The following is a 41,048-nucleotide window of genomic DNA, read 5'->3' on the forward strand; positions in this document are numbered from 1 at the left end:
CTCTGCTCCGCCGGGCCATGACCAACTTCGCTGTCACCGACCTGGCCGGTCTCGTCCGGATCGTCAAACGCAAGCTGAAGAAGATCCAATACCGGCCCCACCTGCTCACCGGCTGCCTGGCCCAGACCGGACTCACCCTCGATACCCCGACAAAGCCATGACCGACTCTACGAATTCAACCTGTGTGGTGTGGTTGAACAGCGGAATCCAGGCGCGATAAGACAGCAACAAGGCTCCCGGTCGGGGCATCGGACATTGGTCAACTTCTCCCTTAGCGGGAGCCTCCCTCTCAGCTGCCACCGCTCTCCGCATCTCGCTCCAACAAGTCCCGTCATAAGCGAACTATCTTAATTTCCTGACAACCGCATGATTGGCAAGGCCTCTGACGCTAAGCTCGAGCCGGGGCAATCAGTGGAGCGGGAGGGACTCATGGAGCACTCAAAATATGGTCAGACGGTCGTTATTCTGACTGCGCTAGACCTCGAATATAGTGCCATTCGAGCTCACCTGACTGACTTGGCGACGGAGCAGCATGATTCCGGCACGCTGTTTGAGGTCGGGTACGTACCGAATCTCACATGCCGGATCGTGCTCGCCGTGACGGGTGAGGGCAACACAAGCGCCGCCGTGATCGCCGAGCGGGCCATCGCTCAATACGGCCCAGCGGCCTTGCTGTTCGTTGGCGTCGCCGGTGCTCTCAAGGACGACATTGCCCTGGGCGACGTTGTGGTGGGCACTAAGATTTATGATTTTCAGGGCGGCAAAGCCGAAGACGGAGGCTTTTATGCACGGCCGCGAGGCTGGGAGGCCCCGCATGAGCTGGTGCAGGCCGCCAGACACATTGCCCGTACCGACATTTGGGTAGAGCGCATACCGGCTGATGCGCGTGACCGCAAGGTGCAGGTGCACTTCAAACCCGTAGCGGCTGGCGATGTCGTCCTCAACTCTCGTCAAGCGCCACTAGCTCAGCAACTGCATCAGCACTACAACGACGCGGCGGCCATCGAGATGGAAAGCGCGGGCGCAGCTCACGCGGCCCATTGCAATCGTTCTCTACCTGTCCTCACCGTCAGAGGTATCAGTGACCTCACCGACGGCGAGAAGCACTACGCCGATAAGGATGGCTGGCAGCACACAGCTGTGGCGCGCGCGGCCGCCTTCGCTCTCACACTCGCTGGGCAAGTGCCTCATGCAATCAAGTCCGATGCGGGAAAATTTTCCACTAAGTGGATTCTGGGGAAAGGCATAGTCCTAGGATTGGCCATAATTGCCGTAGTGGCATTGATAGTTAAAATGGTGCCGGAGAGTACGCCCGGCCCTGCCGCTGCGAGAACTGAGGCGGCTCCGTCGTCCTTCTATGATGGAAGTGGCAACGCGCTCGAGGCCCCTCCTGCGGGTTCTATCTGGAATGGGCCTCTGATCATTCATCGACAGGGAGTGAGGATTAAAGGTGATCGGCCTGTGCCTGATACGGAAAATCAGGGTGCCAATATAGCTCGTACAGGAGAAGGGCTAAAGATTGGCAATGGAAATATTGCAGCTTTTTGGAGCGAACAAAAGCCAATCAGTCGTGATGGCTGCGTCTCTAAATTGGAGACAATGGCTTTGTCGCCGTACTCGGCGATCACAAATGAGCAACTGCAGGTGGGCTTGCAGGTCTGCGTAGAATTCCAGGCAACTCATGTTGCTTACATGAGGATCACGGGATTTGATGACGAGTCTGTTTCTGTGCAACTGCACCTGTGGAGAAAGGCGTGATAAAAGATTTATGTGCGCGGACTGGATGCGTTCGATCTCAGCGGTCAGTAAACGGCCCGATATGCGGACGCTGGAGAAGGCATGATCCCGTTACGGTCGGTCGGGGTCAAGTAGCGGCAGGGCCGAAATGGGGGAACGTACTACCCGCTCCGATCAGAAGAGAGCCGTCCACTTGAAACCCCGTTATAGGCGGGTGCCCCCACAAGCTGGATTGATTGAGTCGATCAGAGGACGATGTTACGTGGTCCGATCGATGCAGGAGGCAGCCCGTGCGTGAGTTTGCCATCGGCGTGATCAGTTCGCTGGCCGCCACTGTCGTCGCCGTAGTCGTTGGATGGCTCGGCCTCTCCTGGCCCAGGAGAACGCTCACGAGACTACTAGCCAAGGTGACTGGCACCGGCCTGCTGCGCGTATATGCCCAGCAGAAGGTAGCCAACATTGATCTCGCCGCGGACCTGCGCGAGGCCCGCTGGGTGCGGGTCCTCGCACCACGTGGCAACGAGTTGACCCGCGACAGCTTCCAGCCTCTATGGCAGGGCAACAACGAGCATCTCGAGTCAGTGCAGGTGCTGCTGCCCGATCTGGTGAGCAGGTGGGTCTACGTCCGCGAGCAGGAGCTGCGCCAGAGTGACCCCGGGTTCGAGCAGGAGTTACTCGCCAAGCAGATCTCAGCTAACATCGACTATTTGACGGCGGTAGCCGCCCGGAATCCCGCCGTCGCCCTGCGCTTGTTCGACGCTCCACACACCGGCCGTCTCGTCGTCACAGACCGACTCGTTTACCTCACGTTGTACGTGGGACGCGGGCATGGCCGGAACTCCCCCTGCGTCGTCGCAGGCAAGGGCGGTCTACTGTACGAGCATGCGTTGGAGCAGTTCATGCTGCTCTGGCGGGTTTCCTCGCCACCGGCGCCCAAGCCTGTCTAGATTATGGGTTCACCGGGGGATCCTGATGGGAGATCGCCGGACTTGTAAAGGTTGTGGGTGGTGACGATTGAGTGGGACGCGGACAACGTTCTCAGAGGCGCCCCCGGTCGTGAAGAGGTGAGAAACGAGGACAAGCAGATCCGGGCACGCGAGCAAGGCCCGGTCGGTGTCCAGGCTGGGGACTGAGACGCGTGTGTATGGCCACAACTGGCACGGTTGCGGCCGCTGCTGCGTTGACGGATGCTTGGATACCCGGTGGTGGTGCTGAGCCAGCCTGATCTGCCCTACCTGCGGCTGCTGGCAGACCTTCCTAGCACAGGTGCTTGGCGCGCTGGCGCGATCTACCGGTCCACCGGAGAACGGCTTAATGCGCGCCGAGCGTGTTGGGAGCAGCCGTTCCTTGACGCTCGCTACAGAGCCCGTTCATCGAGCTGGCGGACATGGCGCTCGACTAGACACAAGGCTCCGGAAGAGCCTTGGGTGGAATACGCCAGCAGAAACCGCGGGTTGTGGGACATCGGAGTTGGCGGTGCCGTATCGAGGGGATGCCAACTCGCGGTTCTGACGGCGATGTAGAGAGTCCAATGCCTCCCCACGTTCACGCCGTTGTGGGAGGGCATTGGGAAGAACTGGCCGCAAGCGATCGACGGCAGTCGTACACCACCGGATACTTCAGGAAGCCTCTAACGCTTGTTACCGCTGGTCAGAGGCGCTGCACTACTGGTAGGACCTGGTGCCCCCGGCAGGATTCGAACCTGCGGCACCCGCTTTAGGAGAGCGGTGCTCTATCCCCTGAGCTACGGAGGCGGACTCCGTAAGCCTAGCGAAACTACGGCAGTGCGTGGGACGTCGGGCGGGGGTGAGTTTGGTGGGGTGGGTCATGGGTGCTCTGAGCTGCAGTAAAGGCATGGCAAGCGATCAGATTGTTGCTCGTCCCGCGTGGATAGCGTCGGTCTGTGACCAGAAGGCGACGTAGTCAGGTGCGTAGGCGGCCTGTTGTGTTGATTGCGGCTGTGTCGGCGCCGGGGATCCTCGCTGGGGGGTTGTTGGCGGGGGAACTCACCGGGTACGAGCGGGCGGCGGCGCAGCAGGGGATGCGGGTTGATGTCGTGGCTCGGATGGCGTTTGAGCCGGTTTTGGTGCCTGCGCCTGCTCGGCCTGAGCGGTGGTACGAGGGGGTGGTGCCGGCGGTTGTGCGGGTTGTCGCGCCCGCGCCGGAGCCGCCGGAGCAGGCGGACGTGGTGGTGCCTTCTGCGCCTGTTGTTGTGGAACGGCGTGCGGCCGAGCCTGTGCATAAGGAGCGGGCGTGTGCGGGGGAGTGGGTGGATACGTGGCTTTGGGATGTGTGTCGGGAGCATGAGCGGCGGCCCGGGCGGGATGTTAATGAGAGACAGGAGGTGGCTGATGGTCAGGAGGCGATTGAGGGAGGTGGGGCTGACGTGGGGGAGGGGTGGCCTTCTTGATGTGTTCGCTGAGGATGTGGTGCTTGTCGGGTCTCGGTGCAGTGCTGGGGTTGCTTCGGGGGGCCGGGTGTGACGCTGGCGTGGGTGAGGGTTGTGGTGCATAGCTGCCGGTGTACGGGATGGAGGCTCGGTCTGGGATGTCCTCCGAGATGGGTTGTCGTTCGCGCGGTGCGTGGCTCGTGGAGGTGTCCGCCATATGGTCCGTGCTTCGGTGTGGATGCGGGCTCGGCTGCCGTCTCTGAGGCATGCCCATGAAGCCGAGTGCGCGTTGAGGCAAGTGTGAGTTGTGCGGCAGTTGCCTGCCTGCCTGTCTGACTGACTGCCTCAGCGTCCGTGGACGTCGAAGTGGCCTCCGTGAGTGCCCATGGTCGATCATGCGCCCCGGCGCCCGGGGTGTGGGTTGAATGTCCGTTCAGATGGGTCTGCAGTAAGGGTGTGCTTGTCTGTCTGAGATGTACCCGTCGTACCTGGGGTGACAAGCGTATGAAGGCAGGCGGGAGGGGTGGTGGGCGTACAAAGTGGTTCTTACACGTCATAACAGCTCTTCAGAGTTCGGTCCGGGCACTCCAGGGGCTGTAGTAACGTGCGTGCCGGACCCTGGTAACAGAGTTGCAAACGGAGGAGTCGACAGTGCCATCCCCTCGGTCAGCGGGTCTGATCGCGGTTGTCATGGCCATGACTTCCCTGTTCGGGCTACCTATGGCCGCTCCCGCGCATGCCGATCGGCGGGATCCGGCGGGCCTTACCGAGCTCCGCAAGGAGGCCGAGAAGTCGGCCAAGGAGCTTGAGGACGCGACCAAGGCGCTGGAGAAGCGTCGTAACGACATCGCCACCGCTGAGAAGGAACTGACGGGCAAGCTGAACGCCCTGCAGGAGGCGGAGAAGAAGCTTGCCGTGATTCGGCAGCCGGTGTCGCAGATGGCTGAGTTGCTGTACGAGCAGCCGGTCGGGGGCGATGGGATTGCGCCGTTCCTGTCTGGTGATGCTGATGCGGGGACGTTGCGGGCCATGACCAGCACCGCTCATATCGTGGCGAATCGGCAGCAGGTGGTTGAGCAGACCAGCACGCTCTACAAGGAGACCGAGCGGCTGGCCGGCGAGGCGCAGGAGCTGCGGGCGTCGAATCTGCTGGCTGAGGCGCAGATGGCGGCGGAGATCGACACGCTCAGGCAGCGGTCCGACAAGATCGTGAAGTCGTTGACCGCGGCGCTGGTGAAGTTGGGCATCAAGGTTGACAAGGTGGGGCGGGCGGCGCTGGGGTGCAATCCGCTGCGGGCGGCGACGGCTAACTCGTATCCGAATGGGTTGATCCCGAAGGCGATGTTGTGTCCGTTGCAGCAGAAGGGGATGAGCCTCAGGGCTGATGCGACGATCGCCTTTGTCAGCTTGAATGAGGCCTACAGGCGGCGGTTCGGCAAGCAGATGTGTGTGACTGACGCGTACCGCAGTCTGGCTGAGCAGCAGTCGGTTTACTATCGGCGGCCGGGGTTCGCGGCGGTGCCGGGGCGGAGCAACCACGGTCTCGGGCTGGCTGTTGACCTTTGTGGCGGGGTGGAGCGGTTCCGGTCGGTGGAGTTCGTGTGGATGGAGAACAACTCCAAGAAGTATGGGTGGTTCCATCCGTCCTGGGCGTACAGCAGTCCGTTCGAGCCGTGGCATTGGGAGTACGACCCGAAGATCGACTCGGTTCTTTAGACGGGGGCGACCTCGGCGCAGCAATGGGCGCAGCGGGTGGCGGCGTTCGGGATCTCGGATAGGCACTCGGGGCAGCTCCGATGGGTGATCTCCTCTCTGGTGGCGGCACCGTTTTTGTAGCGGGTGTACGGCTTGACGACCAGGAAGTAGACGACCGCCGCGATCAGTAGGAACGAGATCACGGCATTGATGAACTCGCCGTACATGAAGTTGGAACGGCCGACTGTGAACTTCAGGGTTGAGAAGTCGGGGGGAAGGCGGAGATCAGCGGCGTGAGCAGGTGGGTCACGAACGAGTTGACGATGGAATTGAAGGCCGCGCCGATGACCACTGCTACGGCCAGGTCGATGACGTTCCCCTGCATGAGGGACTTCTTGAATCCGCTCATGATCTGAAAGTGTAGTTGAGTTATTACTTAAGGTGAGGCTTGATGGTGATGGACAGCCGGCCTCCTGCTTGGGCGGCGGCCAGCTGGGTTGCTTGGGACGGGGTGGTGGCCAGGACGATCAGGGCGCCGTGGTCGTCGTCGGCCTTGGGGATGGTCACGACGGTGACGTCGTCGGCTACCAGTTGGGCCGGCTGGCCTTCCCAGGCCGCCAGGACGCCGATCGTCGAGCCCGGGGCGATCAGCTGGGCCGTGTCGGGGTCGGCGAGGCGTACCGGGGTGGCCACGGTGCCGGGTGGCAGGGGGAGCGAGTGGAGCAGGCGTACGTCGGTTAGGGGCTCGCCACGGCGCATGGCGCCGGCCAGCACGCGGCCGATGGCGCCCGAACGGACCGCGCCGGATGGGGGTGGGGTGAGGGCGGCTGGGCGGAGGTCGCCGGGCTTGAGGACGCCGGGGGAGAGGTCGTGGGTCGCGACCAGTGCTGAGGGGGTGTGGGTGGGGCGTAGGGCGATATATGCGGATAGGACGCCGAAGCCTGCGACGGCTGCGGCGACCAGCCGGCGACGACGCCCGAGCCGCCCAAGCGGGCCGAGCCGGCCAGGTCGTCCAGGCCGCCCGGGCGGCTGGCGACGCGCGAGTCGCGTCCACCCGGCCCCGGCTGCGGCCGTGGTCCCTGCCGCGGAGCTCCCGTTCACGTCCACGATGCTCCGGTCATGTTCGTGCCGTTCTTGGTCACGCTCGTGAGGTTCCCGTCGCTGCGGGTCCGGCCCCTGATGGTGCGGGTGGCGTCCGGGCTGTTCCCGGTCATGCTTCCGCCTCTGAGGGGTCCGCTTCCGATGGTCTCGGCGGCGGTCGCGTCGTTCCAGGTCATGGCAGTTCGAACGGGAGCTTGATGCCGTCGAGTGCCGTCCCGCACGCGCACGTTCGCTCGCCCGGCAGCGCCTGAACAGCGTCGGCGACCAGAGTCCGCATACGCGTCACATTCCGCGCGAAGAACTCCATCACCTCCTCATGCGTCACGCCATCCCCGGCCTCGACCCCGGCGTCGTGGTCGGTCACCAGGGCCAGCGATGTGTAGCAGAGCGCCAGCTCGCGGGCCAGCACGGCCTCCGGGAAGCCGGTCATGCCGACGATCGTCCAGCCGTTGCCCGCGAACCATCGTGACTCCGCCCGGGTGGAGAAGCGTGGGCCCTCGATCACCACGAGTGTGCCGCCGTCGACCGTGTCCCAGCCGCCCGCCTGCGCGGCCGTCACGGCCACGGAGCGGCCCGAAGGGCAGTAGGGGTCGGCGAACGACACGTGGACCGCGCCGTCGATGTCGTAGTAGGTCTGGACTCGTCCTGACGTACGGTCGACGAGCTGATCGGGGATCACGATCGCCCCCGGTCCGTGCTCGATCCGGAGCGAGCCCACAGCGCTGGGCGCGAGCACCTGGCGGACGCCGAGGGAGCGCAGTGCCCAGAGGTTGGCCCGGTAAGGGATGCGGTGGGGTGGAAAGCGATGATCCCGTCCGTGTCTGGGGATGAACGCCACGGTGCGCGCGCCGATGCGCCCGACCGTGACCACGTCGCTGGGTGGCCCGTAAGGGGTGGCGACCTCTATCTCCTCCGCGTCGTCGAGCAGGGAGTAAAAGCCCGAACCGCCGATAACGCCGATGTCTGCACGAGTGACCATGGCGCCGAGATTAGCGGCATCGATCGAGGGGGAGCAGGGCCTGAATGGCGTTCTGTGGATAACTTGCTTCACTGCGTTAGTACACGTGTGCGAAGAGTAGTATCTTCGCATGCGCCAAAGGGGTCTCGGCCTGATCATCGTCGCGCTTATGCTCGGCATGCTGCTGGCGGCGCTCGATCAGACGATCGTGTCGACCGCCCTGCCGAGGATCGTCAGTGACCTCGGCGGCCTGGAGCAGCTTTCGTGGGTGGTGACGGGCTACCTGCTCGCTTCGACGGTCTCCACGCCGCTCTGGGGGAAGCTGGGCGACCAGTACGGCCGTAAAAGGCTGTTCCTCGCGGCGATTGTCATCTTTCTCATCGGATCGGCGCTCTGCGGCCTGAGCCAGAACATGGGCGAGCTCATCCTCTTCCGCTCGATCCAGGGTCTGGGCGGCGGCGGCCTCATGGTGCTGGCCCAGGCGATCGTCGGCGATGTCGTGTCGCCCCGCGACAGGGGGAAATACCAGGGGTTCTTCGGCGGGGTCTTCGCGCTCGCCAGCATCGTGGGCCCGCTGCTCGGCGGTCTGTTCGTCGACCATCTCAGCTGGCACTGGGTCTTCTACATCAACCTGCCCCTCGGGGCGGTCGCGCTGTTCGTGATCGCGACCGTGCTGCCCGGAGACAGTACGCGGACCAAACACAAGATCGACTATGTGGGCATCGTGCTGCTCGGCGGTGCCACGTCCTGCCTGGTCCTGATCGCCACCTGGGGCGGCACCATCTATCCGTGGGCCGATCCGGTGATCATCGGGCTCGGGGTGGCGGCCGTCGCCCTGCTCGCCGGGTGGTTGTTCGCCGAACGACGAGCGGCTGAGCCGGTTCTGCCGCTCGGGCTGTTCGGGCTCAGGGCGTTCTCGATGTCGTCGCTCGTCGCGTTCGTGGTGGGGTTCGGGATGTTCGGGGCCCTTATCTACCTTCCGCTGTATTTGCAGGTGGTTCACGGGGTTAGTGCGACTCTGTCCGGGGTGTATCTGCTGCCGATGATGGCTGGCATGTTCACGATGTCCATCGTGAGCGGTCAGATCATCGCCAGGACCGGTAAATACCGCTTCCTGCCCATCGCGGGCACGGGCATCGCCACGGTCGGGTTGCTCCTGCTCGCCACGCTGACCGAGCACACCACACTGCTGAGGCTGGGGCTGTTCCTGCTGGTCCTGGGCGTGGGGCTGGGGATGACCATGCAGGTGCTGGTGATCATCGTGCAGAACGCGGTGCACTTCAAGAATCTCGGCGTGGCCACCTCGGGCGCCACGTTCTTCCGGATGATCGGCGGGTCGTTCGGCGTCGCCACGCTCGGCTCGGTCTTCACCGCCCGGCTCGACTCCGACCTGCGTGCGCTGCTGGCCACGACCAGGCTGCCGGCGGGCTTCGATCCGGCGCGCGTCCAGCAGGATCCCACGACCATCCAGCGGCTGCCGCCGGCGCTCGTGGCAGACTTCCTGCATGTGTACGCTGACGCGATCGCCGCCGTCTTCCGGGTGGCGGCGCCGGTCATGTTCGTCGCCTTCTTGATCAGCTGGCTGATTCCACAGCAGCGCCTCAGGCAGACGACCAAGGCGACCGACCTGGGCGAGGTCATGGGGGGCACCTCGGCGGAGCGGTCATCGCTGGAGGAGGTCGAGAGGGGTCTCGTACGCCTGGCGGACGCCAACTTGCGCAGGGGCTTCTACGACCGGCTGGGCGACTTGGCCGGATTGACCGACGTCCCGCCGCAAGGCGTCTGGATCCTGGCGCGGCTCGGCGGGGAAGGCTGGGTCAAGGCCGCAGACCTGGCGGAGCGCGCGAACGTCAGCAGGGAGCAAGGCCGCCCCTTCGCTGACCAGCTGATAGCCGATGGCCTCGTCGAACGGTCGCCGGACGGGGATTCGCTTCGGCTGACGGAGGAGGGGCAGCGGGCCGCTCTGAGGATGTTGCGGTGCTCATCCGAGGGCTTGAGCAGGCTCGTCGCAGACTGGGGCCCCAACCAACAACTGGAGCAACTCGTCGAACGAGTCGCCTCGGCCCTACTCGGCGCCAACACCGACTGCCCGCGAGAGACGGGGCAGCGCAGAGCGCCACAGGGTAGGGCCTGACGGCGAGTGCCTACTTGGAGGCGGATGCGGCAGCAGGGGCGGGGGACGTCGTGGACTTCGACTCGGACGACTTCGAAGAAGACTCGGACGGCTTCGAGTCGGCGGGCTTGCTCTCGCCCGACTTCCCGTTGGACGACGAAGAAGAGGCGGACGAAGCAGCCGACGAGGCCCGGTTGTCCGTGCGATAGAAGCCCGAACCCTTGAACACGATCCCGACGGCGGAGAACACCTTACGTAGGTTCCCCTGGCAGGCCGGGCACACGGTCAGCGCATCGTCGGTAAATTTCTGAACGACCTCGAGCTGGTCACCGCAGTCGTTGCAGGCGTACTGGTAGGTCGGCACGCGCTCCTCCTTCAAGTTCTGGCACTCGAGCGATGCGACTGCTAATGGTAACCGATTAGGTCAAACGTCTATTCCGAACCGCGTTCTCCGTACCATCCAGCCAGCTTGCCCCGGCGGCTGACGGCCCGCATGCGGCGTTCGACCTCGTCGCGGCAGGCCGCCGTGGCGACCACGAGGAGCTGGTCGTCCGCCCTGACCCGGGTGGTGCCCGAGGGGACGAACGATTTGCCGTCGCGGACGATGAGCGTGACGGCGGCCCCGGCCGGCAGGCGTAGTTCGAAGATCTCGACGCCGTGCAGCTGGGAGCTGGGCGGCACCTTGATCTGCAGCAGGTCGGCCTTCAGCTCTTCCAGCGGTGCCGACTCCACCTCCAGGTCGTGCGCCTCCCCGGGAGTGGCCACGCCGAGGATTCTGGCCACGAACGGCAGCGTCGGCCCCTGCAGCAGCGTGAACACCATCACGATCACGAAGACCTCGTTGAAGATCTCCTTGGAGCCCTCGACGCCGGCGGCCCACGGGATGGTCGCCAGCACGATGGGGACCGCTCCGCGCAGTCCTGCCCAGGACAGGAACGTCTGCTCGCGCCAGTTCGTCCGGCCGAGGCGCAGCAGCCGGGCCACCTGCGAGCTGATCATCACCGACAGCGGCCTGGCCACGAGCGCCAGGACCGTTCCCGCGATGAGGCCCGGCACGATCGCCGACGGCAGCTCCTTGGGGCTGGCCAGCAGTCCGAGCATCACGAACAGCCCGATCTGCGCCAGCCAGGCGGCCCCTTCCGCGAACCCCCTGGTCGCCGCCCGGTGCGGCAGCCGCGAATTGCCCAGGATCAGCGCCGTGAGGTACACGGCCAGGAAGCCCGAGCCGTGCAGCAGCACCGCGCCGCCGTACGAGACGAAGGTCAGCGCCAGGACCGCGATCGGGTACAGGCCCGAGGCGGGCAGGGCGACGCGGCGCAGGGCGTACGCGCCGGCGGGCCCGATGGCCAGGCCGACCGCCGCACCGATGAGCAGCTCCGTCCCGGTCCGCAGCAGGAACGAGCCGAGCGTCGGCGACGAGTGCGTGGCGCTGCTCAGCAGCATGACCGCGATCACCGTGGGCGCGTCGTTGAAGCCCGACTCCGCCTCCAGCACGCCGGCCAGGCGCGACGGCAGCGGCAACCGCCGCAGCACCGAGAACACGGCGGCGGCGTCGGTGGAGGCAAGCACCGCGCCGAGGATCAGCGCGGCGTTCTGGTCGACCCCCAGCAGCCCTTGTACGGCCAGCGCCACCACCACGATGCTGACCGCCACGCCCAGGGTGGCCAGGATCAGGGCCAGCGGCACCGAACGGCGCACATGGCTCCAGTTGGTGGTCAGACCGCCCTCCGCCAGGATCACCGCCAGCGCGCTCAGGCCGATCTGCTGGGCCAGCTCCGGGTTGTTGAACGGGATGCCGACCCCGGAATCGCCCAGGACCAAGCCCAGACCGAGGAACAGCAGGAGGCTGGGCAGGCCGGTGCGATGCGCGATGCGGACGGAGGCGATGGCCGCGATGACGATGGCGGCACCCAGAAGAAGCCAGACATCAAGTGTCATCTGGCCCCCTCCTGTGTGTTTCGTTCACATAAGCCTAGTGAGTTCTCTGGGTGTGACTGCCCATCGCACCCGCTGATCGTGTGGTTCGGCCGGGACGTCGTCGATCAGCTCGCCGTCGTGCAGGAGGGCGACTGTGGGGACGTTCGGTCCCACCCTGGCCAGGGCGCGGTCGTACGAGCCGCCGCCGCGGCCGAGGCGTACCCCTGACTTCCTGTCCACGGCGAGAGCGGGGACGATCACGAGGGCGGCCGTGCGGATCGCGTCGACGCCGCGCCGGGTGTCGACCGGCTCCATGATGCCGAAACGGCCGGGCGCCAGCGTGTCGGGGCCGTCATAGACCGCCCAGTCGAGGTCGTCGTCCTCCCGCAGCACGGGCAGGATCACGGTCGCGCCGTGCTTCCACAGCGCGAACACCAGCCCGTGCGTCTCCGGCTCCGCCCCCGTGGACCAGTAGCAGGCCACCAGCCCAGCCATTTGCGCCCACGGCTGATCGAGCAGCGTTTCGCGAACCTTCGCGGCGTTTACCCGCAATTGCTCCGGGGAGAGGAACCCACGTGCCGCGAGCAGCTCACGGCGCAGTTTCATCTTGTCCACAGATACCTCCACTAGGGTCTACTCATGGCTGACTTCGACCCTGTGACGAAAGCCGTCGTGCCCGCCGCAGGTCTGGGCACCCGATTCCTTCCGGCGACCAAGGCGACACCCAAGGAGATGTTGCCCATCGTCGACAAGCCCGCGATCCAGTATGTCGTCGAGGAGGCGGCCTCCGCCGGGCTCCTCGACCTCCTCATGGTCACCGGCAAGAACAAGCGCTCGATCGAGGACCACTTCGACCGCGCCTTCGAGCTGGAAGAGGTGCTGGAGGCCAAGGGCGACGAACATCGGCTGTCCCAGGTCCGCGACCCGGCCGCCCTCGCGACCCTGCATTACGTACGGCAGGGCGAGCCGAAGGGGCTCGGGCACGCGGTGCTCTGCGCCAAGCAGCACGTCGGCGACCACCCGTTCGCCTGTCTGCTCGGCGACGACCTCATCGACTACCGCGACAAGCTGCTCGAACGCATGATCCAGGTGCGCCACACCTACGGTGGCAGCGTGATCGCGCTGATGGAAGTGCCCAAGGAGCAGGTCTCGCTCTACGGCGTGGCCACGATCGAGCCCACCTCCGAGCCGGACGTCGTACAGGTGACCGACCTCGTCGAGAAGCCGCCGGTGGACGAGGCGCCCTCCAACTGGGCGATCATCGGCCGCTACGTGATCGACCCGGCCGTCTTCGAGGTCCTCGAGAACACCCCGCCGGGCCGCGGCGACGAGATCCAGCTCACCGACGCGCTCCGCACGCTCGCCGCGCGAGGCTCTGAGGAGGGCGGGCCGGTCCATGGCGTGCTGTTCCGCGGCCGCCGCTACGACACCGGCGACAAACTCGACTATCTGCGTACGGTCGTGAAGTTCGCGGCCGACCGGCCCGACCTGGCGCCTGAGTTCGTGCCGTGGTTGCGGGAGTTCCTCGATGAAATCAGTTGACGCGCATCTGGCCCACATCCTGGCCACCGTGCGTCCACTCGCTCCACTCGAACTCGACCTGGAACAGGCCCTGGGCACGACGCTGGCCGAGGAGGTCTCCTCGCCGGTGCCGCTGCCGCCGTTCGACAACTCGGCGATGGATGGCTATGCCGTACGGGCGTGTGATGTCGTCGATGTCCCGGTCACGCTGCCGGTGATCGACGACGTGGCCGCCGGATCGAGCGAGCTGCGAGCGGTCGGTCCCGGACATGCCGTACGCATCATGACAGGGGCGCCCCTGCCCGCGGGCGCCGACGCCGTGGTGCCGGTGGAGTGGACGAACGGCGGGACCGTCTCCGTCACGATCGACCGCGCCGCCGTCGCAGGCAACGCCATCCGCCGGGCGGGCGAAGACGTACAAGCCGGTGAGGTCGTCCTCAAACCGGGCACGGTCATCGGGCCCGCGCAGCTCGGCATCATTGCCGGGGTGGGTCGGCGCCGCGTCCTGGTACGCCCGCGTCCGCGCGTCGTGGTGCTGTCGACCGGCGCCGAACTGGTCGAACCCGGCCTGCCCCTAGGGCCAGGACAGATCTGGGATTCCAACAGCGTGACCCTGACCGCCGCCGTACGCGAGTCCGGCGCCGAAGGCTTCCGCGCGGCCACCGTCGGTGACGATCCCGCCGCCTTCCTCGACCAGCTCGACGCGCAGCTCGTACGCGCAGACGCGATCGTCACCAGCGGCGGCGTCTCGATGGGCGCCTACGAGCCGGTCAAGGAGGCGCTCACGCCGCTCGGCACGGTCGACTTCGAGAAGGTCGCGATGCAGCCCGGCATGCCGCAGGGCTTCGGCGTCGTGGGCGAGGACCAGGTGCCGATCTTCGCGCTGCCCGGCAACCCGGTCTCGTCGTTCGTCTCGTTCATGCTTTTCGTACGGCCGGCGCTGGCGAAGATGCGCGGCCTGCCAGCGGGACCGCCGGAAACGCTGTCCGCCCAGGTCGCCGAGCCGTTGCGGTCACCGGCGGGGCGGCGGTCGTTCCTGCGCGGCGTGCTGTCGTCCGACGGAACGGTGTCGCCGGTGCGCGGGCAGGGCTCGCACCAGTTGGCCGCGCTGGCCTCGGCCAACGCGCTGATCGTCGTACCGGAGGACGTGACCGAGGTGCCTTCCGGGGCTGTCGTGGAGGTGATCCGGCTTTGACGGAGTTCACCCATCTCGACGAGACCGGCGCGGCGCGCATGGTCGACGTGTCCGGCAAGGAGGTCGGGGCGCGTTCGGCCACGGCCACCGGGCGGGTGCTGCTGTCGTCCGCGGTGGTGGAGCTGCTGCGGTCGGGTGAGGTGCCCAAGGGTGACGCGCTCGGGGTGGCGAGGATCGCCGGCATCATGGGCGCCAAGCGGACGCCCGACCTGATCCCGCTCTGCCATCCGATCGCGCTGCACGGGGTCAAGGTGTCGCTCGATGTCGAGGATTGGGGGGTCGCCATCACCTGCCGGGTGAAGACGGCCGACCGTACCGGCGTCGAGATGGAGGCGCTGACGGCGGTGTCCGTGGCGGCGCTCGCGTTGATCGACATGGTCAAGGCGGTCGATCCCGCCGCGGTGATCACCGACGTGCGGGTGGAGGAGAAGGTGGGCGGCAAGACCGGGTTGTGGACGCGGTGATCCGCGCGCTCGTGGTGACCGTGTCCAACCGCGCGTCAGCCGGGATTTACGCCGATAAATCGGGACCGCTCCTGGTTTCGTTGCTTTCGGCGGCCGGGTGCGCCGTGGAGGGGCCCGTCGTGGTGCCCGATGGGGAGGCGGTCGAGGCCGCACTCCTTGACGGCGTTTCGGAGGGGTACGCGGTGATTGTGACGACCGGGGGGACCGGGCTGACACCGACCGATCTGACGCCGGAGATGACGGCCCGGGTGATCACCCGCGAGATTCCCGGAATCGCGGAGGCCATCCGGCAGGCGAACCGCGACAAAGTGCCCACCTCGATCCTGTCCCGTGGTCTCGCGGGCCAGGCCGGTGACACGTTGATCGTCAATCTGCCCGGATCCTCCGGAGGCGTACGGGATGGCGTGGCCGTACTGGCTCCCGTTCTTCAGCACGCGGTCGATCAGATTCGCGGCGGCGATCACCCGCGCTCTTAGCGTGCGGAGAGTCACCACTATTGATCCGTGGCGACATCGTGCCCGATAGGGGGATGATGAGAGATGTGGATCGACTTCGTGGCTGGCCGGCGGTTCTCAACGAGGGCCCGGTAGGCCTGCGACCGCTGCGGCTGGCCGACGTACGTGTGTGGCGAGAGACGCGGTTGCGCAACGCCGAGTGGCTGCGTCCCTGGGAGCCCAGTAATCCGGAGACTCCCCTGTTCAGAACGGGTCTTGGCCCGTACATCTCCATGGTCGGCACCCTGCGCCGCGAAGCCAGGCAGGGCCTCGCGCTGCCCTGGGTCGTCACGTACGGTGGCCGCTTCGCGGGACAGCTCACCATCGGCGCGATCGTCTGGGGCTCGGCCCGCTCCGCACAGGTGGGCTACTGGATCGACGGCGCGCTGGCCGGCCAGGGCATCACCCCGACCGCACTCGCGATGGCCGTCGACCACTGCTTCTTCACCACCGGCCTGCACCGGCTGGAGGCGAACATCCGCCCCGAGAATCAAGCCAGCCGCAGGGTGGTTGAGAAGCTCGGATTCCGGGAAGAAGGCATTCGGCGTCGTCAACTTCACATCGATGGAGCCTGGCGCGACCACATTTGCTACGCGTTGACCGTCGAGGACGCACCCGGCGGGCTGCTCGTACAGTGGCGTCGCGCGCGTGAGTCAGCCGCTCATGGTGGGTCTCCAGTAGAAGAGGTTTGACGATCTCGCGACACACCGCACCGAATGCTCGTCAATTAGTGACACGCGGTCTTACGGTGCGTGACGTGAGCACATCGAAGACGCCAGCAGCACGCAGGCGTTTTTGTGGTGCCCGGAGGTCGCCGTGAGCATCCTCCTCTACCTTGCCATCGTCGTTATGTGGCTGTGTGTCCTGGTCCCGATGTGGTTGCGCAGGGACAAGACGAACCTCGCCGAGCTGGTGGAGCTCGAGGAGTACTACACCGGCGAACACCAGCTGCCAGACCTCTCGCAGCAGCCCGCCGATCTGGTGGAGCAGAGCGACGAGGACGCGCCTGAGTTCGAGCGGGTCGATCCACGGCAGTTCCGCGCCAGGCGCCGCGCGATCATCGTGGCCCGGCGCCGGCGGCTCCTCTTCTTCACCGCCCTGCTCGTGATCGCCTCGGTGGTCACCGCCGCGGTCAAGGTGATCCCGTGGTGGAGCGTCGCGCCCGCCGGGGTCATCATGCTGGCATATATGACGTTCCTTCGGATCGCGGTGCAGGTCGACCGCGAACGGCGCGATCGCGTGCTCCAGGCCCGCGCTCGACGGCTGCGTGAGCAGCGGCGGGTGGCGGAGCTGGCAGCCGAACAGGCACAGGCCGAGATCATCGACCTCGCGGCCCGGCAGGGGGATGTGCTGTTCGATCAGTACGCGGAGCCGCCTCGGCGGGCGGTTGGAGACTGAGCGGGGAGCGAATGGATGGCGCGAGGACTGCTGGGAGTTTGCTAATCTGGTCGAGTCCATGGGGATGTAGCGCAGTCCGGTAGCGCACTTCGTTCGCATCGAAGGGGTCAGGGGTTCGAATCCCCTCATCTCCACCAGGGGCCGTTCTTGAGACGGCTGGACTGAGGTTGACGGGATCCCGTCTGATCATTGCGATCAGGCGGGATCTCGTCGTTTCGGGGGTTTCCGAATCGGTTTCGTCCTGGTTTGGGAGCCGCGGAGCAGGTGTCCGGGAAGGCCCGGGTGATGTCAGGGCGCTGGTGGAGGTCGGAGTTCGCGTCGCTGGGCATGCCGATGCCGGCTCCGAAGTCACACTCGCGCGGCGCGTTCACGCCATGCAGTCCCGCAACTCCATGCTGTAAATGGCAAGGCACTAGCAGTCACTGCCGAACGCAAGATCCTTCTCACCGCAGCCGCCGCTCACCGGACAACCCCCTGCGGAAATGTCAGTCGGCTCTGCCAGGGTGACCTGATCACGAACATCGATCATCGCCAAGCGCCTGCAGCTTGACGGTGTCAGGCGTACGTCATGACTCCTCTATGGGTCGCTATGTCGATAAGTATCGTTCTCCTTTGACGCTGGTTGACGGAGGTATGTGACGTGGACGAACATCCTTGGCTGACAGAGCGGTTCGCCGAGCATCGCTCGCATCTCCGCGCGGTGGCTTTTCGGATGCTCGGATCGCTGAGCGAGGCCGACGACGCGCTTCAGGACGCCTGGCTGCGCGCCAGCCGCGCCGATGTCAGCCAGGTGCAGAACATTGCCGGATGGCTGACCACGGTGGTGGCTCGGGTGTGCCTGAACATGCTGCGCTCGCGTGCTAACCGCCACGAGGAACCGCTGGACATCCAGGCGGCTGATCCGTTGCTGGGCCCTGCGCTCACTGGGAATCCCGAACAAGAGGTGGTGATGGCCGACTCGGTGGGGGTGGCGCTGCTGGTGGTGCTCGACACCCTGAGTCCGGCTGAGCGGCTCGCCTTCGTGTTGCACGATCTGTTCGCCGTGCCCTTCGAGGAGATCGCTCCCATGCTGGAGCGATCACCGGAGGCGGCCCGGCAACTGGCCAGCCGTGCCCGCCGCCGCGTCAAGGGTGCCGCACCCGCGCCGTACGTCGATCTGACCCGCCAGCGGGAGATCGTCGAAGCCTTCCTGTCCGCCACCCGCGGCCGGGATTTCCAAGCTCTGATCACGCTGCTCCACCCCGATGTCATGCTCCGGGCGGACAAGGCCGTCATGCTGACCGCCGAGCCTGTCGTGGTCCACGGAGCCGAGCCCGTCGCCAAGGGCGCGATGGCCGCCATGCAGCGGGCCCAGTTCACCGGACCCGCCCTCATCGACGGCGCCGTTGGCCTCGTGATGGCTCTCCACAGCCACCTGCGTGTGGCACTCACGTTCACGATCGTCGACGACCTCATCACCGCCATCGACGTCATCGCAGAACCCGATCGTCTCGATCGACTCAATCTGGCAGTCCTCGACTGAGGGGTTGGGAGGTGGGATCACTTGGATCCACCTCCCAACCGCCGGGCTCCTCGCATATGACGCAGATCACATTCGCCGTCGGTCACATCGCTGTATGACGCCGGGTCAAGGCAGTGACGGACTCACCGATCACGCCGCTGCGGCCCCGGCCCAGCGTCACCGAAGCAAGGAGCGCCCAAATGGTTCACGTTATCGTCACCGTTCTCGCCGCCGCCTGGGTGGCTTTCTCCGCCTACGCCATCCTCACTCGCGCAGCGTGGGTCGTCCAACCGCTGGCAGCGTACGGTGTCCCGAGCTCATGGTGGCCCTGGCTCGGTGCCGCCAAGGCTGCGGGGGCAGCGGGCCTGCTGGTCGGCCTGTTCGTGCCCGTGATCGGCACTTTGGCCGGAATCGGCCTGGTTCTGTACTTCGTCGGGGCCGTCATCACTGTGCTCCGGGCACGCTCCTACGCGACTGTCGCCTACCCGCTGCTGTACCTCGTGCCGGTTGTTGCCGCCCTCATGCTGAGATCCGCCGCCTGACGGCACAGCCAGAGCCCAGGCCGACTGTCCACCCAGAACCACCCCGGTACCCCTCGCCGCACGCGAGGAGTACCGGGGTTTGAGTTTTCACGACCGTGACCAACCGCTGCAGGCGGCGGGAAATGATCACGTCCGACCCGGGAAGCGATCATCACCCACCCGGACTCGGTGCAGGTCACGCCTACTCGTGAACACCCCACCAACGGATAAGGCCCGGTTCCAGATCATGGACCGGCCTTTTTGCTGGTCAGGCTGGATGAGGGCTGCCAGTGATGCGATCGGCTGGCGGTGCGTACTCCAAAGGGCTCAGGGCTCGAGTCAGCGAACGTCTTCAGAGCTACTTGTAGTGGGCTGGGGCCAGGAGCGGGCTCGCTTGACCGGCAGCCATGAGGTGAGGAGGGGCGCCGGCCCGGTCGGATTCGAGGGTGCCGCCCTGCCAGCCGGAGCCGGTCCAGCGGGCGTGACATGGTGCGTAGGCAGCTCTGCTCTCATGCCCCGCCCAGGTGGCCGGGTAGCCAATGCACGGCGCTGAGCCGGTCACGACGTTCGCCTCGCCGCCGACGTTGGCCGAGGTGAACCGCCCCAGCGCCGCCCAGTTCTTCCGGAGCCTGCGTGGATCCCGCCGGTGAACTTCCCGGCCAAAGCACCAACAGGAGCGGCCGTAGGGGCGTGAAGAAGAATCTGAGGTTTCGCCAAGTAGAGATGTGATCCGAAGACCGACCACAACAGCCACGCGACCCCGCGAAGCGTTCCCGCAGGGAGGAGTGGAGGAATTCGTATGAGCTCGTTACAGGATGTGAGCGATCTTCCGCGAGAAACCGAGGACGCGAACCTGCTCAAGGAGTCCCTCCGCATCCCCGAGCGGTTCGAGGCGCTCTACGACCGCTATTTCGCGGAGATCCATCGATTTGTCGCCGGCCGGTTGGGCACGCAGACCGCCGACGACCTGACCGCGGAGATCTTCCTGGCGGCATTCCACGGCCGCGCACGCTTCGACGCGCACCGTGGCGTCGTCCGCGGCTGGCTGTACGGCATCGCCACCAACGTCGTCGCGCAGCACCGCAGAAGCGAGTCGCGCCACCTGCAGACCCTGCGTCGTACGGCGGCGGAGGACGTGGTCGACGCGGTCGACGCCGGGCACGAGGATCTGGTCGCTCGCCGTCTGACGGCCGCAGGCGTGCAGGAGCAACTCGCGTCCGCCCTGGGCGCGATCCCAGATGCCGACCGCGACGTGCTGGTGCTCCTCGCGCTGGCGGAGCTCAGTTACGAGGAGATCGCGCAGGCCCTCGACATACCTCCGGGAACCGTCGGATCCCGGCTCAACCGGGCCCGCAAGAAGCTGCGAGCCGCCCTCGGCGGCGTCAATCCCATGTTTGGAGGAGCAGATGGATGACCTGACCGCGATCCGGGAGCTGCTCTCGGCACCGCCCGTTTCCCCCGAGGTGGTGGCGGACGGCCGGACCCGGCTCGCCACCGCCTTCGCCAGTACGCCGAAGCCAGCCAACCTGAGGAGCCTTGAGATGACTGAAGAAACCCCTGTCCACCAGGACAAACGCCGGGCGATGCGGACGGCCCGATGGACCGCTCTCGGCGTCGGCCTGCTCGGCGCCGCGGCGGCCGTGACCCTTGTGGTCACGTCGGGAACCTCGGCAGGAGCGCCGGGTACGCGGCCCGCCGCTCAGGCGCCGTCCGTACAGCCCATCAAGAAGCTGTCGGCCCAGCAGGTCCTCCTGGCGGCCGCGACCTCGGCCGCGAAGACACCTGCGGACGGGGCGTACTGGGTCCGCAACAGCGTTACCGGCAAGCAGCGAGTCGAACCTGGCGGCAAATACACCCTTGAGATGACCACCTTGCTGGAGACGTGGGTTTCTCAAGTACCCGGCCAGCCCACCTGGTTCATCAACCAGAACCTGGGGATCAAACCGGCGACGCCGCAGGACGAGGAGGCGTGGCGGGCGGCCGGCTCTCCGCACAGCTGGACCTACCCGGGTACAACCGTCACCAAGCGCGGCAAGTCCTTCAAGACGCCGAGCGTGACGCTGCAGAGCAAGCCGGGCGAGCCCGTGACCACACGGGTGGACAGCGACAAAACCGACTCGTCGGTGGGCAAGCCCATGACGCGGGCCGCGCTGAGCGAACTGCCGACGACCCCCGACGGCCTGAGGGACTACCTGAAGACGGTCATCGCCAAGCAGTGGGGCGCGGAATACGCGCACGTGGACGTGAACGCCGAGCTCTACCAGACCGGCACGCACATCATCATGGATGTTCCCGCTCCGCCCAATGTGCGGGCGGCGGCGTTTCGCATGCTCGCCTCGCTGCCCGGTGTGAAGGCAGAGGGCGAGGTCACTGACCCGCTGGGCCGCACCGGCCAGGCCGTCAGCCTCCCGCATAGCAATGGGGAGGGCCGGCTCATCATGAACACGGCTACGGGGGAGCCGCTGGCGTTCGTGACGACCATCAAGGAAGCCCGTGTCTTCGTGGCGATCAAGAAAGCCCGCTGGACCGACGACAAGCCTGACCTGTCTGCCAGCCAACGCGGCTCGGACGACCCGCCCGCCTAACGCCGCAGGCTGCCTTGCCCGCGTCTTGGGGGCGACGTGGGACAGGCAGCCACCCGATCGGCGGGAGGCAAAGGTACGACCGCGAGGACCTGCGCCGACGCCTTGCCGAAGAGCCCGGCGTGCCGGTCACTCATCTGCTGGCCGAGATCCGCGAGCGCGGCTACACCGGCAGCGCCAACCTGCTGGTGCGAACAGGCATCTCTCACGGCCCTCCACTTACTAGTACGGTCCCACTCCCGGGATCAGCACAGCAGCCGGTATCAAGAAATGGGCGATAGGTACGAGCACGAGAGATACCACTAGGCCACGTCCCTCGCCACGAGGGGGAGCGTCCCGCAAACGATCGAGAAGCGGGAGGGACGCATGTCGCCCTGTACGACCAATACCTCGAAGCGGACGTGAAGATTGCGCCGCCGCTCCTGATCGCGGAATTCGTGGAGCGGCTCCTGCGGCGCTGGCCAGAAGAGGGCGAGGCGGATGAGGACGATATTCCCTAGGCAGCATCTCCGCTGATCAGGGGCGCGGCAGGCCCCTATATCCACGTCCCGATGGCGTACAGTCGCGCGGCGGAAACCTCGGCGTACGCGGTCCACGTTGCGGGTCCAACCCGGTCTGCACTGCTACGACCATCAAGAGGATCGGCTCCGGACCTCGTAACCACGGTCAAGCCTGCCGCGCCGAGACGAGCAGCCCATCCGACCTGGGCAACGATCACGCCGATCTAGGGAAGCGATCTTCCAGGTCGCTGCTGCATCCCAGGTCACACCCACTCGTGAACACCCCACTGGTCGCCACGGGGAAGATCCCGAGGCGGTCAGGACCCGGGCAGATCTCGGGCAGTCGTGGCGTTGTGGCGCTGGTAGTGGCGTGCAGCCCGGGCGCGGTTGCCGCATGACGGCTTGCACCACTCCTGTCGTCCGTGGCTCTTGACGAAGTAGCGTACGCAGCGCGGTGCGTTGCAGGCCCGCAACTGCTCACGCCGCGGACCGCTCAGGAAATCGATGGCGGCCCGCGCCAGGGCTGCGATCAGCTGGACACTTGCGTCGCGCTCGGTCGACAACACTTCCGTACGGGGTGCCCCGCCCGCGGGCCAGTCAAGTTGCGGGACGATTGCTTCACGGGCGGCCGCCGCGTTGAGGTGCGCCAGCGCCTGCTCAACGGGCACCAGCAGGTGGGCGTCGGCCCGGCTTGGCGGTGCCGGGCTGACCGCTTGCGCGAACAGTGCCCGCACGGCCCGGCGCAGCCCGACGATCTCGCCCCTCAGCCTCTCGTCCATCGAGAGTCCTGCGATATCGACGTGGCCGCCCAGCAAGTCGGCCTGCTGGTGGATCCAGCGGGCCGTGCTCTGCACCGTTGCCAGATCGTCGGCGACACCGCCGTTGCCGTCGTGGCGAATCGTGCTCGCCAGTTCCAGGGCCGGCCAGCGTTCCACTCGATCCTCCTGGTTGCTTACGTCCGCTCCATACCCTATGGTCCCTAACGCTAAATCCTATTTAACCATTAGATGGCTAGTGAGGGATCACACGATGACGTTGCTGCTGGCCCACATCAGCGACCTGCACCTTGATGGCACCGACAGGGCGACCCAGCGCGCCACCCAGGTCATGGACTACCTGCTGGCCCTGCCCCACCCGATCGACGCCCTGCTGGTCACCGGCGACATCGCCGATCACGGAGAGGAGGCCGAGTACGAGCAGGCAGCCCAGATCCTGGCCGCCCCCTTCCCCGTGCTCACCTGCCCCGGCAATCACGACGCCCGCCCCGCATATCGCAAGGCACTGCTGCGGCAGTCACCCGGGCCCGGACCCGTGAACCAGGTGCACCACATCGCCGGCACCGCCATCCTGATGTGCGACTCCACCATCCCCGGCCACGACGAGGGCCGCCTCGACTCCGAAACCCTCGCCTGGATGCACGCCACTCTCGACGGGCTCGCCCCGGACGCGGCCGCGCTGATCGCCTTCCACCAACCGCCCGTCGAACTCCACCACCCGTTGCCCGACGCCGGGCGGCTGGAGTCGCCCGGCGACCTGGCCGCGCTGCTCGACACCCACCCGCAGGTCGTCGCCGTGCTCACCGGCCACGCTCACACCGCGGCCGCTTCCACCTTCGCCGGCCGCCCCTTGATCGTCGCACCGGCCGTCACCTGGACCCTGCGCCTGCCGTGGGAGGGCGACCAGCCCGCCGACCGCGAGCAACCGCCCGGCCTCGCCTTCCACATCCTGGACGACGACCACCGCCTGACCACCCACTACCGCGTCGTGCTCCAGGCATGATTCACCCGTACGCGGTCGCCGCGTTCCTCCTGGCGGTCCTGCCCATCATCGCTACCCCGGGCGCCAGTTTGACCCTGCTGATTCAGCACGTCACAACCGACGGTCGCCGCCGGGCTCTCCCCGTCATCCTCGGTACGGTCAGCGGCCTGTACGCCCACGCGACCCTGGCCGTCGCCGGTCTGTCGGCGCTGGTCATGCGCTCCAGCCAGGCCTTCACTGCCGTCAAACTCATCGGCGCGGTCTACCTCATAGGCCTAGGCCTGTGGACCTGGCGCTCCACCACCCTGCCCCCGCCTTCCACACTCACGGATCAGCCGAAACGGATCGGCTCCGTCTACACCCAAGCTCTGCTCGCGAACGTGCTCAATCCGAAGGCGGCTTCCATCTACCTGACCCTGGTCCCGCAGTTCATCCTGCCCGGGCGTCCCTTCGGCGGGCAGATCCTCACCCTGGCCACTGCCCATGCCCTGCTGATGGCGGTGTGGCTGCTGACCTGGACGGCGCTTATTCACCAAGGGGCGCACATCCTGCACCAGGCCCGCTTCAAGCGGGCAGCTGGCAGGGTGACGGCGGTGGTACTCGTCGCCCTCGGCTTCCGGGCCGCCACGACGTAAGGGACGCACCTGTTGGCGGCGTCAGCGCAACCTCGTGTTGTGCTCGGCTGATCCCGGGAAACGATCTTTCTCATTTCAGGAAGCGATCTTCTCAACCCCTCCATTACTCCAGGCCAGACCTACTCGTGAACGCCCCAACACCCTGTTTGCCCTCGGATCAGATCGGTGAGGAAGCCATCGAGGTGCCGGGCGGGCGAGTGCGCGCGGCCGAGCCGCTCGATGTGGTGGCCCGAGGAAGAGATATCGAGCAAGGCCGCCGCATAGATGCGAGGCACGCATCTTTGCGTGGCTCGTATCTTTGCGTGGCTCGCAAATTTGTGTAGAGTATTCGCATGGGGCTGAGAGAGCGCAAGAAGGAAGAAACCCGGATTGCGCTGAGCTGGGCGGCGATCAAGCTGACCGTCGAGCGTGGCTTCGACAACGTCAAGGTGGAGGACATCGCCGCCGAGGCGGGTGTCTCGCACCGCACGTTCAACAACTACTTCTCCAGCAAGGGGGAGGCGATCGCGGCCAGGCACTTCGACCGAGCGGTGCAGATCGCAGACGAGCTGAGGTCCAGGCCGGACGGTGAACCCCTGTGGGAGGCCATCACTAACGCCGTGTTCGCCCGGTTCGCGCTTGGCATGCAAGAGGCCGAGCGTCCGGCCGACGAGCGCTGGATCGCCGGTGTCAAGCTGATGAGCCAGCACCCGGAGCACCAGGGCGAGTTCCTCAAGGCCCACACGGCCGCGCAGGAAGCGCTGGCCGCGGCGGTCGCCGAGCGCACCGGCACCAATGCCGATCGAGATCTGTATCCGCACCTGGTCGCCGGGACGGTCGGCGCCGCCATACTCGCGGCCATCAATCTGTGGCTCCACGGCGATGCGCCGGCACCGTTCGAGGAACTGCTGCGCGACGCCCTCGGTCAGGTCGCCGCCGGCCTGCCCACGCCCTGACCCTCCCAGACCTCTCCCATCTTCCCTATAGAAGATCAGCCGGCCTGCCGCCGGTCGATCCGTCATGCCCGGAAGGACTATCATGATCGCCGATATCGTCATAGCCGGAGCCGGGCCCAACGGCCTGATGCTGGCCTGCGAGCTGAGCCTGGCCGGAATCCGCCCCCTGGTCCTGGAGCGCCTGCCGGAGCGTACCCAGGACAACCGCGCCAACGGCCTGGTCGGCCAGGTGGTACGGATGTTAGACCGGCGAGGCCTGTACGAGCGGCTCGCTGGTAGCCAGGACCCACCGCGGCCCGCTCACGGGTTCGTCTTCGGCGCGCTGCCCATCGACCTGAGTGTGCTGGACGACAACCGCTTCTACATCCTCCAGGTTCCGCAGCGCAGGATCGAGCAGATGCTGGAGGAACGGGCCGTCGAACTCGCCGTCGAGATCCGGCGCGGCCACGAGCTCACCGGATTCACCCAGGACGCGGATGGCGTGACCCTCCAGGTCAGCGGGCCGGCCGGGCCGTACACGATCGAAACGCGCTACCTGATCGGTGCCGACGGCGGGCACAGCATCGTACGCAAGCTGGCCGGGATCGCCTTCCCCGGCGTGACGACCGACGACACGATCGCGCGCACCGCGCACGCCGTCGTGCCGGCCGAGTTCGTCGATCCGGCCACCGGCGGCCTCGACATTCCCGGGTACGGACCCATCCCGCGGTTCCTGCACCACCGGACCGAGCGCGGGTTGTTCGTGTATGCGCCCCTGCCGGGCGCCCCCGCACCGTTGATCTCCACCACGGAGTGGAACGGACAGGACGCCGAGGGGCCGCTCACGTTCGCGGAACTACAGGCCAGCGCCCACCGCGTGCTCGGTGTGAACATCGCTTTCGGCCCGCCCGACGGCCAAGGGCCGCACTTGATGCGCAAGCTCAACGGCGGCAACACCCGCCTGGCCGAGCGTTTCCGAGACGGCCGGGTGCTGCTGGTCGGCGATGCCGCTCACGTGCACTCGGCGATCGGCGGGCCTGGGCTCAACCTCGGCCTCCAGGACGCGGTCAACCTTGGCTGGAAACTCGCGGCCGAAGCGCGCGGCACGGCCCCCGCCGGTCTCCTCGACACCTACGAGTCCGAACGACGCCCGGTCGCTGAGCGGGTGGTGATGTCCTCGCGCGCCCAATCCGCACTGATCGCCCCTGGCAGCGAGGTCACCGGCCTGCGCGCGCTGTTCTCCGAACTGCTCGGCGACCCGCGCAACGTCCGCCGTATCGCCGACCTGATATCGGGCGCCGACATCCGCTACGAGGTGGGCAGCGACCATCCGCTGGCCGGTCGGTGGGCTCCCGACCTGGACCTCAAAGACGGTGTCCGGCTCGCCGAGCTGACGAGGGACGGCCGCCCGCACCTGATCGACTTCACTGGCGACGACTGGGGATACCCCGCAACCGCGGGGCTGCCCGGCTCCGCCGTACCGTGCACGGCGCTGCTGCTGCGGCCCGACGGATACGTGGCATGGGCCACCGACGTCCCGCAGCCGGACACGGCGTCCCGCGCATCGCTCCGGGCGGCGATCCAACGCTGGCTGGGATGACTGGATAGGTGGACCTCGTCCTAGTGAGCACCTGGGCTGGGCTTTTGCGGGCCTGACAGGGGATCCGGCAAGGTCCGAGTTCAAAACGGCTCTGGGGCGTTGCGGAGTCATCCGACGTCGGGCAGGCAGTGTGTCTGTCCCATGGCGGCGGCGTCGAGGCGCTCGAACGGGCCTGGACCGTCGTGCGGCTTCGGCGGGGCGCCGAGGTGGCGGACGCGAAGCTCGTCCATGAGCTCCTCGATGAACGCCGGACCCTCATCGCGCATGAGCTGCTGTCGGCTCCGGAGCTCGTCGCTGCCCGGGCGCCAGTCGAGGCCCCAGTTGCCGAGGGCGTAGATGATCGGAAGAGTCTGGATACCGGCTTCAGTGAGGCTGTAGCGAGCGCGCTGCCCCCGCGCGGCGGTGCCGCGGGTGAGGATCCCTGCGTCGACGAGCCGCACGAGGCGGTCGGCGAGGATGTTCGAAGCGATGCCCTCGATCGACCCGGTGAGCAGGGCCCGAAAGTAGCGGCGGTCGCCGAAGATGACGTCGCGCAGCACGAGCAACGACCAGCGATCTCCGAGCACCTCGACGGCGGCGTTGATCGGACATCCGGACCGTGGTTCCACGATTCCTCCTTGACAGGTATTTCGCCCCACTTATAGTAGTTGCAGATTGCAATCACTTGGGAAGAGGAGATGATGGGCCGCTTCGTCTATTCGATGCAGGTGTCCCTCGACCTGCGGATCGAGCAAGTTCCGGGGGACAACGGTGCTGGCGAGTGGCTGCGCATCGACGAGGAACTGCACCGCGAGGCCAATGCGCAGACGCGGGCGCTCGCGCTCATGGTCCAGGGCCGGGTCTACTACGAGGTCATGGAGGAGTACTGGCCACGGGCGCGCGAGGACGCGTCGCTGCCGGACTACATGCGTGAGTACGGCGAGATCTGGACCGCCAAGCCCAAGGTGCTTGTCTCTCGCACCCGCCGCAGCGCCGATCACAACACCCGGATCATCGGCGGAGACGACGCGATCGAGCAACTCGCCGCCCTGCGGGCCGGGACCGATGGCAGCATCAGTGTGGGCGGCGCGGCGCTCGCCACGCAGCTGCTCCGGGCGGGGCTGCTCGACGAGCTGCTGCTCTTCACCCATCCCGCGATCCTCGGCTTCGGCAGGCCGCTGTTCGACGACTACGACGTGCCGATCGAGCTCGACCTGCTCGAGCAGCGATCGTTCGAGCAGGGCGTCACGATGCATCGCTACGCCATCCGGGACGCAAAGGAGGCGTGCCCGTGCTGAGGCAGGTCGCGGAGGGTGTACTGGTCCACGAGAGCGAGTTCGTGCAGAGCAACGCCGTTGTGGTGCAGGGCTGGGCCGGTGTGTTGCTCATCGACCCCGGGGTGACCGGCTCCGAGATCGACTGCCTTGCGAACGACCTTCGCGAGTTGGGTCAGCCCGTTGTGGCAGGGTTTTCCACGCATCCGGATTGGGATCACCTGCTCTGGCACGCCCGGCTCGGCGAGGCGCCCCGTTACGGCACGGCGCGCTGCGCGGCCACTGTCCGAGATCAGCTGTCGGACGCAGGTGCGAAGGCCCGCATCGCCGCCCACCTGCTCGAGACGGAAATCGCCGGGCAGGTACCACTGGACCTGTTCGGCCTCATCACCGGCCTGCCCGCCGAAACTGCGCAGATCCCTTGGGACGGCCGTCAAGTCCGGATCATCGAGCATCAAGCGCATGCACCGGGCCATGCGGCGCTGTTGATCGAAGAACGCGGGGTTCTCGTCGCCGGCGACATGCTCTCTGATGTCTTGGTTCCGATGCTCGACTTGGACGGCACCGCTGACCCGATCGAGGACTACCTCGCAGCGCTGCGGCTGCTTGAGGAGGTGGCGGGCGAGGTCGATGTCCTCGTCCCGGGTCACGGGTCAGTCGGCGGAGCTGATCAGGTACGCGCGCGGATCGAGCTGGATCGGGCGTACGTGCTCGCCTTGCGTGACGGCCGGGATCCCAGTGACCCGCGGGTCGGCCAATCGGCTAAGCCCGGCTGGGAATGGGTGAGCTACGTGCACACAGGGCAACTGCAACGCCTCGCCCAAAGAAGCGAGCGCGACGGGACGCCCCGCTAGCGATCGGTGTGCGACACAGCCAGTACGCGCGGGTCGCTGGTCGGGATCTGGGGCAGTGGCACGACGTTCTCTATGGCCCGCACCATGAGGATGGGCGTCGGCGGCCTCGCCGAGCCCCGCTCGGCCGCCCCCAGCGCGGACCTGCAACTGAGTAATCGGGTGTCGGTAAGACATCGTGCAAGCTGGTACAAGTGCTGATCCGGATTTGACCCTAACGTTGCGTCAGGCACCACGATGAACGCATGACTGACTACTATGAGGCATTCGATATCAGCCCTGTCCCTCCGCCCGGGCCCGATGCGACGCCACCTGAGATTTACCGGGGCATCTACGGCATGCCGATGTTCGTCACCGTGCCGACGCCGGACCTGGCCGCATCCGTGAATTTCTGGACCCGCGGGCTCGGTTTCATCGACCTGTTCACGGTCCCGGGCCAGGTCACGCACCTTCGACGGTGGGCATTCCAAGACGCTCTGCTCGTCCCGACCGGCGCCCTGCCGGCCCCTTCAACGGTGAGCATCGGCTTCAGTTGCGTGCTGAGCCAGGTCGACGAGATCGCGCAGGCGTGCACCGCGCTGGTGCCCGGATGCACGACGGGACCGCGACAGACTCCGTGGAACACCGTAGAACTGGAAGTCATCACGCCGGAGAACGCTCGCGTGATCATGACTGCGGCCCGTCCCCTCGACCACGACAGCGCCGAGGCACGCTACCTCGAAGCAAGCGGCTTCACACTCCCTAAGGGGTGAAACCGCGTAGGTCAGACGCGCATGTCAGACTCGACGGCGTGACCAACCCCGCGATGGACGATGCCGCGGGACCCGGCGGGCTGACCGTCGGGGCCGCGGCATCGCACGTGGAAGTCACCGTCCGCACCCTCCACCATTGGGACGCGATCGGGCTCGTCCGCCCGTCCGGGCGAACCACCGGCGGTTACCGGCTCTACTCCGCGGCCGACGTCGCACGCATCCACCGGGTGCTCATCTACCGCGAGCTCGGTCTGTCGCTCGACGACATCGGTGAACTTCTCGATGCTCCGACGGTCGATATGACCGTGCCGCTGAGACAACAGCGCGTCCAACTCCTCGATCGCATCTCCCGCTTGCGGGAAATGGTCGAGGCGGTCGATCGCATGATCGAAGCCGCAAACGCCGGCATCCTGCTCTCCGCGGAGGAACAAGTCGCGATCTTTGGGCAGCGCTGGAAGCCGTCACTGGCCGCGGGCGCACGTGACCGGTGGGGCGACACAGCTCAATGGGCACAGTACGCCGAGCGTGCCGCGGGCATGACCCCCGAGGACTGGCAGCATATCGCCGACAACATCGCAACGCTCGAGCACGACCTGGCAGCAGCCAAGCGCGCCGGCGTCAGGCCAGGCAGTGCCGAAGCCAACGCTCTGGCGGAACGACACAGGGCCTCCATTGACGCGTACTTCGACTGCACCCTTTCGATGCAGGTCTGCTTGGGAAGGAAGTACGCCGCCGATCCTGGCTTCACGGCCTACTACGACGCGATCGAGCCAGGCCTGGCCAGCTGGCTCCGTGACATCATCGACGCCAACGCCCGCGATCGAGGCATCGACCCGGATTCTGCGACTTGGACCTGACGCACTCGCGCCCACGAGCCGTCTCGCAAGGGAGGTGCACGGGATCTACCTCGGTAGCATGCCGTGAAGACGGGCGGGCTGGTCAGTCAGGTCAGCGGCTGATGGGGAACGCGGGCGCCAGATGTGCAGGTCAGCGGTGAGGTCGGTCGAGTCCGAGTCCCTTGCTGATTCGGGTGCGCAAGGAGTGCAGGGCATGCCTGAGTTCGGCTGGTTCGATGTCTGTGATGTCGGCGTCGAAGGTGAGGAGCAGTCCGGCCAGTCCTGGCCATGACCATGCGCCGAGGGTGAGTCGGCAAGTGGTTTCGGTGTCGTACCCGACTGTTGATCCGCCGGGAGCGAACCGGGCGACGGTGGAGGCGGGCAGGGCGACGATGGCTGAGCCGCGGCATGGCCATTCGGCGGCGGCGTCTCCGCGGTCGTGTGCGGTCATGACGAAGGCGACGGGATCGCCGTGCGGGATGTCACGTCGGTCGAAGGGGGTGTGCGTGGGCATGTGTGGTTTGATGCGGTCCACGCGCATCGCGCGCCATCGGCCCGCATCCGGGGCGAAGGCGACCAGGTACCAGCGTGCGGCCCAGACCACGAGGTCGTGCGGTTCCAATGTGAGCGTGACGGGTTCGCCGTCGCCGGTGTAGTCCACGCGAATGAGGTGCTGCCGGTTGATCGCGCTGCCAACGGCGCGGACGATCTCGGCGTCGATCGGTGGCGCGGGGAACTCCCAGTAGTTGCGGGCTGAGGAGACGGTGAACGCTTCGGCGTGCAGGCGGCTGCGCGCGGGCATCGCCTGGCGCAGCGTGGCGAGAGCACGGGCCGCGTTCTCGCGGATGCCGGAAAGGACCGTCGGCACGGTCTGGAGCGCGACGGCCGTGGCGACGGCCTGGTCTTCATCGAAGACGACCGGCGGCAACCGGGTAGCGCGACCGAGTCGATATCCTCCACCCGCTCCGCGGACGGCCTCGATCTCGTACCCGAGGTCCCGGAGCGTATCGATATCGCGACGCACGGTTCTCACCGACGCGCCGAGTCGGGCGGCGAGTTCCCCGGCGGTCAGGGTCGCACCGATCCCGAAGATCGACAGCAGCTTGAGCGTCCGCGCGGAGGTAGCAGCCATGATTGTCCGACTCTCTCACTGATAGCGGCCACTCGATGGCAACTATGCCGGCGATGGTGGCTGACATGACCGATTCACCGAGCCCCCGAGCGGGCATCCGCACAGCTGAGGTTTCCCCGACACTCATCGCCAGCGCCGGCGCGACCACGGCGCTGTTGGTGGTGCTCTTCGGTTCCTTCATGGACCTTCTCGACGCGACGATCGTCACCGTCGCGGCCCCGGCGATAGCCCAGGACCTGGGTGCCGGCGACGCTCAGATCCAGTGGACGATCGCCGCCTACACCCTGGCCATGGGCGCGGGCCTGGTCACCGGCGGACGGCTCGGCGACCAGGCCGGCCGCAAACGGCTGTTCATGATCGGGCTGGCCGGGTTCGCGGTCGCCTCGGCGCTGTGCGCGCTGGCCGTCGATCCTGGGATGCTCATCGGCATGCGGGCCGGGCAGGGACTGACCGCCGGGATCATGGTCCCGCAGGTGTTCGGGATCATCCGGGCTTCATTCGCTCCGGGCGAGCGTGCCAAGGCGTTTGGCGCCTACGGAGCGGTCCAGGGCCTCGCCTCGGTCGCCGGCCCGCTGCTGGGCGGGCTGCTCGTCGACGCCGACCTGTTCGACCTGGGCTGGCGCACGATCTTCTGGATCAACGTGCCCGTCTCGATCCTGGCGCTCATCATCGGCGCGAAAGTCCTGCCGGAGTCCCGCTCCGCCTCGACCGCGCGACTGGACCTCCCAGGCGCGCTCCTCGCGGCCACGGGCATCCTTCTCCTGCTGCTGCCGATCATCCAGACCGAGACATGGGGATGGACCTCGGCTAGCTACGCCCTCCTGGCAGCCGGAATCATCGTGCTCACGATCTTCCTCGCCTACGAGCGCCGCCTCACCGGACGCGGAAACGAACCTGTCTTTGACCCGGCTCTGCTGAGAATCCGCGCCTTCGCAGTCGGCCTCGGTGCTTCGGCGCTCTTCTTCGGCGGTATCGGGTCGTACTTCCTCACCCTCTCGGTCTACCTCCAGAACGGAACCGGCCGAACCGCATGGGAGACCGGCCTGGTGATCCTCCCGTACGCGCTCGGCTCGATCATCACCTCCGGCCTCGGCGTCGCTCTCGCCGCCAAAGCGGGCAGAACACTCGTGATCACCGGCTCGCTCACCATCGCGGCATCTCAGCTCGTCCTGTGGTACATCGTCAAGGACGGCAACGATCCCGGATACTGGCTCCTCGCCCTCGCACTCTTCATCGGTGGCCTCGGGCTCGGTCTCGCCGCACCCATTCTCGTCAACGTCGTCCTCGCAGGCGTCCCCGGACGCAACGCAGGCGCCGCGGGCGGGGTGCTCTCCACCGTCAACCAGATCGGCGGCGCCGTCGGCATCGCCGTTCTCGGTACGATCTTCTTCACCGCCGTCACCGGTTCAGCCACCGGAGCACCGGTGCTGCCTGACTACAGTCACGCGCTCAGCATCGTCCTGGTCGTCTCCGCCGCGCTCTACCTGATCACGGCACTCGTGATGCTCGCACTCCCGAAAGCCGCAGTCGAGCACTCTGAGTAGAGAACCCATGCAGCCAGCCAAGATCGGCCAGATTGACCGTGATCCGGGCTGGGTGCTGCGACAAGGTGATCTGAAGCTCGTCCCATCGGTATGGCAGGTCAAGACGGCCCCTCGGATCCGTGCAGCTCAGCCGTAGTCGTGAACACCCCCACCCGAACCCCGGCGGCTCGGAAATGGCACGGGCGCGGACGCGATGATCATGAAGCTGTTGACGTCAAGTGACCATCGGAGAGTGCGGCGGGCGGCTCATTGCATGGTGAAGCGCAGCGGATGGTCGAACGAGTCCGGACAGGTGAACACATAAAGCGCGTAGCCGCGACTGATGACGATCTCCATGGGCATGTTCGGCTTGGCTTTCAGGGGTTTCCGGCAGTTGGTCGGTCTTGTGGCCTCGCCTATCCCAGCGACAGTTCTGGCCCGCTGATCAGCCGGTTCACCGGCGGAGCCGGGGCGCGAGCACCGCGCGTACGACCTTGGTCACCTTGCTCGCGGCGGATCCGCCCTCTTCTTCGGGTTCCGGTTCCAGCACGCGCTGGATCTGCAGCAGTAGCTGGTTGGTCGACCGCCAGACTGGGACGAACATGCCGGCGACCGGCCCGACCCCCTGGATCGGGCCGTTGGACAGCTCGGTGACCTTCTTGGCGATCGTGACCGTTGTCGGGTCCCGCAGGATCAGGTGCACCTCATCGTCGACCAGCCGGATTTCCATCTTGCGCGCGGCGGCCTCCTCCGGGTTCGCGTCCGTCGTCGTCTCTGGATCGAGTTCGTCGATCTTGGCGGCGACCGCGTCCGGGTCGACCCCGAGTTCGCGCAGCACCCTGGCCGCCATGCTGTTCTCCACCCGCAGCATCGCCTCAAGCAGGTGATGGCTGCCGAGCGGTGCGCCACCGGCCAGCGCGCTGGCGGTGGACACGGTGTCCTCGGTGGCAGGTGTGCCGGTCGGCCACGGGCTGGCCGCGACGTCCTGCGATCCCTCCAATGAGGCCAGCACCGCGGCACGGATCTTGCTGATCGGATTGATCCGCTCGGCAAGCACCTTCGCGCCGACGCCCTCACCTTCCCTGACCAGGGCGAGCAGGATGTGTTCGGTATCGATGTAGTTGTGGTGCAGCTGCATTGCCTCGCGCGGGGCGAGGTCCAGCGTCTTCTTCGCGCGCGCCGTGAACGGGATATGGCCGCGCAGCTCCTCCGTGCCGGGCTCGACCACCGCGGCGATATCGGCCTGCGCCGTCTCCTTGTTGTACCCGAGCTGGTGCAGAACTTTCGCCGCCATGCTGTCCGGCACGTCGAGCAGTCCCAGCAGGATGTGCTCGGTGCCGATGTAGTTGTGCTTGAGCAGCCTCGCCTCCTCCTGGGCCGTGACGACCACCTGGCGGGCTTTCACCGTGAATCTCTCAAAGGGCATGGTTCCATGGTTGCAGCCATGTCAATACACTGTTATTGATAGGGTCACCATGCGGAAGGGAGGGTGTGATGGAGACGCCGTCGGACTGGGAGGACCGGCTCGCGCGCTGGCAGAATGAGCTGGAGCTGTTCGAGCAGTTGGACGAGACACCCTGGGTCACGCTGGCCAAGGCGGAAGCCGAGGCCGGCGTTTCCCGCTCGGCCCTGCGGTCCTGGTACCGCAACGGCGAGATCCAGTCCCGGTTGGTGGACGGCCCGAACGGCCCGCAGCGCCTGGTCCAGCTGGACGCGGTGATCGAGCGCGCCGCCGCGTCACCGCGCATTCAGCGCAGGGCCGAACGGGAAGTCAGCCTGGAAGCCCAGGTCACCCTGCTACGGCACCGGGTTGACCAGCTTGAGCTGCGGCTGGCCGCGCTGGAGCGGAAGTGACCGGCGCGAGCAGCACCGTGCCATCGGCCCGGAACGTCACGCTCCGGAGCCGAACATGATCGTGTTCGGGTCCGGTGGAGGTATGTTTTGACGCCTGCCCGGAAGTCAGGCACCCCCGTGACCTCCTTCGTATCCCGAACAACCCGGAGCCAACGACCTGACATGAGCACGTCGATCCCCGTCGACGTCCCCGAGGCGTTCGCCGCGTCGTACGGCAAGAACAACGCGTCCGGCCGTGCCTGGATCGCCGAGTTGCCCCGGCTGGCCGCGGACTTCCTGGACCGCTGGACGCTGCGGCCGGACGGCCCCGCAGACCACGGCATGGCTTCGCTCGTGCTGCCGGTGATCCGCGCGGATGGTGCGCCCGCGGTGCTGAAATTCCAGCAGGCAAGTGAAGACAACGCCGGCGCCGCGCTCGGTCTGCGGGCATGGAACGGCAACGGCGTGGTGCACCTGCTCGACCACGACCCGGACACCGGCACCATGTTGTTGGAACGGCTGGACGCAGCCCGGCCGCTGTCATCGGTGGTTGACGACAATGCCGCCATGCAGACCCTCGCCGAGATGATGGCGCGCCTGGTCGCGGTGCCCGCCCCACCCGGTCTGCGGCACCTGGGCGACATCGCCGCCGCCATGCTGGACCAGGTTCCAGGCGCTGTACTGGCGTTGCGCGACCCGGCCGAGCAACAGCTGGTACACACCTGCGCGTCCGCCGTGGCCGAATTGATCGGCGAACCTGGCGACCGCCTGCTGCACTGGGACCTGCACTACGACAACATCCTCGCCGGGCAACGGGAACCATGGCTGGCCATCGACCCCGAACCGCTGGCCGGCGACCCCGGGTTCGACTTGTGGCCGGCGCTGGACAGCCGATGGGAGGAGGCGGTGGTGGCGTCCCGCGACGTGACCCGCACGGTCCTCCGCCGCTTCGACCTCCTTACCGAGGTGCTCGGCCTGGACCGTCAGCGGGCGACCGGGTGGACACTTGGCCGCATCCTGCAGAACGCATTGTGGGACATCGAGGACGGCAAGACCACGCTGGAACCGGCCCAGGTCGCCCTCGGCCTGACTCTGCTACGCCGCTATAGCCCGCCTGGTCACCATGGCGCGTCGATCGGAAGTCGCTCGCTCAGCTCGTCAGGCACAAGCTCCGAAGGGAGCATGCCTACTTCCACAAGGCCGTCCGCTCGGGGGTGACGCACGACGAGGCGGACGTCGAATACCACCGTGCCCGGGTAGAGCTGTTCCACCGGCTGCACCCCTGACAGCGGCTGGCAGAGATAAGTGGACCAGCCCGGCATCCTCCCCTTCCGGCGCTGAAAGGGCGGCTGGGAAACGATCATCCATCACCTGGGAAGCGATCAACAAACCCCTGCTTCAACCGCACATCACGCACAGACGTCTCAGCGACCTGGTCGACGAAGCCACGTCTTTTGGCCCCGGGATCGGTGGGGCGTTCATCAGGTGTGCCGCTTTTGCGGAGAATATCGTGATGAAGTAGCGTGACCTGCGTGACTGCCGGGTCGGCCTTGGGCCACGCACCAGAGAGCAGCCCGGCTGACGCTTGATCGCCGGGCGGGCCCGCGGTCCGCCGTCTTCTTCTCCATTCAGTACGGCACAGCAAGAACTACCCATGGAGAAGAATGGATTTCAACAAGCAGGTCATCGACGAGTTCCGCGCCAACAACGGCCAAGTCGGTGGCTATTTCGAGGGAGCGAGACTGCTCCTGCTCACCACTACGGGCGCCCGCTCGGGCAAGTCACACACGACCCCGCTCGCCTACCTGCCCGACGGCGTCGAGCGCATGCTGGTCATCGCCTCCGCCGGGGGAGCGTCGAACAACCCGGCCTGGTACCACAATCTGAAGGCCAACCCGCGCGCCACCGTCGAGACCGGCGTGCTCATCTTCGATGTCGAGGCGGAGGTCCTGGAGGGCGCCGAGCGTGACGCGGCGTTCGCCCGCGCGGTGGAAGGCGACCCTGGCTGGGCCGACTACCAGGCCAAGACGACGCGCACCATCCCGGTCGTCGCACTTCGCGTGACTGGCCCGCCCCGGGATAGCGCACCGTCGGGCGGTGCGTACCTCAAGCTGGTGCACGACGGCTTCCGCCGCGAACTCGCGCTGATCCGCAAGGAGCTGTCCGATTCAGGACGGCCAGGCTTGGGCGTACAGCTTCGGATCAACTGCCTGACCGTCTGCCAGGGGCTGCACCATCACCACACGGGCGAGGGCACCATGATGTTCCCCGGCCTGGCCGAGCGGCATCCCTCGCTCGCTCCGACCTTGGAGCGGCTGGCCAAGGAGCACGAGCGCATCACCGTACTCCTGGAAGAGCTGAAGCAGGCCCTTTCCGGCGAGGATCCGCTGAAGGTACGGGCCGAGATAGAACGGCTCGTCGATGAGCTCGAAGCGCACCTGACGTATGAGGAGGAGCAACTGATCCCGATTCTCGACCTCGCCTGAAGCCCGAGGGCCGTTCACGAACCTTGAGCGTGTGCCACCGAAGCTTGAGTCACGTCGCATTGGCTCCTTGATGCTGTTCGGCTGAGCGGGAGCGTCGATGCGCTTTGACCCGTTCGCGGGTTGCGCAGCGGCGTGAGCAGTAGTGGCGTTCCGGGCCGCTGCCGTGGGCGATGAAGACGTTCTGGCAGCCGGGTGATGCGCAGATCCTGCCGGGCGGGCGTTGGCGGTCCCAGACGAGGACCGTCAGCGCCATACAGGACGAGGCCAGAAGCCATTCTTCCCAGGGAGCGTTGTCCTCACGATCGAGGTGTGGGTGCCAGGGGGTGCTGCCGCCGTGCGAGGTGAGGCGGAGTGGTCCGGTGTGTTCCCGCAGGAGGCGGTTGAGAGTGGTGGCGGCGTCGGCGGCGCTGTCGGCGGCGAAGACCTCCCGCAGCAGGGCGGCGGCCGTGCGCATCGCGGCGACATCACGGGGGGTCAGGTCGATGGGGTCCATCTCGCCGTACGCGCGGAGCACCTCGGCGACGGTACCGGGGTCGGCGTGGTCGTCGGCGACGGCGTTGATGAGGGCGGCGGTACGTCGCGCCGTGGTCAGCACGGAGTGCCGGGTGGACCAGTCGTCGATGGTGGAGGCCATCCACGAAATGTAACGCATATTGCAGTATTTTAAGTTACTTCCGTAACGTCTCCCCGGTGAAAAAACGTTACTCACTGGGGTCCTATCTCGCCGGCGCTGTGGCAGCTCGTGCCGGGGATGAAATGTCGGGACCGGCGCTGATGCTGGCGGGATTCGCCCTCGCCGGATCGACCACGGAAGCCTCATCGCTGCTCGCGGGCATCACGGTCGCTGCGGCGGTCGGTGGCCCTGTGCTTGGTGCGCTCCTCGACAGAGCGGCGCGGCCAGGTCGTCTGCTGGCCGGCGCGCTCGTGCTCTACGCGGCGGGCCTGGGGATGATCCTGGTGGGGCTCGGCCACCTTCCGATCGCCGTCAACGTCCTGATCGCGGTGTTCACCGGGCTGCTGGGGCCTGCGCTGTCGGGTGGCTGGACGGCTCAATTGCCTCGAGTGGTGCCGCGCGCCGGACTGCCTCGGGCGAACGCACTCGATGCGATGACCTTCAGCATGGCGAGCCTGGCCGGGCCGGCTCTCGCCGGCGGCGTCGCCGAGCTCCTGGGGGCGCCGACGGCTGTGACGGTCTCCGTGGTGCTCATCGGCATGGCGGTGGCCGCCGCGTGGACGCTGCCCGCACGTTCCGGTTCAGCGCGAGACTCGCAGACGAACTCGTTGATCGGCGACCTCGCCGCCGGAGCGCGGGTCATCGTCAGAAGCCCGTGTCTGGCCCGAGCGACACTTACCTCGGTCATCTCCTGCGTTGCCCAAGGAATGCTGACGGCCTGCATCCCGCTCCTCGGCGAACGTGTCCTCGGTGGAGCCGGCCGTGGCGCGCTGCTGCTTTCATGTGCGGCGATCTCCGCCTTGGCGGCCAACGCGGTGCTCGCTCGGTTGCCCCGTTCCGTCACCCCCGACACGATCATCTGGGTCAGTAGCCTGACCCAGGCTGCCGCGTTGGCCCTGGCCGCGATGGATCAACCAGCCGTACTCATCATCGCCATGCTCATTGCCGGAATCGGTCAAGGGCCCCAGCTCACCGCCTTGTTCGCAGTGCGCCACCGGGAGGCCCCGGAAAACCTGCGCGGCCAGATCTTCACCACCGGCGCCAGCCTGAAGATCACCGGCTTCGCCCTGGGGGCGGCCACGGCGGGGCCGATCGCCACGTGGTCACTTCCCGGTGCCCTGGCGGTGGCGGCCACTCTGGCGGTCCTCGCGGCACTCGCTTTCTGGATCGTCCCGCCGGGCCGCCCGAGTGCAACCCCCCGCTGACCGGTGTCACTCAAACTTCGAGGGCACCGATCAGAGCTTCACCGAGACCGCTGAGATCCCGTATCGGGATCGGTCAGTCGTTGCGGGGTCTGCTGAACTCTTCGATCAGCACGGGATACTGCTCCCCACCGTGTCCGGCGGCGATCGAGCGGTCGGCCATCGCTTTGATCAACTTCGGCAGTTCGGCGTTGACACCCACCGCCTCGCTCTCCTCGATCAGGTGTGCCATCGCCCGCGCGTCGGTCTCCAGGGCCGACACCCCGGCCGGGAAGGAGCCGCTGTCGATCTGCTCGGCGTACCCAGGCAGCCATTCGGCCACAACGGCAGCGATCTGCTGTGCAAACGGCGCGTACGTTGCGGCGTCGACACCGGCCGTCCTGAGCAGAGCGGTGCCCTGGAGCCAGGCGTTCAGGACGCTCCACATCATGGCGAGGCCGGCCACGTCATACAGAGACGCCAGCCCATGGTCCGCACCAAGCCAGGTGACGGTGCCGAGCGCGTCGAGCGTTGACTTGTGCGCCTCGAAGTCCGACTGCGGCCCGCTGTGCAGGATCACCGCTTCGGCGGTTCCGATCGCCGGCGGGATGGCCATGATGGCGCCGTCCAGGTAATGGGCGCCGCGCTGCTCGGCCCATTGGGCGGCTTCCCGGGCCTGGGCCGAGTCGCCCGAGGTCAGGTTGATCAACATCTTGCCGTCCGGCTCGATATCGCGCGCGCCGAGCAGCTCGTGCATGGCCTGGTAATCGGTGACGCAGATGATCGTCAGGGAACTTGCCTTGAGCGCGTCGGCAACCGTTGGCGCCAGCCGTGCACCCTCGGCCACCAGCTGGTCGGCCTTGGAGGTTGTGCGGTTCCACACGGTTGTGGGATGCCCGGCTTTCAGGAACGCGCCGGCGAGCGCCCGGCCCATCAGTCCGAGTCCGATGACTGTCACGGGTGTATCGGTTTTGCGGTTCATGGCAGCATCGTCAACGTTGATACCGGTGTGAAGGTCAAGTGAGGTTTCGATGCTGATCGGGGAACTTAGTCGTCGGACGGGCGTGAACGCCCATCAGTTGCGCTACTACGAAGCCCAGGGCCTGCTGGAGGCGGACCGCGGCGCGAACGGTTACCGCGAGTACGACGAGAACGCCGTGCTGCGGGTGAAGCAGATCCGGCACCTGCTTGGTGCGGGTTTGTCCTCTGAGGACATCGCGTACCTGCTGCCCTGTGCGGTCGGAGAGGCCCCGGAGCTACTCGGATGTCCCGAGTTGCTGGCCGCGATGCGGTCACGGTTGCAGCGACTGGACGATCAGATGGACAGGCTCGCTCAATCCCGCGACGCTCTTGCCCACTACATTGATGCGGCCGATCGAATGGCCGGCGAGAGCTATCCACCCTTTGATGTCCGTGGCCGTGCAAAGGTAGCCGCAGGTGGCCGGGTTGAGGTCACCACTGGTGGCCAGATTTAAGTCCCCACGCCCGCGTGTGCTCGCCGGTGTGTCTTGGGGACAGGCATGCCCCTGAGCAGT

The 41,048-nt window shown here is 66.7% G+C and carries 40 protein-coding genes, 2 tRNA genes and 1 pseudogene; 29 read left to right on the forward strand and 14 right to left on the reverse strand.

The annotated features are described in order from the left end of the window. Window positions 1-429: 429 nt before the first annotated feature. Together KLK06_RS57755 and KLK06_RS57760 are read left to right on the forward strand one after the other, a co-directional pair. Window positions 430-1,758 carry a 5'-methylthioadenosine/S-adenosylhomocysteine nucleosidase gene (locus tag KLK06_RS57755; RefSeq protein WP_214644430.1) on the forward strand — a complete coding sequence of 443 codons (1,329 nt, stop codon included), beginning with the start codon at window positions 430-432 and terminating at the stop codon, window positions 1,756-1,758. A gap of 269 nt (window positions 1,759-2,027) precedes the next feature. Further along, window positions 2,028-2,684, forward strand: a complete 657-nt coding sequence (locus tag KLK06_RS57760) for a hypothetical protein (protein WP_214644432.1) — start codon at window positions 2,028-2,030, stop codon at window positions 2,682-2,684. A gap of 731 nt (window positions 2,685-3,415) precedes the next feature. On the opposite strand, the gene KLK06_RS57765 is transcribed toward KLK06_RS57760, so the two are convergent. Beyond that, window positions 3,416-3,491: transfer RNA gene (locus tag KLK06_RS57765), tRNA-Arg, on the reverse strand. Between the two features lie 1,325 nt (window positions 3,492-4,816). Between KLK06_RS57765 and KLK06_RS57770 the strand changes: the two genes are divergently transcribed. Further along, window positions 4,817-5,842 (forward strand): M15 family metallopeptidase, encoded by a 1,026-nt coding sequence (locus KLK06_RS57770; RefSeq protein WP_214644434.1) that lies wholly within the window; start codon window positions 4,817-4,819, stop codon window positions 5,840-5,842. Here the strand turns inward: KLK06_RS57770 and KLK06_RS62900 are convergent. The 4 genes from KLK06_RS62900 to KLK06_RS57785 all read right to left on the reverse strand — a co-directional run bounded on the left by KLK06_RS62900 (window position 5,839) and on the right by KLK06_RS57785 (window position 7,901). Then, complete coding sequence (locus KLK06_RS62900; RefSeq protein WP_308169026.1) at window positions 5,839-6,048, reverse strand: MscL family protein; 210 nt, start codon at window positions 6,046-6,048, stop codon at window positions 5,839-5,841. The two genes, KLK06_RS57770 and KLK06_RS62900, sit on opposite strands and share 4 nt — an antisense overlap. Before the next feature lie 26 nt (window positions 6,049-6,074). Beyond that, window positions 6,075-6,230 carry an MscL family protein gene (locus tag KLK06_RS62905; protein ID WP_308169028.1) on the reverse strand — a complete coding sequence of 52 codons (156 nt, stop codon included), beginning with the start codon at window positions 6,228-6,230 and terminating at the stop codon, window positions 6,075-6,077. 23 nt (window positions 6,231-6,253) lie between these two features. Continuing rightward, window positions 6,254-6,922 (reverse strand): SAF domain-containing protein, encoded by a 669-nt coding sequence (locus tag KLK06_RS57780; protein WP_308169029.1) that lies wholly within the window; start codon window positions 6,920-6,922, stop codon window positions 6,254-6,256. Between the two features lie 172 nt (window positions 6,923-7,094). Further along, a complete protein-coding gene (locus KLK06_RS57785; RefSeq protein ID WP_214644436.1) occupies window positions 7,095-7,901 on the reverse strand; it encodes an S-methyl-5'-thioadenosine phosphorylase in 807 nt (268 codons plus the stop codon). A gap of 109 nt (window positions 7,902-8,010) precedes the next feature. Here KLK06_RS57785 and KLK06_RS57790 point away from each other — a divergent pair, with 109 nt between their 5' ends. Next, window positions 8,011-10,014, forward strand: coding sequence for an MFS transporter (locus KLK06_RS57790; RefSeq protein WP_214644438.1), 2,004 nt, complete (start codon window positions 8,011-8,013; stop codon window positions 10,012-10,014). Window positions 10,015-10,024: 10 nt separating this feature from the next. On the opposite strand, the gene KLK06_RS57795 is transcribed toward KLK06_RS57790, so the two are convergent. The 3 genes from KLK06_RS57795 to KLK06_RS57805 form a co-directional block, all read right to left on the reverse strand. Beyond that, window positions 10,025-10,357, reverse strand: coding sequence for an FmdB family zinc ribbon protein (locus tag KLK06_RS57795; RefSeq protein WP_214644440.1), 333 nt, complete (start codon window positions 10,355-10,357; stop codon window positions 10,025-10,027). A gap of 68 nt (window positions 10,358-10,425) precedes the next feature. Beyond that, window positions 10,426-11,931: a potassium/proton antiporter gene (locus KLK06_RS57800; RefSeq protein WP_214644442.1), complete on the reverse strand. Its 1,506-nt coding sequence runs from the start codon at window positions 11,929-11,931 to the stop codon at window positions 10,426-10,428. A 24-nt stretch (window positions 11,932-11,955) separates the two neighbouring features. After that, window positions 11,956-12,525 (reverse strand): 5-formyltetrahydrofolate cyclo-ligase, encoded by a 570-nt coding sequence (locus tag KLK06_RS57805; protein WP_374197212.1) that lies wholly within the window; start codon window positions 12,523-12,525, stop codon window positions 11,956-11,958. Window positions 12,526-12,549: 24 nt separating this feature from the next. Here KLK06_RS57805 and galU point away from each other — a divergent pair, with 24 nt between their 5' ends. From galU to KLK06_RS57860, 11 genes are all read left to right on the forward strand, one after another. Continuing rightward, window positions 12,550-13,452 carry a UTP--glucose-1-phosphate uridylyltransferase GalU gene (gene galU, locus KLK06_RS57810; RefSeq protein ID WP_214644443.1) on the forward strand — a complete coding sequence of 301 codons (903 nt, stop codon included), beginning with the start codon at window positions 12,550-12,552 and terminating at the stop codon, window positions 13,450-13,452. Further along, the gene (gene glp, locus KLK06_RS57815; RefSeq protein WP_214644444.1) at window positions 13,439-14,626 is read left to right on the forward strand and encodes a gephyrin-like molybdotransferase Glp; all 1,188 of its coding nucleotides are present in this window, start codon (window positions 13,439-13,441) and stop codon (window positions 14,624-14,626) included. The genes galU and glp overlap by 14 nt, the downstream gene beginning before the upstream one ends. A 38-nt stretch (window positions 14,627-14,664) precedes the next feature. After that, the gene (gene moaC, locus KLK06_RS57820; RefSeq protein WP_246650747.1) at window positions 14,665-15,090 is read left to right on the forward strand and encodes a cyclic pyranopterin monophosphate synthase MoaC; all 426 of its coding nucleotides are present in this window, start codon (window positions 14,665-14,667) and stop codon (window positions 15,088-15,090) included. Beyond that, on the forward strand, window positions 15,087-15,566 hold the full coding sequence (locus KLK06_RS57825; RefSeq protein ID WP_214644470.1) for a molybdenum cofactor biosynthesis protein B: 480 nt from the start codon (window positions 15,087-15,089) through the stop codon (window positions 15,564-15,566). Before moaC ends, KLK06_RS57825 begins: the two co-directional genes overlap by 4 nt. Before the next feature lie 56 nt (window positions 15,567-15,622). Further along, window positions 15,623-16,276, forward strand: a complete 654-nt coding sequence (locus tag KLK06_RS57830) for a GNAT family N-acetyltransferase (RefSeq protein ID WP_214644471.1) — start codon at window positions 15,623-15,625, stop codon at window positions 16,274-16,276. 124 nt (window positions 16,277-16,400) lie between these two features. Further along, window positions 16,401-16,982: a hypothetical protein gene (locus KLK06_RS57835; protein WP_214644446.1), complete on the forward strand. Its 582-nt coding sequence runs from the start codon at window positions 16,401-16,403 to the stop codon at window positions 16,980-16,982. Between the two features lie 60 nt (window positions 16,983-17,042). Then, a tRNA-Ala gene (locus KLK06_RS57840) sits at window positions 17,043-17,119 on the forward strand. A gap of 503 nt (window positions 17,120-17,622) precedes the next feature. After that, window positions 17,623-18,504: a sigma-70 family RNA polymerase sigma factor gene (locus KLK06_RS57845; RefSeq protein ID WP_214644447.1), complete on the forward strand. Its 882-nt coding sequence runs from the start codon at window positions 17,623-17,625 to the stop codon at window positions 18,502-18,504. Window positions 18,505-18,683: 179 nt separating this feature from the next. Continuing rightward, on the forward strand, window positions 18,684-19,025 hold the full coding sequence (locus KLK06_RS57850; RefSeq protein WP_214644448.1) for a DoxX family protein: 342 nt from the start codon (window positions 18,684-18,686) through the stop codon (window positions 19,023-19,025). 778 nt (window positions 19,026-19,803) lie between these two features. Beyond that, on the forward strand, window positions 19,804-20,418 hold the full coding sequence (locus KLK06_RS57855) for an RNA polymerase sigma factor (protein ID WP_214644449.1): 615 nt from the start codon (window positions 19,804-19,806) through the stop codon (window positions 20,416-20,418). Continuing rightward, a complete protein-coding gene (locus KLK06_RS57860) occupies window positions 20,411-21,589 on the forward strand; it encodes a CU044_5270 family protein (protein ID WP_214644450.1) in 1,179 nt (392 codons plus the stop codon). Before KLK06_RS57855 ends, KLK06_RS57860 begins: the two co-directional genes overlap by 8 nt. Window positions 21,590-22,403: 814 nt before the next feature. On the opposite strand, the gene KLK06_RS57865 is transcribed toward KLK06_RS57860, so the two are convergent. Further along, complete coding sequence (locus tag KLK06_RS57865; RefSeq protein ID WP_214644451.1) at window positions 22,404-23,021, reverse strand: ABATE domain-containing protein; 618 nt, start codon at window positions 23,019-23,021, stop codon at window positions 22,404-22,406. Window positions 23,022-23,115: 94 nt separating this feature from the next. On the opposite strand from KLK06_RS57865, the gene KLK06_RS57870 reads away from it, so the two are divergent. The 4 genes from KLK06_RS57870 to KLK06_RS57885 all read left to right on the forward strand — a co-directional run bounded on the left by KLK06_RS57870 (window position 23,116) and on the right by KLK06_RS57885 (window position 26,993). Then, window positions 23,116-23,865, forward strand: a complete 750-nt coding sequence (locus KLK06_RS57870; protein WP_214644452.1) for a metallophosphoesterase — start codon at window positions 23,116-23,118, stop codon at window positions 23,863-23,865. Beyond that, window positions 23,862-24,479, forward strand: coding sequence for a LysE family translocator (locus tag KLK06_RS57875; RefSeq protein ID WP_214644453.1), 618 nt, complete (start codon window positions 23,862-23,864; stop codon window positions 24,477-24,479). The genes KLK06_RS57870 and KLK06_RS57875 overlap by 4 nt, the downstream gene beginning before the upstream one ends. A gap of 332 nt (window positions 24,480-24,811) precedes the next feature. Continuing rightward, a complete protein-coding gene (locus tag KLK06_RS57880; RefSeq protein ID WP_214644454.1) occupies window positions 24,812-25,414 on the forward strand; it encodes a TetR family transcriptional regulator in 603 nt (200 codons plus the stop codon). An 82-nt stretch (window positions 25,415-25,496) separates the two neighbouring features. Further along, the gene (locus tag KLK06_RS57885; RefSeq protein ID WP_214644455.1) at window positions 25,497-26,993 is read left to right on the forward strand and encodes an FAD-dependent monooxygenase; all 1,497 of its coding nucleotides are present in this window, start codon (window positions 25,497-25,499) and stop codon (window positions 26,991-26,993) included. A 107-nt stretch (window positions 26,994-27,100) separates the two neighbouring features. Here the strand turns inward: KLK06_RS57885 and KLK06_RS57890 are convergent, their stop codons facing one another. Then, complete coding sequence (locus KLK06_RS57890; RefSeq protein WP_214644456.1) at window positions 27,101-27,601, reverse strand: helix-turn-helix domain-containing protein; 501 nt, start codon at window positions 27,599-27,601, stop codon at window positions 27,101-27,103. A gap of 69 nt (window positions 27,602-27,670) precedes the next feature. On the opposite strand from KLK06_RS57890, the gene KLK06_RS57895 reads away from it, so the two are divergent. From KLK06_RS57895 to KLK06_RS57910, 4 genes are all read left to right on the forward strand, one after another. Next, window positions 27,671-28,270: a dihydrofolate reductase family protein gene (locus tag KLK06_RS57895; RefSeq protein ID WP_250907680.1), complete on the forward strand. Its 600-nt coding sequence runs from the start codon at window positions 27,671-27,673 to the stop codon at window positions 28,268-28,270. Further along, on the forward strand, window positions 28,264-29,100 hold the full coding sequence (locus KLK06_RS57900) for an MBL fold metallo-hydrolase (protein ID WP_214644457.1): 837 nt from the start codon (window positions 28,264-28,266) through the stop codon (window positions 29,098-29,100). The genes KLK06_RS57895 and KLK06_RS57900 overlap by 7 nt, the downstream gene beginning before the upstream one ends. A 242-nt stretch (window positions 29,101-29,342) precedes the next feature. Next, window positions 29,343-29,849, forward strand: coding sequence for a VOC family protein (locus KLK06_RS57905; protein ID WP_214644458.1), 507 nt, complete (start codon window positions 29,343-29,345; stop codon window positions 29,847-29,849). A gap of 38 nt (window positions 29,850-29,887) precedes the next feature. Further along, complete coding sequence (locus tag KLK06_RS57910) at window positions 29,888-30,706, forward strand: MerR family transcriptional regulator (RefSeq protein WP_308169032.1); 819 nt, start codon at window positions 29,888-29,890, stop codon at window positions 30,704-30,706. A gap of 130 nt (window positions 30,707-30,836) precedes the next feature. On the opposite strand, the gene KLK06_RS57915 is transcribed toward KLK06_RS57910, so the two are convergent. After that, the gene (locus tag KLK06_RS57915) at window positions 30,837-31,817 is read right to left on the reverse strand and encodes a YafY family protein (protein WP_214644459.1); all 981 of its coding nucleotides are present in this window, start codon (window positions 31,815-31,817) and stop codon (window positions 30,837-30,839) included. Window positions 31,818-31,882: 65 nt separating this feature from the next. On the opposite strand from KLK06_RS57915, the gene KLK06_RS57920 reads away from it, so the two are divergent. Beyond that, window positions 31,883-33,361, forward strand: a complete 1,479-nt coding sequence (locus tag KLK06_RS57920; RefSeq protein WP_214644460.1) for an MFS transporter — start codon at window positions 31,883-31,885, stop codon at window positions 33,359-33,361. A gap of 433 nt (window positions 33,362-33,794) precedes the next feature. Here the strand turns inward: KLK06_RS57920 and KLK06_RS57925 are convergent, their stop codons facing one another. Continuing rightward, window positions 33,795-34,766 (reverse strand): Clp protease N-terminal domain-containing protein, encoded by a 972-nt coding sequence (locus KLK06_RS57925; protein WP_214644461.1) that lies wholly within the window; start codon window positions 34,764-34,766, stop codon window positions 33,795-33,797. Between the two features lie 68 nt (window positions 34,767-34,834). On the opposite strand from KLK06_RS57925, the gene KLK06_RS57930 reads away from it, so the two are divergent. From KLK06_RS57930 to KLK06_RS57940, 3 genes and pseudogenes are all read left to right on the forward strand, one after another. Further along, window positions 34,835-35,194 (forward strand): hypothetical protein, encoded by a 360-nt coding sequence (locus KLK06_RS57930; RefSeq protein ID WP_214644462.1) that lies wholly within the window; start codon window positions 34,835-34,837, stop codon window positions 35,192-35,194. Window positions 35,195-35,356: 162 nt separating this feature from the next. Next, window positions 35,357-36,268: pseudogene (locus KLK06_RS57935) on the forward strand (aminoglycoside phosphotransferase family protein); the annotation flags it as partial. A 569-nt stretch (window positions 36,269-36,837) separates the two neighbouring features. Next, complete coding sequence (locus KLK06_RS57940) at window positions 36,838-37,659, forward strand: nitroreductase/quinone reductase family protein (RefSeq protein ID WP_214644464.1); 822 nt, start codon at window positions 36,838-36,840, stop codon at window positions 37,657-37,659. Window positions 37,660-37,708: 49 nt separating this feature from the next. Here the strand turns inward: KLK06_RS57940 and KLK06_RS57945 are convergent, their stop codons facing one another. After that, window positions 37,709-38,311: a CGNR zinc finger domain-containing protein gene (locus KLK06_RS57945; protein WP_214644465.1), complete on the reverse strand. Its 603-nt coding sequence runs from the start codon at window positions 38,309-38,311 to the stop codon at window positions 37,709-37,711. A gap of 38 nt (window positions 38,312-38,349) precedes the next feature. On the opposite strand from KLK06_RS57945, the gene KLK06_RS57950 reads away from it, so the two are divergent. Next, entirely contained in the window at window positions 38,350-39,537 is a 1,188-nt protein-coding gene (locus KLK06_RS57950; protein ID WP_308169033.1) for an MFS transporter, read from the forward strand. A 73-nt stretch (window positions 39,538-39,610) separates the two neighbouring features. On the opposite strand, the gene KLK06_RS57955 is transcribed toward KLK06_RS57950, so the two are convergent. After that, on the reverse strand, window positions 39,611-40,495 hold the full coding sequence (locus KLK06_RS57955) for an NAD(P)-dependent oxidoreductase (RefSeq protein ID WP_214644466.1): 885 nt from the start codon (window positions 40,493-40,495) through the stop codon (window positions 39,611-39,613). Between the two features lie 49 nt (window positions 40,496-40,544). Here KLK06_RS57955 and KLK06_RS57960 point away from each other — a divergent pair, with 49 nt between their 5' ends. Next, complete coding sequence (locus KLK06_RS57960) at window positions 40,545-40,988, forward strand: MerR family transcriptional regulator (protein WP_214644467.1); 444 nt, start codon at window positions 40,545-40,547, stop codon at window positions 40,986-40,988. Window positions 40,989-41,048: the final 60 nt, after the last annotated feature.

The sequence above is a fragment of the Nonomuraea sp. NEAU-A123 genome (assembly GCF_018603905.1).
In the GTDB taxonomy this organism is placed as follows: Bacteria; Actinomycetota; Actinomycetes; order Streptosporangiales; family Streptosporangiaceae; genus Nonomuraea.

Coding starts and splice junctions, on each gene's coding strand:
- KLK06_RS57930 (WP_214644462.1), top strand. CDS start 34,835: ATGGAGACGCCGTCGGACTGGGAGGACCGGCTCGCGCGCTGGCAGAAT.
- KLK06_RS57875 (WP_214644453.1), top strand. CDS start 23,862: ATGATTCACCCGTACGCGGTCGCCGCGTTCCTCCTGGCGGTCCTGCCC.
- glp (WP_214644444.1), top strand. CDS start 13,439: ATGAAATCAGTTGACGCGCATCTGGCCCACATCCTGGCCACCGTGCGT.
- KLK06_RS57960 (WP_214644467.1), top strand. CDS start 40,545: ATGCTGATCGGGGAACTTAGTCGTCGGACGGGCGTGAACGCCCATCAG.
- KLK06_RS57855 (WP_214644449.1), top strand. CDS start 19,804: ATGAGCTCGTTACAGGATGTGAGCGATCTTCCGCGAGAAACCGAGGAC.
- KLK06_RS57945 (WP_214644465.1), bottom strand. CDS start 38,311: ATGCGTTACATTTCGTGGATGGCCTCCACCATCGACGACTGGTCCACC.
- KLK06_RS57925 (WP_214644461.1), bottom strand. CDS start 34,766: ATGCCCTTTGAGAGATTCACGGTGAAAGCCCGCCAGGTGGTCGTCACG.
- KLK06_RS57885 (WP_214644455.1), top strand. CDS start 25,497: ATGATCGCCGATATCGTCATAGCCGGAGCCGGGCCCAACGGCCTGATG.
- KLK06_RS62905 (WP_308169028.1), bottom strand. CDS start 6,230: ATGAGCGGATTCAAGAAGTCCCTCATGCAGGGGAACGTCATCGACCTG.
- KLK06_RS57850 (WP_214644448.1), top strand. CDS start 18,684: ATGGTTCACGTTATCGTCACCGTTCTCGCCGCCGCCTGGGTGGCTTTC.
- KLK06_RS57905 (WP_214644458.1), top strand. CDS start 29,343: ATGACTGACTACTATGAGGCATTCGATATCAGCCCTGTCCCTCCGCCC.
- KLK06_RS57870 (WP_214644452.1), top strand. CDS start 23,116: ATGACGTTGCTGCTGGCCCACATCAGCGACCTGCACCTTGATGGCACC.
- KLK06_RS57940 (WP_214644464.1), top strand. CDS start 36,838: ATGGATTTCAACAAGCAGGTCATCGACGAGTTCCGCGCCAACAACGGC.
- KLK06_RS57800 (WP_214644442.1), bottom strand. CDS start 11,931: ATGACACTTGATGTCTGGCTTCTTCTGGGTGCCGCCATCGTCATCGCG.
- KLK06_RS57755 (WP_214644430.1), top strand. CDS start 430: ATGGAGCACTCAAAATATGGTCAGACGGTCGTTATTCTGACTGCGCTA.
- KLK06_RS57860 (WP_214644450.1), top strand. CDS start 20,411: ATGGATGACCTGACCGCGATCCGGGAGCTGCTCTCGGCACCGCCCGTT.
- galU (WP_214644443.1), top strand. CDS start 12,550: ATGGCTGACTTCGACCCTGTGACGAAAGCCGTCGTGCCCGCCGCAGGT.
- KLK06_RS57785 (WP_214644436.1), bottom strand. CDS start 7,901: ATGGTCACTCGTGCAGACATCGGCGTTATCGGCGGTTCGGGCTTTTAC.
- KLK06_RS57920 (WP_214644460.1), top strand. CDS start 31,883: ATGACCGATTCACCGAGCCCCCGAGCGGGCATCCGCACAGCTGAGGTT.
- KLK06_RS57915 (WP_214644459.1), bottom strand. CDS start 31,817: ATGGCTGCTACCTCCGCGCGGACGCTCAAGCTGCTGTCGATCTTCGGG.
- moaC (WP_246650747.1), top strand. CDS start 14,665: ATGGTCGACGTGTCCGGCAAGGAGGTCGGGGCGCGTTCGGCCACGGCC.
- KLK06_RS62900 (WP_308169026.1), bottom strand. CDS start 6,048: ATGTACGGCGAGTTCATCAATGCCGTGATCTCGTTCCTACTGATCGCG.
- KLK06_RS57955 (WP_214644466.1), bottom strand. CDS start 40,495: ATGAACCGCAAAACCGATACACCCGTGACAGTCATCGGACTCGGACTG.
- KLK06_RS57770 (WP_214644434.1), top strand. CDS start 4,817: ATGGCCATGACTTCCCTGTTCGGGCTACCTATGGCCGCTCCCGCGCAT.
- KLK06_RS57790 (WP_214644438.1), top strand. CDS start 8,011: ATGCGCCAAAGGGGTCTCGGCCTGATCATCGTCGCGCTTATGCTCGGC.
- KLK06_RS57895 (WP_250907680.1), top strand. CDS start 27,671: ATGATGGGCCGCTTCGTCTATTCGATGCAGGTGTCCCTCGACCTGCGG.
- KLK06_RS57880 (WP_214644454.1), top strand. CDS start 24,812: ATGGGGCTGAGAGAGCGCAAGAAGGAAGAAACCCGGATTGCGCTGAGC.
- KLK06_RS57830 (WP_214644471.1), top strand. CDS start 15,623: ATGAGAGATGTGGATCGACTTCGTGGCTGGCCGGCGGTTCTCAACGAG.